Origin of the sequence: Photorhabdus akhurstii (genome assembly GCF_018448925.1) — a bacterium.
GTDB classification, from domain to species: Bacteria; Pseudomonadota; Gammaproteobacteria; order Enterobacterales; family Enterobacteriaceae; genus Photorhabdus; species Photorhabdus akhurstii.
This window is the reverse complement of sequence record NZ_RCWE01000018.1, coordinates 46,425-100,458: the sequence shown is the minus strand read 5'-3', so window position 1 is coordinate 100,458 and position 54,034 is coordinate 46,425. Positions and strand designations below refer to the sequence as shown.

The window sequence follows — 54,034 nt, the reverse complement described above, 5'->3', positions numbered from 1 at the left end:
TGGGGCAGTACGCCAATTCGGCAGGTGAAAACTAATCCATCCATATTTGAAACCCTACATAATTGAGCCATTATCCTGAGATGGGGATAACGCAAGAAGCTATGCAAGAAGCCATTAAACGAGCCATTACAGTGGCTCATTTAAATAGCGCCGGTCTGTTCCGCGGTAAAAAAATGACAGCGTAAAATAGCCATCATTTAATACGTGGCGTTAGAGAGAACAACAGACCGCTTCCAACTGAGTAGGATGGAGTGGAGACAAATAACAGAGAATTTCGCTCTCTAAATATATGACCACAAGATCACGATATTTATCAGATGAACATGAAGAAAATGTGATTAATATCACATGAAATGGCTAATTAATCGCCATCAATGCCGATTTTTCATATTGAATTCTTTGATTAATAAATCGCTCAACAGCTCCTTTTTCAATCGAAAAATTTAGCCTGTCATGAGTTGTCACTCCCAATAACAGGCAATAAATCTCTGCGGGTTTATTTTCAATGCTGGCCTTTTGCGACATCCTCTTTACGGCGGGGAGCAGTCACGACTTCCCTCTTTTGAGTGGTGGTGGGAATACGATCCGGCTCGTAAAACTCATATGAATTAACCTAATGCTACTGGGATAACACCTGTCGGCCAAGTTGGGTGCAGTAGATTCGAACCGCATTTGCACGGTGCGACCCAACTGCCGGTAAGGCGCTATTTCGACGTCGATATAAAAAACTTCGCCCCGGAAATAAATCACGGCTTGCCGGTGATTGTTAACATGCTCACACTTTCTATTGCGTGCGAAACCCTTGGTCTGTAAGGGATAACGAGCGGAGAATATCATAGTGAAAGCATATCAACAGACAGTATCGGAATGGTTGCGCCTTGTGGGTGAACGTCAAGGCGTGGCTTTGAGCATTGGCAGCGATGGTCACTGTACCGTGCCTTTCGGCCAAGGTGGAGAGTGCGTCGTTGAAGTACCGGACAACGACGACGTTCAGGCATTTTATCTCTATATTCCTTTGTTGCGATTACCGGTAGATGAATCGGGCCAGTTGATGCTGACTCGGGCTGCCCTTGAGTTGAATATGTTCGGTCTTACCACCGGCGGCAGTCAGATCAGTCTGGACAGTCGTACCAATTATCTGGTGTTGAGCTTCTCCGCGTTGATCGAGATGTTCGACGAAACTGCATTTATGCAGACTTTGGGGGAGTTTCTCGATCTTGGGATCAGCTTGCAGTCTCAGTTTCAGGCGATCAACACCCAGCAGAACGGAGCGTCTGCGCCGCATCCATTACCTGGCTCAGCCATCGCATGCTGAGTAGCGGTTATCTGAATAGCAAAGGAGAATAAGATGTCTATTCAAAGTCTTGGGCACACTCTCAAAGCGACGGCATTGTCGCCCCTTTCGAACGGGGAAGTACAGACACCATCTCGCAATAATAATGTTCATCATCATCTTGCTTCCCATTACACCAGTACTGGTCTTGGTACTCAGGTGTCGCCGGGCAAGGTGCTGACCACTACACTGAAATATCTGACATTGAGCGCCCCGGCTCGCAAGATTGGCACTGCCATACAGGGAGGACATGATTCCCATGCGCAGAGCGCCAAAGGTAAGGCGCGTTACTGGACTGGGGCCATTATCAAGGGATTGGCTAATATCACGGGCGGTGCTAGTAGTGTAACGAGCGGTGCAATTTCAGTCGGTGTCGCAGGCGTTAAAAACCTAGCGGAATCTACCGGGCGTTTGCTGGCATCTTCTGCCCTTGGGCTGGCTGGCGCGGGCGCGAAGGGAGTTTCGCATCTACCGCTTGGCGCGTCCGAGCGTTTGCAGGCTGGAACGCGTGCCGAACAATTGCTGAATTCTGCCAAGGTTATCGCCAAACCCGCGTTTGTGGCTAAAGCAGAGCAAGAGCCGTTGAATGCTGTGGGAGCTAAAGCAGTGATGGATGCGGCCCAATTGGCGAGAATCAGTTGCTCCAGTAGCTATCGGGATATGCCCGCGGGTTACAGTCATGCCGCTTTAGCTGATATTCCGTCCTCAATACTGGCTCGCCGGGAGGATGGCACTGGCGGAACCGGCAGTGAGTTAACCCTGCATGTTCGCCCCAGCAAGGGGCAGGATGATCCTTTAATCCTTGAGGGAGATGGCTGGTCTGCGCTCAAGGTCGCTGTCTACAAGCGTGACGACACTATGGTGCTCTCCTTTGTGGGCACTCAGCCAACCAAGCGTCCTGGCACTGTAAAGAGTGATGTCGGCGCGGCTTTGGGGATCAAGGACAGCGCGTTTCAGGATGCGGACCGCTTGGTCAAAGCCTTTACTAAACAATATGGCGGTAAGGTTGAGGTTTTGGGCCACTCTTTAGGCGGCGGGTTGGCGCAATATGCGGGCATTAAACATGGGATCAAAGTCACCGCATTCAACAGCATGGGGTTGCATGTAGGATTGCGGGATCGGTTGGCCGATAAGTTGGATAGTGCCAACGTCACCCACATCAATACCAGTAGTGATCCGCTGAGTCAGAAGGCCGAACATGGTATTTGGGGGCTGGATGCCTCTTCTCAGGTAGGCAAGCGTTATGTGATTGAGCATTCAGGTGGTCACCGTATGGAGTCGGTGACCGCAGGTTTGGAAGCCTTACTGGCTTAACGACTCGATATGTCAGGACAGCGCCTCCTGCGGGAGGCGCTGTCAACAGACACGGTATTTAAAGACACAGTATTTAAACGCGATTGAGCGTTATTTCAGCGCCTTGAGGATTTGCCAGGCTGCTTTGATGCGCGCCTCATTGGGGTAATTTTTGTTGGCTAGCAGCACAATACCCATTTGCTCTTGCGGCACAAACGCGACATATGCTCCGAAGCCATTGGTGGAACCGGTTTTATTGATAAAAAGCGCATCCGTTGGCGGCTCTGGCGGCGATAGTTCCGTAGTTTTATTGGCTTGAAAAGCGAGCTGCGCCGAGTTGCCGCTCAGTACCTGCTCAAGGGTGACAGGCCAGTGATAAAGCTCCCAGCCTAGCCCTTGCGTCATCTCACCTACCCGGTAATAACCGGTATGGGTTGCCCGAATCGCCTGTGCCAGTTTGCTGTCACCTACGCGGGAAGGATCGATATTCGCGTCAACGAAGCCGATCAGTTCCTGTGCGCTGGTTTTCAGACCATAGGCTTCCTCAGCCAGCACGCCGGGGTTTATACGGATCGGTTTATTCTCTTTTGAATAACCCAATGCATAATTTTTCATCTCCTGCGCAGGCACGTTAAACCAGGTATGGTGTAGACCAAGCGGTGAAAGGATCTGGTTTTTCACCAGCATTGAGTAGGGTTTTTCAAGGCTTTGGGCAGCGATATAGCCCGCCAGGCCAATGCTAGGATTGGAGTATTGTCGGTAGGTTCCGGGAGTGTACTTTGGCTGCCAGTGCTGAAACCAGTCCACCATTTTGCTATTGCTGTCGATCTCGTCGGGGAATTGCAACGGCAGGCCGCCCGCGGTATAGGTGGCAATATTCAGCAGGTTTATGTTGTCAAAGGCGCTGCCTGCAAGCGGTTGAAAATGATGGCTGGCCTTATCGGAGAGGGAAATGGCTCCCGTCACCTGCGCCCAAGAGATCAGGCTGCCGGTAAAGGTTTTGCTGACCGAACCTAACTCAAAGATTGTCTCTTTGGTGACCGGTATGTTGTTCTCTTTTGATGCGTCACCGTATTGATAGAAAAAATGTTGACCGCGGAAAGTCACCGCGATCGCCATTCCTGGAATGTCATATTCCTGCATCAGGGAGTGTATGGTCTTATCAACAGTATTTGTCAGACGGGCCTGATCGGGTGTATTTGAGGCTTGAGCGCCGAGAGAAGCGGCAAGCAGCAGCCCGCCGGTCAGCACCGAAAATTGTTTTGTCATGTGATGTGTCCTTAATTACAGTGAGAGCTTTCAGTCCGGGATTTTATCAGGATTTGTACCCCCAATCATAAAATTTGTGATCTCTATCACCTGACAAAATAAAACTTTGCGGTTGCTGATTGAAAACCAAGCGCTTTCGTTTCTTTATATCAATTGTTACCCAAAAGGTGGATGAAAACTGATTTTTGGGTAACTAGTCAGTAACCAGAAAATTTAATATTTTCTTTCGCTTTGTTTCTAATCGAAACCTTTTATGCCTATTTTTGTCTATATAATAGACTGTAATAGCGATCACAATTTCGTTTGGTTGCTTTTGCTGTAATTAAATCGAAAGAGAGGGAAAGCAATTCATCACAGGCGGCATAAATTTATCGCTGAAAATCTGAGGGGTATAACGGAATGGCTGTGGATACCGTAAAAAGACGTGAACAGATTATCGACTTGTTGTGTCATGAAGGCAGCGTACGTGTTGAGCATCTGAGCACCCGTTTTGGGGTTTCCAGCGTCACTATCCGTAATGACCTGCGTTATCTGGAGCAAAAAGGTTGTGCATTGCGTTCCTATGGCGGCGCCATGTTGAATCAGCAATTCGCCTTTGATCGCCCCTTGCAAGATAAAGGCCGGATCAATCGTGATGTGAAATCGCGCATTGCGGCCAGGGCGGCACAGTTTGTTCAGGATGGTGATGCCCTGATCCTTGATTCCGGCTCGACTACCACGCAAATCGTGCCATTTCTTAAAGAACGGCGTGATTTGGTCGTCATGACTAACGCGTTGAATATCGCCTATGAACTGGCGGGGTTTGACCGGATGGAGGTGATGGTGCTTGGCGGGAGTGTGCGTCAAAACTCCTACTCGCTCTATGGTCCGGCTGCGGAACAACAATTACGTCAATATCGCTTTGACACCCTATTTCTTGGCGTCGATGGTTTTGATCTGGAAGCAGGGATAACCACGCCACATCCCGGTGAAGCTCACCTTAATCGCGTAATGTGTGAGGTGGCGCATGAAATTATCGCGGTGGCGGATGCCAGTAAATTTGGGCGCAGAAGTTTTTGCATGATCCGTCAGGCCGGACAGATTCATCGGCTGATTACTGACAGTCGGATCCCCGATAACTACAAGCGGGCATTAATTGAACTCGGCGTGGATGTGGTTATTGCCGACGAATAGTTCTTACCGAGATTCTTGCCCGCATGGGAGACACCATGCAGTCACTATTACAACTTATCCGTCGTCATAAATCAGGTGAAGCGGTGGGGATCTATTCGGTCTGTTCCGCTCATCCTTGGGTATTGGAAAGCGCTTTACGCGTCGCTAAAGAGCGTAAGACCTCGGTACTGATTGAAGCAACTTCTAATCAGGTCAATCAGTTTGGCGGTTACACCGGGATGCAACCGGCTCAATTCCGGGATGCAGTTTGGCAGCAGGCCGATCGCATTGGGTTGCCGCGTGATCGTATCTGGTTAGGAGGCGATCATCTTGGACCAAATGCCTGGCAGGATCTTCCCGCTGAACAGGCGATGAAACTGGCTGAAACGTTGATACACGATTATGTGGCGGCGGGGTTTCGTAAGATCCACCTCGATTGCTCGATGTCTTGTCTGGATGATCCAACGCCGCTGGGCGACAACGAGGTTGCGGTACGCGCGGCTCGTTTGTGTCAGGTGGCTGAACGTTGTTGGCAGCAGGTGGGGGGAGAACCACCGGTTTATGTGATAGGTACCGAAGTGCCGGTACCGGGCGGAGCTAAAGAAGCATTAGAAGGAATGCAGGTCACTACGCCTCAGGCTGCGGCTACAACGTTGAATGTTCATCAACAAGCTTGGCGACTGGCAGGATTGGAACCGGTATGGCCGCGGGTGATTGCGCTGGTGGTGCAACCGGGTGTGGAGTTCGATCACCACCATATCGAACATTATCAACCTGAACGTGCAGCGGCGCTGAGTCAATATATCGAATCTCAACCCTATTTAGTCTATGAAGCCCATTCCACTGATTATCAAACGGCGCAAGCTTACCGTGAGTTGGTTCGTGATCACTTTGCCATTCTGAAAGTCGGTCCGGCTTTGACTTTTGCTTTACGGGAGGCGCTGTTCGCACTCGATAAAATCGATAGTGAATGGAATGGGGAACAGGGCGCGGCTCATCTGTGCGCCACGCTGGAACAGGTCATGCTTGAGCAACCGGAGCACTGGAACCGCTATTATCACGGTACGTCGCATCAACAGTTTATTGATCGTCAATACAGTTTGAGTGATCGCGTTCGTTACTACTGGCCGCATCCTCAGGTACAACAGGCAGTGGATACTTTGATGGATAACCTGCGTTGTCGCCCGGTTTCCCTTTCACTACTGAGTCAGTACCTGCCTGAGCAGGCGCAGGCGGTTAATGCCGGCAGGCTGGATAATGACCCACACGCTTGGGTGTTGGATAAAATTCGTTCTGTGCTCTTGAGCTATGCGCAGGCTTGTGAGCCAGAGGTACAAGGAGTTTTAACATGAATGAGCTGTTTTCCTATACCGAAGTCTGGTTGCGTGAGCATCATGCGCTGCATACTGCCAGAGAGATCCATCAACAGCCTGAACTTTGGCGTCAGTTATATCAAAATCTGCAATGTGAGGAGGGATTGTGGCGGCCCTTTTTGCAGCCTTTATTATCAGATCCAGAGTTACAGATAGTGCTGTGTGGCGCAGGTTCCTCCGCGTTTATCGGGCGCACGCTGGCGCCTTGGTTGCGTGAGCAGTGTGGACTGAATGTAGTCGCGTACAGCACCACAGATATTGTGCCTTCTCCTTTGCAATATCTCGATCCAACACGTTCAACCTTGTTGATTTCCTATGGGCGGTCGGGCAATAGCCCCGAGAGCGTGGCGGCGGTAAAACTGGCGGATCAACTCCTGCCACACTGTTATCACCTGATGCTGACCTGTAATCCCGGTGGTGAGTTAGCGCGTTATGCCGAAGGGCGCGCTCACGTCTGTTCGTTGAATATGCCGCAGGGTGCTCATGACCAGAGCTTTGCTATGACGTCCAGTTTCAGTTGTATGACGTTAGCAACAGTGTTGCTGCTAGGGCCGTTGACGTTGGAACAGAGTGGTGAGGCGTTGATGACGATGAGCGCGTTGTGTGAGCGGGAAAGGGGGCAGTGGCAGGCACAAGTTAAGCGGCTGGCATGCAGTGGTTTTAAGCGCATGATGTGTCTGGGTTCCAGTTGTTTTACTGGGATAGCCGAGGAGGGGGCGCTTAAGATGCTGGAATTGACCGCCGGGCATGTCGCCACCCGTTACGACTCATCAATGGGGGTGCGTCATGGGCCGAAATTTATGATCGAACGCGATACGCTGGTGATCATGATGCTCTCCGCTGATCAATATCGTCGTCGTTATGATCTCGATCTTTGGCATGAACTGAATCATGACGGATTGGCGTGTCAAATTGTTGCACTGAGTGGCACACAGGGGAAAGGGTTCACGGTGATTAATAGTGAACAAGACGATATCTGGCTGTTGTTCCCCTATTTGATGTTTTTGCAGATGTTAGCGTTTGAAACCTCGCTGGCACTGGGCATAACGCCAGACAATCCATGTCCGACAGGGGAAGTCAACCGCGTGGTGAAGGGGGTGGAAATTTATCCCTATCATCCACCGTATTCACCAAGAATAAAATGTAGCAGGAGTGATTATGTCGATACCGAATATTTTAATGACCCGAATTGATAACCGGTTGGTGCACGGTCAAGTCGGTGTGACCTGGACCAATTCACTGGGGGCCAATTTGGTATTGGTGGCTAACGATCAAGCTGCCGGTGATTTGATGCAGCAAAATCTGATGGATATGGTGGTTTCTGATGGGGTTCAGACGCGTTATTTCACCCTGCAAAAAACCATTGATGTGATTCATAAAGCGGCTGAACGCCAGAAAATTTTCATCGTCTGTAAAACGCCGCAGGATGTACTGACGCTGGTAAAGGGCGGAGTACCGATCCGCTTCGTTAACGTGGGCAATATGCATTTTTCTGAGGGAAAGCGTCAAATCCATAAGACGGTTTCGGTTGATGACAGTGACGTGGTGGTGTTTCGTGAACTGGAGCAACTGGGCGTCACTTGCGAAATTCGGCGGGTGCCGGATGAAGCGGGAGAACCTATCGCCAAATTGCTGGTGTGAGGGGTGAGTTATGCTGATTGATGCGATATTGATTGGGTTGTTGGCTGGCTTAGCCGGGGTGGATCTGTTCGATGGGTTGACTCATTTTCATCGTCCAGTGGTAATTGGGCCGTTGGTTGGGTTGATTTTAGGGGATGTACAGACGGGTTTGTTAGTGGGTGGCTCGCTGGAATTAGTCTGGATGGGCATGGTGCCGCTGGCAGGCGCTCAACCGCCAAATGTGGTGATTGGCGGGGTGATTGGTACCGCGTTTGCCATTTTGACGGGGGCTGATCCTAAAGTCGCGATTGGTATAGCGGTGCCATTTTCCATTGCAGTACAAGGTTGTATCACTCTGTTGTTTACCGTCTTCTCACCTATGATGCATAAATGCGATCAGATGGTAAAAGCGTTGAACTGGCGTGGCGTGGAGCGCGTGAATTATCTGGGTATCGCCATTCTGTTTTGTTTCTACTTTATCGTGGCATTTCTGCCGGTCTATTTCGGTGCTGACGCTGCCAGCGTCATGGTACGGAAGGCGCCGCAATGGTTGTTGGATGGTTTGGCGGTTGCGGGTGGCATGATGCCTGCGATTGGTTTTTCTATGCTGATGAAGATCATGATGAAAAAGACCTATATCGCTTATTTCATTCTGGGTTTCGTTTCAGTCACCTTCCTTAATATGCCGATTATTGCTGTAGCACTTGGCGCTTTTGCGATTGCATTGATCGATTTCTTTAACCGTTCCCGTATGGAAGAGGCCGCTGAACGCAGCGTGTCTACCACTCAATCTCACACTCAATCTCAGGAGATGGAAGATGGCATTTAACGACACCGATGCGGCTATGGCCGCTAAAGCTGAGAACAGGATGGCGCAGGCGCTGGCAACCAGTCAGGTTGAGCAGGATGATTATCAGGACACGATACCGAGTGAGGATCTGACCAACGGCGATTTGAATCGTATGGCGTGGCGCTCTTTGTTGCTACAGGCATCATTTAACTATGAGCGTATGCAGGCGGGAGGCTGGTTGTACACCTTGATCCCTGGTCTGCGTAAGATTCACAAGAATCCGCAAGATCTTTCAAATTCTATGAAGATGCATATGGAGTTTATCAATGTGCATCCGTTTGATGTCACCTTCCTGTCTGGGTTGGTGCTGGCAATGGAGAGGAATAAAGAAAAAATTTCCACTATTCGCGCGGTGAAAGTGGCGCTGATGGGGCCGCTCGGTGGGATTGGCGATGCATTGTTCTGGTTGACTCTGCTGCCTATCTGCGCGGGTATCGGGGCTTCTCTGGCGCTACAAGGCAGTCTATTCGGTCCCATTATATTCCTGCTGTTGTTCAATATCGTGCATTTCGGCTTGCGTTTTGGTCTGGCTCATTATGGCTATCGGGCAGGAACCAGCGCGTTGACATTGTTGAAAAAGCATACCAAAAAGATCTCCCATGCTGCTTCGATTGTGGGAATGACGGTAATCGGGGCGTTGGTGGCTTCCTATGTCCATCTCTCGACGCCGGTGGTGGTAAATGCCGGTAAGGCCAGTGTGGCGTTGCAGAAGGATGTGCTGGACAAACTGATGCCGAACTTATTGCCGTTGTGTTTCACTTTGCTGGTGTTTTGGTTGATGAAAAAGGGATTTTCCCCGATCAAATTAATTGGTTTGACCGTTGTGATCGGGATTGTAGGGAAGTTTGTTGGTTTTCTTTAATAAATGGCGCTGAGGAGAGGGAATGTTAGGTATTGTAATCACCGGTCATGGGCATTTCGCCAGTGGGTTGTTGCAGGCAGTGGAACAAGTCGTCGGACGACAACCTCAGTGCTGCGCTGTCGATTTTCCTGAGGGAATCAGTACGCAACAATTATTGCTGTTGTTACAGGCGGCTTGCGCCGCCTGTGATAGTGGTGAAGGTGTCATTATTCTCAGTGACTTACTGGGTGGATCACCGTTCCGGCAGGCGGCGCAACTGGCAATAGCTAATCCATGTTATGAAGTTATCACCGGTACTAATATGCAATTGGCGGTAGAGATGATGCTGGATCGTGAAGATATAACTCTGGAAACATTTCGTGATATGGCGCTGGAATGTGGGCGGCGGGGATTAACCAGCCTGTGGCATGAACAACAGAAACGAAGGTATGACAGCCCGAATCTGGATGGCATTTAAGGAGCTTATATGTACCTGATTTCTAGTCGTCAAATGTTAAAAAAGGCCCTGCGTGAAGGTTATGCGGTTCCTGCTTTCAACGTCCATAATCTGGAAACTGTCCAAGTGGTAGCGGAAACCGCTGCACGTTTGGCATCACCGGTGATTTTGGCAGGTACGCCAAGTACTTTCAGTTATGCGGGGACTGACTACCTAGTGTCAATCTGTCAGGATGCCGCTCGTCGCCACAATTTGCCGCTGGCGTTGCATCTCGATCATCATGAGGAACTGGAAGATATCAGTCATAAAGTGACCGCGGGTGTGCGTTCGGTAATGATTGATGGCTCGCATTTACCCTTTGAAGAGAATATTCGTAAGGTAGCTGAGGTGGTACGATTTTGCCATCGTTACGATGTTAGCGTTGAGGCGGAATTGGGGCGGCTAGGCGGGCAGGAGGATGATTTGCAGGTTTCCAGCGCCGATAGTTTCTTTACCGATCCGCTGGCGGCGAAAGCCTTTGTTGCCCGTACCGGTATTGATTCTCTGGCGGTAGCGATTGGTTCTGCGCATGGTTTGTATCATGGTGAACCGCGTCTGGATTTTGATCGGTTAGCAGCAATTTGTGAACAGGTGGATATTCCGTTGGTGCTGCATGGCGCATCGGGTATTCCTGAAGTGATGATACAGCAGGCGATTGGTCTTGGTGTATGTAAAGTCAATGTGGCGACCGATCTAAAAATTGCTTTTGCTGATGCGGTAAAGCGCTATTTCATCCAGCATCCAGATGCAAATGATCCACGTAAATATATCGCGCCGGGAAAACAGGCTATGCAGGCAGTAGTAGAAGAAAAGATTCGGATTTGTGGCAGTGCAGGCAAGCTGTATTCGTGACGGTTCTGTTTTTTTATTCTGACTATAAGGAAACTGCTGTGAAAATAAGAACGTTAAATAGAATTACGTTGAGTTTATTAGCGAGTTCCGTGTTGTATAACACGCCAGTCTGGGCAGATAGCTGGTTGTTGGACGGTAATAATTACCATGTAACTGTTAGCGACGAACATGGTAAAGTGACGCAATTAAAATTTGAAAATCCAAAAAACCACGATCACATCATCATTGATAATCTGTTTGAAATCACGTTGAAATCAGGAGAAAAACTCACTACTAAAGATTTTCAGATTACTGATATCAGCAAAAAGCGCAATCGTATTGTTGTCTCCCTGAAACATGGCGACATTCAGGTAAAAAATATCATTACGGTGGAGGATAAAGATAAGTACGGCTCGTTTGAAATCACTATTACACCGCAGGAAAACGCGTTAGAGCTCAGCTCTGTCTCGTTGATGCCATTTCGCACTAAAGTCCCTTTTGTCCACGGCTCTATCGCCAGTTCACCGATTGTCAGCGATAGCTTCTTTATTGTTCCCGGTAATCCATTGATTACCACTGAGGCTTATAAAGGGAGCGCTTCGCAAAAAATTGCGCTCTCTATCCCGCTCGAGCCGGGGAAAACGTTAAGTTATAAGACATATGTTGGTGTTTATCAGCAAGGGCAATTGCGGCGTAACGTCAATGAGTTTTTGAACAATGCTCGTCCGCGTCAATATAGTCCTTACCTACATTACAACTCTTGGTACGATATTGGTTTCTTCACTCCTTATACCGAACAAGAGTCGTTGACGCGTATCAAACAGTTTGGGCAGGAGTTGGTGACTAAGCGCGGTGTGAAGTTGGGTGGTTATCTGTTTGATGATGGTTGGGATAACCTTAAAGGAGATTGGGGTTTTAGTCAGGCATTTCCCCATGAGTTCAAAAATCTTAAGAAGGAAGCAGATCAATATCATGCTCGTTTAGGTATTTGGCTCTCTCCTTGGGGCGGTTATGGTAAACCGGGTGAGCAGCGTGTTTCTCATGCGGAGGAGTTTGGTTATGAAGTGATAGATGGCAGATTTGCGCTTTCAGGCCCTAATTACTACGCCAATTTCCATAACCGGGTGCTCAACCTGATTCAACAACAAAATGTATCCATGTTTAAGCTGGACGGCACCGGCAATGCTGATCGTGTGATTAAAGGGAGTTCATTCACCAGTGATTTTGATGCCGCTATCCATCTTATTGAAGATATGCGCAATACAGGCAATGAACTGTTTATCAACTTGACCACAGGCACCAAGGCCACGCCTTCCTGGCTATTTTTCGCCGATTCTATTTGGCGTGGCGGCTATGATGTGGAGTTTCTCGGTACAGGTTCCAAAGTGCAGCAGTGGCTTACCTATCGTGATGCGGAAACTTATCGTAATGTCGTAACAAAGGGACCGCTGTTCCCACTGAATTCATTGATGCTGCATGGCATTGTTTATGCTAAACAGGCTAAGCATCTGGATAAACAGTCACCTAAAGATTTTGCCGATCAGGTTTGGAGCTATTTTGGCAGCGGCACTCAGTTACAGGAGATGTATGTTACGCCTGAACTGTTGACCACCGAGGATTGGGATACGCTGGCAAACGCGGCGAAATGGTCAGAGAAGAATAAAGATGTGCTGTTTGATACCCATTGGATTGGTAAAGATCCCACCGACCTAGCGGTGTACGGTTGGGGAGCCTGGAGTCCGAAAAAGTCGATTATCACTTTGCGCAATCCTGCTGATGAAGTGAAACAATATTATCTGGATTTGCAAAGCGATCTCGAATTGCCTGATGATCAACCTTCGGTATATGACGTTAATATCGATTATGGCGAGAACAACTCGTTGCCGAAATTTATCAATAAAACAGCGCTGATTACCCTTCAACCGTTAGAGACACTGACCTTTTCTTTGACGCCATCGAAATAATCACAGTGTTATTAAATTGCCCCGAATAAACGACTTTATTCGGGGCAGTGATTGTTTTGGGAAATATTGTTTTTTTAAAATCTATTTAAAGGACAAAACTAATGAAAGCGTTGATCGTAATTGACATGCTGAACGATTTTGTCACAGGAGTACTCGCCAATGAGGCGGATGCGATGAAGATCGTACCGGTAATCAAGCGGCTGATTGATCATGCTCGGAACCATCGTGATTGGCTGGTGGTTTATGCTAATGACGCTCATCGAGCTGATGATCGGGAAATGAGTATTTGGGGCAGACATGCAATGGCTGGAACGCCAGGTGCTAATGTCATTGAAACATTGGCTCCTATTGGGACGGAGCGTGAAATTGTTTTGCCCAAGCGATTTTATGGGGCTTTCGATGGAACCGAACTGGAAGAGGTTTTGAAAGTATATGGTGTGACGGAAGTTGTGTTAACCGGCCAGCATACCCATTGTTGCGTCAGACATACGGCCTATGGCGCGTTTATACGCGGTTATCGAATCAAAATTTTGTCAGATGCTGTGTGTGTTTTTCCCGGTGTTGATCAAGAGGATGCTCTTAATTATCTTAAAACCATTTATGGCGCTGAGATTACAACGAGTAATGTTTTAACCGGGTAATATGGAATATCCTATTAATATAGTTAATGGATCAAATTGCTGAGAATATATCAGCTAAAACTGATCTGGCAGATGCCAGTGAATATTGGCGCCTGCCAGCTAAATATTAACTAAACAGCGGGTAAATTACGTCCATAATAGATTTCTTGTATCTCTTTTTTCAAGAGATGGGTAATTTCCTGCTTTTCCGTTTCACTCAGTTGCTCTGGTGTGGCATTAAATAGGTAATCATTCAGGTCAAATCTTTTTAGCATCATTTTTGTATGAAATAGATTTTCCTGATAAATATTAACATCCATCATGTAATACTGCGATTGCACTTCCTCGGTCATATAATTCTGAATCGAGCTGATTTCGTGATCGATATAGTGTTTCATGCCATTTACATCTCTGGTGAAACCACGGACGCGGTAATCCATCGTGACAATATCTGATTCTAATTTGTGGATCAGATAGTTCAGCGCTTTGAGAGGTGAAATAACACCGCAGGTTGATACTTCAATATCAGCTCTGAAAGTGCATATGCCGCCGCCCGGATGGCTCTCTGGATAAGTGTGAACGCAGATATGGCTCTTATCCAAATGAGCAACGACGGAATTAGGTAACGGACCGGGATTTTCAGTATTGTCGACATCCTTTGGGTCCATCGGCTCTTCGCTGACGAGAATGGTGACGCTTGCCCCTTGCGGCTCATAGTCCTGGCGGGCGATATTCAAAATATTTGCACCAATGATCGAACAGGTTTCGCTGAGAATTTCCGTTAAACGGTTAGCGTTATATTGTTCGTCAATATAAGCGATATAACTATCCCGATCAGCTTGGCTTTTTGCATAACAGATATCGTAAATACAAAAACTCAGGCTTTTTGTCAGGTTATTAAAGCCGTGCAATTTCAGCTTGTGCAATTTATTTCACCTCCTGGCTAATGGGTGATTATGGGTTCTCGGATAGTGCATCCAGCAGATATTGTGGTAGAGCAAAGCTACCGGTATGAACGGCTGGATTGTAGTAACGGCAGGTAAAGCCTGCGTTGTTAAAGCGCTGTTGCAATGTCGCCAGATCCACATGGCGTAGTGCCGGGTTCTGGCTCGCCCAGGCAAAGGTCATAATTCCACCATAATAGGTTGGAATCGCAGCCTGATAGAAACCGCTGTCAGCAAAATAGTTGCTCAATTTTTTATGGCTGGTTACTGCTTCGTCCTGTTGCAGGAAACAAACACCATTTTGGGCAACAAAGATGCCGCCTTCATTCAGGCAGCGTTGGCAACCTTGATAGAATTCGGAGGTAAATAATCCTTCACCAGGCCCAATCGGGTCCGTGCAGTCAGAGATAATGACATCGAATTTCTGATCAGTGGTATTAACGAAATTAACGCCATCGTCAATGATCAAATTGAAACGTGGATCATCGTAAGCACCGGCATTATGGTTAGGCAGATACTGACGGCAGAATTCAACGACACCAGCATCGATTTCAACCATCGTGATGCTTTCAAGATATTGATGACGGCAGACTTCACGTAACATACCGCCATCACCACCGCCGATAATCAGTACTCGTTTGGCGTTTCCGTGGGCAAACAAAGGAACATGAGCCATCATTTCGTGGTAGATAAATTCATCACGTTCAGTGGTTTGTACTGTGCCGTCCAGCGCCATAATGCGGCCTAATGCCGCGTTTTCGAAGATAATCAAATCCTGATGCTCAGTTTTATCGCGATAAAGCACTTTATCGACGGAAAAATACTGACCAAAGTTGGCGTGCAGGGTTTCGTACCAAATTTCTTTTTGCGACATATCCCGGCTTTTCCTCCACTGTGACAGTCATGAAAATTGGGTGCATATAATAGCCAACAATTCTCATAGTTGCACGGTGAAATTTACCCCTTTCGGGGGATGAGGAAAAGCACTATTTAACGTAGGCGAATAAACTCAGCGAATCTCTGGCGAGAGCATGGCACTTTATCGCATTGGACAGGTAAATTCCTTTTAAATCCTGGTAGCTTTCTTCATTGAGTTTGTCCATCAATTGGCTGTTGTAATTCGTTAAATCCCACTTATTACGCTGAGCAAAATAAATAATGGCTCGTTTAATTTCCCGGTCAGGAATTTGGCTGTAACCACAGTCATATTTCAGGTAGATAAACACCGCCGTCAGATCCGCCAGATCTTCAGCTTCATTTTCTGTCAGCGCTTTTGCGGGGTGGGAAAAACCGAACAGAACCAGTATGTAAGTCAAGAGAGCTAATTTTCGCATTTGTATTATTATAATCAATCCATGTCATATTAAGTTAACATATTAATATCTTTGTTAGGTAAAATTTATTTTTTTAAATTATTGTAAAGATCGACTTAAATCACATTCCCTCTGCTTGACCTTCCTGTAAGGGTAACCTTTACGTTTCCTTTTATGAAATGTTTTTTTATTGTTTATTTTTTGCCGATTTAATCAGGAAATTGATATGCAACGACGTGATTTTATCAGATTAAGCGCGGTTATTGGTGCATCCAGCATGTTGCCTGTCTGGAGCCGTTTCTCCTTTGCTGAATCTTATCCAACACTGCCCATTCCTCCACAATTAGAGCCAGATGCGGCAGGTAAAATCGCTATTGAAATCAAAGCGGGAAAATCCAGTTTTAAAGCAGGAAAGGTGACTAAAACTTGGGGTTACAACGGTGATTTACTGGGGCCGACATTGAAATTGACGTCAGGTAAACCTGTCACTATTGATATTCTTAATCATCTACCAGAAGAGACCACAGTTCATTGGCATGGTCTGGAGATTACAGGGGAAGCCGATGGCGGCCCGCATGCGATGATTGCGCCAGGTGGGAGCCGAACCGTTAGTTTTACTCCTGAACAACCGGAGGCGACTTGTTGGTTCCATCCGCATACACATGGCAAGACGGGTTATCAGGTTGCAATGGGGCTTGGTGGATTAGTATTGATTGAAGATGAAAACAGTATTAATACGGGGTTGCCAAATCGATGGGGCGTGGATGATATTCCGGTGGTGTTGCAGGATAAGCGCCTGAATAAAGAGGGGCAGATTGATTATCAACTGGATGTGATGAGCGCTGCTGTCGGTTGGTTTGGCGATATAATGCTGACCAATGGCGTTGTTTTACCTCAGCATATTGCGCCACGTGGTTGGTTACGTTTGCGTTTGCTGAATGGTTGTAATGCCCGCAGTCTGAATATTGCGGTCAGTGATGGTCGTGAATTGTATGTTGTTGCCAGTGATGGCGGCTTGTTAGCGGAGCCGGTTGCGGTTAATGAATTATCGATTCTGCCGGGAGAGCGTTTTGAGGTATTGGTGAATACGTTTGATGGAAAAACTTTCGATCTGGTGACTTTACCTGTGGTTCAGATAGGAATGACATTACCGCCATTTGATCAACCGTTACCTGTTTTACGTATTCAACCTCAGCTTTTTTCTAGCCGTACAATACTGTCGGAGCGGCTTACCACGCTTCCTGCATTGCCTTCCTTGACGGGCCTGAACAGGCGTAATTTACATCTGGCGATGGACAGTCGTCTGGATATGCAGGGAATGATGATGTTGTCTCAGCGCTACGGTGAGCGGGCTATGGCTGGTATGGGGATGGATCATGGGAATATGAACCACGGAGATATGCATCATGGTAGTGAATTAAATTTCCATCGTGCGAACACCATTAATGGGCAGTCTTTCTCCATAACAGAACCCGCTTTTGATGTGAAACAGGGGCAGTATGAGCGTTGGGTGATTTCGGGAGTTGGCGATATGATGTTGCATCCGTTCCATATCCACGGCACCCGCTTTCGCATTTTGAGTGAAAATGGCCGCAAACCTGCCGCTCACCGCAGTGGTTGGAAAGACATTGTTCATGTGGAAGGTAAAGAGAGCGAAGTGCTGGTTCATTTCAAGCATACTGCGGGAGCGAAACACCCATTTATGGCGCATTGTCATCTACTAGAACATGAAGATACCGGTATGATGCTGGGTTTTACTGTTAGTAAATAATTTTGTTAACAGATTGACTCTGGTTTGGCTTATCAGAGTCGGCCTCACTGTGCCTTATAGTCCGTAGTTCTGTAGTCTTTTCAATGAATTATTGTTATAGGATGTACATTATAGAACAAAGGTTATACGCAATTGCTTCTACTATGAACTGGTGTTGATAGATGCTTAATCAGCAGTAAATGGACACAACAAAGTATTGTCAGTGATTACCGCAGGTATTAGACTATGATACAGTTGTTTGTTACTCAGTGAAGGAGCGTGAAATGTCTAGTTTTTTCAAGAATATGGGATATGCTCTTGTTTCTCCGGAAAGGGTGATGGCACGCCTCGTTGGCGCACATAAAGAAACTTGTTCTGATGCTGATCAGAAAGATGAAAAGTTCATCATTAATCGTTCTGGAACGGTTACTCTGAATCGTTGTAATCCTGATGTTCAGCGGGCTTTCGCTTTAAACGTTGAGTGGTTGAGTACTAAAAAAGAGGGATAACTATCAATGTGGGCAGCTGTGGTTATTGTTGTTTTAGTATGTGGTTATGTTTATACAAATAGTCATCTACCCTCTAGATTTAAGCAAAATAAAGCCATTGGTTGGAACGCTTACTTTGAAGTAGCACGACAAGGTGGTTTTTTTCTTATCACAGGTTTTTGTCTGGCTTTAACACTGAGTTGTTTAATCTTTGCTGTTATGATGCTACTGAACATCCCTGTATATTTTGGTGCAAAATATATCCCTTTTACTTTTGCTCATGATTTATTCAACTCTCGGTTAGTGGGGATGAGTATTTTTTCTTTTCTCATCTTAAGTTTTACCGTGTTGATCAGTATCAGTGCATCCTATAACGCAGAGAAAGATTTTAGAAATCCTGAAAAGCGCAATGGTATTTTTAAAGAAATTGCATCTAATAGTGCTATTGAAAGCCTTCTTTTGGAATCAATTGAAAGTGGTCTGTTGCTGTTAATTACTTTAAAGTCGAGAAAAGTTTATGTTGGAATGGTTGATGAAGCGAGATTTCATCATTTGGATACCGATACTATCGTTATCATTCCTTTTATGAGTGGTTACAGAGATAAAGATACGCTGACATTTTGTGCCGAGCATAATTATGCTGATCATTACAGGAATGAAGGTATTACACTAACTTCAAAGCCTTTGAGTGTGTATCAGTTTCGTCATGTTCTTCCGCTTGAGCAGATAGAGTCTCTATCGCTTTTTAATCCTGAAACCTATGATAAGTTCCAGGAAGTTATTAAAGATAAATCTAATTGAGGTAAAAAGTCTCAAATAGGTTTTGTAGTTCATCAGTCCGAAGAAATTTAACAAGATAGACTTGGTAGTCTCTTTTTTTAATGTTGTTCAATACATGGCAGATAGAATATAGAAACTTTGCGTTTTCTATGAGTAAAGAATAGCAGTAACAACTGGCGCTACCTGGAGTATTTCAGTTTGTCGTGAGTTATTGAATGGTGGAGGCATCATGACTGAAAAATGTTTGTACTGCTCCTTTTGTGGGAAAAAGCAAGATGAAGTAGCTAAATTAATTGCTGGTCCAAGCGTTTACATCTGCAATGAATGTGTTGCTTTGAGTCAGGGAATCATTGATGAAGAAAAAAAGCTTAAAGTTTTAGCAGTAAGTCATCCTCACTCAGCCTCACTGTATACGTTTTTGGCATATAATTCTGGCTGTTTTATTGAAAGTTCGGTTATTTGTTCCGATGAAATCCTTGCAGAAACATTGGAAATAAGCATTGATGATTTACATAAGGCTCTTAGAACTCTTAAAAGGAAAAAATTAATAGAAATTCTACCTTGCGCTGATGGGATGACGTTATATTTTGTGAGTGGGAAAAATATAAGTAAAACTTATGATGAAGAAACTAAGCTTTACAGAGTTGCCGCTAATGTTTTGTTACAACCTAATCCCAAATTAAAGATGTTGCCATAGACATAGTGATCATCAGAAACCATCTTTAATCTTTGTTTGAGATACCCCATATTTTCGAAGAACTTTTGATAATTACCATTCGATTATACCCTATGGATTTCAAGATGCATCGCGACGACAAGGGAGCGAATCCCCGGGAGCATAGGTAACGATGTGACTGGGGTGAGAGAGTGCAGCCAACAAAGAGGCAACTTGAAAGATAATGAGTATATAGATTGGTTTCTCTTCTGGATACTATAAACATCCTTATTCTTATGCCGTACTTACCTTGAGATATCCTAAGGGAAAGGAATTGTGCAACAATATTGTTAGAATAATGACATACTAATTGGCATCTCAACTGGTTATAATCCTTTATTGATTTTCATATACTTATTCATTAAAAACAACTGGTTAAATTTATAATGAAACATACTGTAGAAGCATAAAACATCGTGTTTTTATACTATTAGATGCTTTCAGTTTTCTCCTTTTTTATCCTTCCATATCAAAATGATAGCCTAATTTTGTATTTTAGTGTTAATGTCTCTTTTTTGATTGTTACAATGAACGGTGTATCACTCAGACAGAGACACTATGTTGAGGTAATGAATGGCACGGACAAACAACTCAGTGACAAAAAACTAAAAGCATTGCTAGGTGTTAAAAGGGATTCTCCGGCTATGATTGCTGCTGGTGAAGGGTTGAGCATTAAGGTTTTCAAAAGTGGACAGTTAAGTTGGGTATTTGTATATCGCTGAGGTGGGCGTGGTAGTCGCTTGGAGCGCCCCACTTTAGGTCGTTACCCTGATATGTCACTAAAAGTGGCAAGAGAAAAACGTGGACAGTGCAGAAGGTGGCTCGCTGAAGGTTTTGATCCAAGGATGGAGTTGGAATTGAGAATAGAAGAAACTTTAAAACCGGTGACTGTCAAAGATGCTCTGGAATATTGGTTAGTGCACTATGCACGCGCAAAAAGAGCAGATGAAGAACTTGCAAGAGCGCGCAGCTAGAAAACATATTTATCCCCGATTAGGTCATTATCTTCTCATACGGTGTGAAATCCGTCACTGGGTAGCCTGTTTTGACGAAATAAATAAAACGCAACCTATACGAGATAAAAATGCTTTTCTTACGTAATTCGTTACTGGTCCGGTGCTGGTTGTGAGCAGGGAACTCAATGGCATAATCGATAACCGCTTGTTCTGTTGTTGCATCGATCCTATTTTTGAGGTTAGGGCTGCGATTAACTAACGCTTCGACTCCTCCTTCTTCGACGAGTTCCTGATAGCGATAAAAAGTATCGCGGGATATGCCTATCATCTTGCAAGTTTTCGACACATTGTTAAGTTCTTCAGCCAGGTTCAACAAACTGGCTTTATGTTTAATGGTAGGGTTGTTAGTATGAAGCATGAGAGTTACCTCTTGTATTTTGTATAAGGGTTCGGCACCCCTATCAAAACTTGTAACTCTCAATTTTTCAAGTTCTATGTCATATCTAGTCGCGACTAATACGATTAATAACAATTTAATATTAATAATGCCTTTTTCACTTGTATTAATTGATAAATTATACGTACAAAAATAGACAATTACACAAGGTTATGCACATTTTTTTGTTAAATCAATTAGTTTATTCGCGGATTCTATTGTTTCTTTCCTATGGGCAACCATTACTTTTGTAATGCTTAACATTTTAAGGTTAGATGAAATTATTTTTTCGTTTTCAGTATCGAGATGACTCGTGGCTTCATCTAAAAATAAGATCTTAGGGTCTTTGTATAATGCTCTTGCTAAGCATAACCTCTGTTTTTGTCCACCAGATAAGATAGTTCCCATATCTCCAATCAATGTTTCATATTCCATTGGCATTTTTTTTATATCATGGTGTATAGCTGCTATTTTTGCACAATTAATAGCTTTATCTGTGTCTGGATGTTCATCAAAAAAAGTTATATTTTCCATAATAGAACCAGAAAATAGTGAATCATCTTGCGCTACATACCCGATATTATCTCTGATGATTTTTGGATGTGTTTTATTAACTATAACTCCTCCAATCTTAACTTCTCCTCCTGTAGGTAAAATGTTTCCTATCATTAAATTTAATAGTGTGGATTTTCCACAACCTGATGGACCTATTATTGCCACTGAATCTCCAGGCTGAATGTCAAAATATAAATTCTCTATTAAATAATTATTATTTCCCTCATATTTAAAGGAAAGATTTTTAATTTCAATTTTATTTGATTTTATTGTTTCTGTTTTTAGTAGTATATTGGATTTTAATTCTGTTTCAGATAGTACAATATCTGATAATCTTTCAATATGGATCCCAAGCATTTTAAAAGAAATAAATAGATCAATGAGAGATATAGTTCTAGACTCAAATTGAGTTTTGTAAGCAAGAAATGATATTAATATACCTACTGTAAATGTATTATCAAAGATAAAAGATGTACCTATATAAACTATTAGGATGTTTTGAATTCCAAATATAATTCTATTGGAAAAAGAAAATCCTAGCGATAGTCTTTGAGATTTAAGGGCAGAGTTTACAGTATTTATAGATAAAGTTAACCAAGAATTATATCGGTGATTCTCTTTGCAGAAAATCTTTATTGCTCTTATTCCTCTCATTGTTTCCATAAAATTGGAGCTCAGCTTAGCTGATTGTACGATATTTTCTTTAGTAGCTTCTTTTAAAGGGTAATACCATATTATCCTGATTATTATATATATGAAAATAGTGACAATTGATATTAATGTTAACTGAAAATTATACATTGTCATGATAATAATAGTTGTTGCAGAAACAAGACTATTACATATGGAAATAAAAAAAGAAGAAGTTAACGTATTTTGTATGCTATCAATAGACGAGAATTTTGAAATTATATCACCTAAATGTCTTTTTTCAAAAAAAGAAACTGGCAAATTCATTAAATGAGTAAATACATTTGCCTTCCATTGTATATTCAAGTTTGTACTAATATATGTAGTCAATAGGCTTTGAATAATGTTTATTACTTGCTCGAAAACAAGTAATACTCCAAAACCTATTGATAGCAACAATATTAAATTCTTATCTTCAGAAACTATCCCATGATCAATTATTAATTGCATGTAAAATGGCCCGATTAGTGCAAAGAACTCTAATACAAAAGCTAGCAATAATATTTTTACTAGTGATCTTTTTATTCCTGATATGTTTTTAAAAAAACTTAAAATGTCAACTTTTTCTTTATCAATTTTTTTTTTGAAATCGTTATTTGGCCAGAATTCAACAGCAATTCCAGTAAAACAATTAGAGAATTCATTATAACTCAAACGTCTAAATCCAATACTGGGATCCATTATTGTTATTGTATTTTTTGATATTTTTTTTAAAACTACAAAATGATTAAGCTCCCAATGTAAAATACATGGCAGTTTTAATTGATTTATTTCATTGATGTCTAGTTTAACAGCTCTATAAGATAGTTTTAACTCTTTAGCGTAGTAAGCAATATCATTAAGATTTGTACCTGTAAGAGGAATACGGAATTTTTTTCTAAGCGAAGATAAATCAACTTGGTATCCATGATAAGAAGAAATAGATGCTAAACAAGCTAGGCCACATTCAGCTATTTCTGTTTGTAAAATAGATGGCAAATTATGAGAATGCCAAAATATGATTTTTTCTAATTTCATCATCTTATTCAAATGCTATTTTTATTAATAGTAATAAGTGGCTCGAATATCCACTCGTATAATTTTCTTTTTTCGTGTAAAATATCAGCATCTAGAGTCATTCCTATCTCTAATGCCTTTTTTATTTTATTTATTTCAATGTATTGTTTTTCAAGTTCTGCCTTTACTAAATAAATAGGTTCATTTGCTATGTCTAATGTATGGAATACGGTTCCTATGCTTTTAACCTCTTGAGCTGGTATTGCGGTTCTACTTATGGAAATAACTTTAGCCTTAAATATTCCGAATTTTTGATATGGATATGCTGAATATCTTATATTAACTATATCACCATTTTTAACAAACCCTATAGATTGGCTAGGAATATATAAATTAATAGAGAATTTTTTGGTATTGGGGACTATATTCAACAATAAAGTAGATTGTTCTACATGAGAACCTAAATCAAAATTATTAATATTTATAAATCCTGATGAACTAGCCACGATAACAGATTCCGTTTGGCTTTCAATATTTATAATTTCTTGATTAACTGACGCTAAAATTCTATCTATCTCTTGTTTTTCTATAAATTGTTTTAATGGAAGTTCTTCTAACTCAAATTTCTTTTCACTAATTGTTCTTTCTATGTCAATCAATTCTTTTTTTGTTAAACTTAAGTTTATTAATTGGTCTGATTCACTATTTTCTGCAATGGTTATGTGCTCTTTTGATATAAATCCTTTTCTTTCTAATAATTTGTATCTGTTGGTATTTTTTTTTAGTCTATCTAATTTATTCTGTTGTGATGTTAATTTATCCTTAATATTTTCTTTTTGTTTCATTAAGCTTTCAACATGCTCATGTAGTGAATCTAGTTTACTTTTATGTATTTTATCTATTTTATCAATGGCTTGATCTAACGTTTTCTTCTTTAAGATGGCTTGCTCTTTTAATTTATCTTGCAGTATTCCTGTGTTTAAGTTTTGAGCTTTGTATATAACACCCAGAACCTCGCCTTTTTTTACAAATTGACCATCTTTAATCATAACCTTGTTAATTATCCCTGTCTCTCTTGAATAGACTTTTGTGATCCCATCTTCAGGGTAAACTTGTCCTTTTATGGTTGTTTTCCTAGAGTAATCAGTAAACATAATAAATATTATTATAAACAATACAAGAAGGCATGAAATATATGTTAAAACGGTAAAAATAAAGGGGCTGGTCAAAATTACTCGACCAGCCAAAGGTATTGCTTTATGCTTTAAAGCCTCCTTGCGAAAAAATTCACTTTTATAAATCATCTATAATTTCTAATATATCTTGGTAACCTAGTTTATAAATTAAATCTTCTATGTTTTTTTGTTTACTATGATCAAAAAAAGAAAGTAGATTCTCGAATGATATATATGGTATCTCACTAATTTTACTAAGAAGATGTATAGAGAATTGATCTAAATTTACTTTTGCTCCGTTGCAAATAATATATCCTTCATCTATGGATAGATTATTATTTGAATTTATTCTTAAGCGTGATGTCTTGGATATGGAATGATGTTTTTTTCCACAAAATAGTCTCAGATTTAATTTTGATGGAACCCTTTTTTCATCGCTGAAAGATTTTAAAAATTCATTATATGAATCTTCTGAAGTAATATTATCAATAACATATTTTGCTAAGATATCAATTTCATCTTTAGCTTGTTTCCATGATCTCGGAAGTGATTTCCTTCCAATGTCAATATCGGTTATTTTATATGATAACCAGTTTATGTACTCATGGGCATAAGGTGGAAAAATGCCAACAGATAAATGTATAGTCTCTTCACCAAGAGGTAATGGATTATGCCACCATCCTCTTGGTAGATAAAGGACATCTCCAGTTTCCAGCACAAAATCATCATATGGTTCAGAAGGGCATGGATACGTATTTTCCATATCTTTTGATTGATGTAAATATACAGGGTCAGGAAAGCTTGGTTTGTAAATTATCCATCTTTTCTTTCCTGATAACTGAATTGCGAATATATCTCTGCTATCCCAATGAGGTTTAAAAGAACTTTTTTCTCCATATGATAAATATAGGCTTGAAAACGGATGACTATCTGTAAATGAAGAGCAAGCCTTAGCCAGTTGATCTATTTTTGTTTCATTAATTATACCATTTGCAACTAGTGTTGCACCTGAGTTTAGATAGTCATATAACTTAGAGTATATATATCTATACCGTCTAGTGCCTAAATCATTATAGGATTCAATATATTCTGTTTTATCAATAATACCATTGTACATTAATTTAATACCTTCAAATGAAGGCAGGTTGGAACGATTAAATATATTTTCTATTTCACTATGTTTTATAAAATCATCATCATATATTTGTTTAAAAACACACGGTTTCTTTTCGAAGAAATTTTCTAGGAAGTCTTTTTTATCAATGGGAAAATTAATTGGATTCATATTTAATGTTAATGATTGTTGATTGTGGCTCTATAAGTGAGTAATAAGTTATCTTATTAAGAAGTTATTAAAATAAAAGGTTTTTGTTTACGTAGCCTCTTTTTTTTGGTTGATGGGTGTATAATTACACCCATTTTTATCTAAAAATATCACGGTTTATTAGTGGCAATAGTTAGATCCACTTGAATTACAATAATTGGTCCCAGCACCATTGCTATTGCCTCCAGAATCAATTCTACCTCCTATCTCTCCTCCGATGTAGCGGCCAGCTGCAGCTCCTCCGGCAGCTCCAGCACCACCACCTGCAAATCGACCAACAACAACACCAATTACTGCACCAGCTGCAGTACCTGGGCCCGGTGCTATTACAGAGCCTATTGCTGCACCAGCTGCGGCTCCAGCATATCCTCCAGCTACACTACCAGCTACTCTTCCAGCAGCTCCCCCTGCGGCTGCTCCTGCTATTTCACCAGCGGTTTCTCCTGCTCCTGCACCTGCAACTAAATCAAACTCTTGAATGGTAAGCTCACGCATAATAAATTTACCTTCATTCAGGTTTACTAAAAATAATAACAATCAAATATATATAAGAACTTATGATTGTATTCAAAAATAATTTTAACGAAAAATCATAATGGATATGATTTAATATATACAAAAAAGGAATCGATACTAATATCAGTAAAATAGTTATAATAGATAGAGTAAATATCTTATAAAAAAAAATTGGTTTTTTATCATGTGAGTATTCTTTTTTGAACCTTTTTTTCAATAAAGAAAATTCATTGGATATTTTATTTGCAGTGCTGAACATGATAATCAATAAAATTATTGACATACTGTAATCTATATACTCAAGAATAGGGGTGTCTAATCTAAGTATAAATACCGAGACAATATAAACTATAAAAAAATTAAAAAATAAAGCCTCTTTTTTAAAGGTTTTTTTAGATAATTTTGATATTTCTTTGGCTCTGTACAATAAGGTGTTTTTATGGTTTTTTATTTTCATAAATTCTTATTTATTATTTTTATAGGGTTTTTGATTTGTCTTGATTATATTTTTTTGTTTTTTTTATGTCAATGTCTTTTTTTTTAAATAAATAAAATAACCAAATGTGGTAATTATCCTAACATCTTGAAAATATAGGGATGAATTAAATTTTAAAAGAAAATATTAAACCTCTAATCTTTTCAAGAGAAACTATAATTAAAGTTATCATGATAATGCGCTAAATCTATTGGATGATATAAATAAAAACTTATTGATATATTTATTTAGTCATTACTTTCTCTTATTGTCAGTAAAAGCATTCGTTAGTCTAAATCTGTTTAATTACCATCACAGATGGTCATCAATGTTTCCGTAGGTCTGAGAGGAAGCGCTTAAACGACTAGAAAAACTTCTGTAGCCTGAAAGTGAAAGCAAGAATTGCGGTACATCTGCACACCTTTGGAAGCATATATTGCTAGTATGAACAATCCTAGCTAGTTTGGTGATGACGGTCTTTTTAGCTAATAGAGTACCAACGGTACTTCGGCGTGTGAGGTTATGGTTTTCATTGCCTTTCGTAGCTGGATTTAAGGTGGGGAAAATCCACTTTACTTTTATCTGATTTCAAGTGGGCATGAAACATGCGCTCGCTTACTTTTCACATTAGCGTTAGGTGATAGCCTTTCGCACAATGGGATTGAGCTACGTCTCGATCTCATTTCACTTCAATGAGCAGGATTGCTTTTGCGCATCTCGCTCATGCCTAGCTATGTTTGCTTAAAATATTTAGCGGGCGGCTTCTCTACACCTAAATAATTAGCTCATTGCTACCGTTTGATCCTTAACGTTGCGGCGTTTTGCTGTGCTTGTTGGTATTTCAACGTTTGCACCACTTTTGCTGACTGTTTGCGGACTTGACGCCGCAGCAAAAGGGCAGTACGACGATTACAGGCTCATGCCTGCTAGCAGCGCAGTGAATCTGACACGGCATTTTATAGATTGAAAGAGTAATGGTGGTTCAGGCGGGGGAGGCTTCGGCCTTGCCGGAAGGTAGCTACCGGTACTGTGAACCCTGTCTGAATCACCATCATCAATTTTCTCAATTAATGGAAGGGGTAGCAGGAATGAATAATGTTAGAAATGACTGGCATCAAGCCGATATTATTGCTGCACTACGTAAGCGTGGTCCAACCTTAGCTGCGGTATCCCGTGAAGCGGGACTGAGTTCTTCCACATTAGCCAACACGCTGTCACGTCCTTGGCCTAAAGGCGAATGGATTATCGCTAATTATCTCAACATTCATTTATCTGAAATCTGGCCTAGTCGTTATTTTGATATGGACAGTAATCTTATTGAGAGCAAAGTTCGCGAGAAATCAGCAGAATAATTATTCTAATACCGTAAAATATCAGGGAAATAGTCACCTCACTTCATCTCATTACCTACTGTGTTGTTTGATTGATGAGGTAGAATAATTGGTTATCCATCACCGTAATCTTTAATACCTTTCGACGAAATGCGTCGCAACTTTCTATCACGAGGCCAGAACGTTTAGTGTACTTATCTACTCACTGGCAACGAGTCATATATCCTTCTTTTACTGTAGGCGGTGAATTCTGATATGCTTTGCAAAATATTTTGTTCTCATGTTTTTGTGTGTGCGTCTTTGTGTGGTGAACGGTATATCAATCGGTGTATCACTTTTTGTAAAAAGACACATGATTTTATTTTAGTTATCGTTTAAAAATATATAGTTATGAGTAAACCAAAACATATTGTAGAAGTTATGATCTCCGAACTGGAGGTTAAACAGCGTATTGCTGAACTGGGAAAACAGATTACTGAACATTATCGTGACAGTGGTAGTGATTTGGTGTTGGTCGGGTTGCTGAGAGGTTCATTTATTTTTATGGCTGATTTATGCCGTGAAATTCAGATCCCTCATCAAGTCGACTTTATGACGGCTTCCAGTTACGGTAGCGGTATGAATTCCACTCGTGATGTGAAAATCCTAAAAGATCTGGACGAGGATATTCGTGGTAAGCATGTGCTGATTGTGGAAGATATTATTGATTCAGGTAATACCCTGAATAAAGTACGTGAAATTTTGGCGCTGCGTGAGCCAAAATCACTGGCAATTTGTACCTTGCTGGATAAACCTTCCCGCCGTGAAGTTGGTGTTCCGGTGGAGTGGATTGGTTACTCAATTGAGGATAAATTTGTGGTGGGTTATGGTATCGATTATGCGCAACTTTACCGTCATCTGCCTTATATCGGCCATGTAATTTTGCTGGAAGAGTAGTTTTTATCATATTTTGGAAACGGCAACTTTTGGGTTGCCGTTTTGGCCTTAAGCGGGCTTCAACAATGTTCCCTTGTTGAAATATTACCACTGCATTTTATTAGCGAAAGCCGATGTAAGCCTCTATGCCTAATGGGAGTTCTCTCCCCCCATAAATGTGATGACAATGGCGTTACATTTGTGTATTATTTAGACCATATATAACATAAGGGGATTTGAAATGAACGTAATAAGTGAGAATCGTAAAAATAAGACACTCAACTTGAGGATTAGGCAAGAGGATCGGGATTTAATAGATAGAGCAGCAAAAGTGAAGGGAAAAACCGTTACTGAATATGTCCTTGATACAATCAAACGTGATGCTGAAAACACGTTATTGGAACATTCATTTATGATTGTATCTCCAGAAATTTTTAATGCTTTTATTGCTAAACTTGATGCTCCGGCTGTTCCAAATGAGCGTCTTATCAAAACGGCAAATATGAAAAAACCGTGGTGATAAAATGATTAATGATCCAACCTTGTTAACAGATGATCACAATTTAAATAGTTTTACTTCAGGAATTGATACCCTAGACAACTGGTTAACAGACAGAGCATTAAAAAATCAAAAAGAGAATGCTTCACGAACCTATGTTGTAAGCGAAGACAGAGATGTTATTGCTTATTATTCGTTAGCGACCGGCTCAATTATGTCAGAAGAGGCGATAAGCAAGTTTAAGCGTAATATGCCAAATCCTATTCCGACGATTATTTTGGGTCGCTTAGCTGTTGATAAGCGTTATCAAGGAAGAGGGTTTGGTCGCTATTTAGTTAGAGATGCTTCCATACGTGTCGCTCAAGCGGCAGATTTGGTGGGTGTTAGGGGGTTGATTGTCCATGCTATCTCGGAGAATGCTAAGGCATTTTATAAGTCTGTGGGTTTTAGTGATTCGCTTTTAAATCCAATGACGTTAATGATCACGCTAAAGGATTTAAAAACGGTTTTTAAAATAACAGATTAATACTATTTATACCCAATGGATTTCAAGATGCATCGCGACGGCAAGGGAGCGAATCCCCGGGAGCATAGATAACGATGTGACCGGGGTGAGTGAGTGCAGCCAACAAAGAGGAAACTTGAAAGATAACGGGTATATTTAAATGAAGGTAATTGAGATGATTAGTGCAAGATTTGACTCAGAAAAGGCTATAGAGGCTCTTCTGTACGTTGCCTCTATAGCGCCAATTTCTGACGTTTATCATGTGGGTAAAATTCTGTATTTTGCTGACCGGCTGCATTTGGAGCGTTATGGTCGGTTAATTACGGGTGATAACTATCTTGCAATGAAAGATGGCCCTGTTGCAGTGAATGCCTATGATATTATAAAAGTAGCCAGGGGAGACGGGCGCTTTATTCCAAATAAGTGTGATGTTGATGTCATTCGGTCATTGTTGTCAGTAGAGGGACGTCATGGAAATCATCAAATACGTGCTTTGCGTGATTTCGATGAAGATGTATTTAGTGATTCGGATATTGATTGCATAAATGAAGCAATCGAAAAATATGGGAATCTCTCGTTTAAAGAAATACGTGATATCAGCCACGATAGTGTTTGGATGACGGCTAACCAGAATAGTGAGATTCCATTGGAAGTGATAGCTGCCAGTTGTAAGGATGGTGACAAGTTAGTTGCTTATCTGATTTCTACTGAGTAGCTGATGACTAATTTTGGTGACAGATTTTCCGCATCTTTTAGGGCGGATTTTTTTATCTTCACTGACCTTTTACAACGCCGCCAAAGTTAAAATATTTGTTGGTTTGCTGCTGTGAGCCGCTGCTTGTTCTGATCATTAATTCTAAAATCAGCGAATTTATCCAATTACGACAGGAACTTCTTCAATGCCAAGTTGATTTGCCTCAGAAAGATCATAAGTTTTTGCAATGGGATTCGTTTATTAATTGTATAGATGCTCATGCGGCATTTGATATTAACGATATTAAGGAAAGGATCAGCACTGATTATCATAATATTGTTAAGGGTAAAGTCACTGATTATTGTATGCGTGAAGTTTATAAGGCGGTTAAGTGTTCCCCAACAATGAAACGTGGTCAGAAGCGCAACATATTGGTGTCGTTACAACAATTTGTCGATTAGCGGTGAGCTATTATTTTGAATAATAGTTTTGGTGTATGATCTATAGATTGGTTTCTCTTCTGGATACTATAAATATCCTTATCTTATGCCATACTTACCTTGAGATATCCTAAGGGAAAGGAACTGTTCAATAATATTGCTGGAAGAATGGCGTATTAATTGGCATATCAACTGGTTATAATCTTTTATTGATTTTTATATATTTATTCATTAAAAACAATTGGTTAACTTTATAATGAAACACACTGTAGAAGTTATGATCTCCGAACAGGAGGTTAAGCAGCGTATTGCTGAACTGGGAAAACAGATCACTGAGCACTATCGTGACAGCGAGAGTGGGCTGGTATTGGTTGGGTTGCTGAGAGGCTCCTTTATTTTTATGGCTGATTTATGCCGTGAAATTCAGATCCCTCATCAAGTCGACTTTATGACGGCTTCCAGTTACGGCAGCGGTATGAATTCCACTCGTGATGTGAAAATCCTGAAAGATCTGGACGAGGATATTCGTGGTAAGCATGTACTGATTGTGGAAGATATTATTGATTCAGGTAATACCCTGAATAAAGTACGTGAAATTTTGGCGCTGCGTGAGCCAAAATCACTGGCAATCTGTACCTTGCTGGATAAACCTTCCCGCCGTGAAGTTGATGTTCCGGTGGAGTGGATTGGTTACTCAATTGAGGATAAATTTGTGGTGGGTTATGGTATCGATTATGCGCAACTTTACCGTCATCTGCCTTATATCGGCCATGTGATTTTGCTAGAAGAGTAGTTTTCTCGTATTTGAAAACGGCAACTTTCGGGTTGCCGTTTTTGCTTTGTGATTCAGACATGGTGTGTAGTGTTGTAGCTGGCTAAGTAAAGCCCTCTTATTACGCTATCAGGAGTGAGCCAGTATTGGTTTTATTTCTGGTCTTTTGTGCTGTGAGGCAATCCACAGTTCATATTGGGACTGCATTCCTGTCCACATTTCGGCACTAGTACCTAATGCGGCTTCTAGTCGCAGGGCCATATCAGCAGATATTCCTGCATTGCCGTTTAATATGCGAGATAGTGCAGCTCTGGTTATACCGAGAGCCTTTGCTGCCTCTGTGACAGATATGTCACCAAGATATTCACGCAAAACTATGCCTGGGTGTGCAGGTTTATGCATTTTCATTTCGTTGCCCTCAGTGATGATCTTGATAATTAACGAGAATTATATCTTCGCCCTCAAATCAAATGTTAAACGCCAATTATCGTTAACAGATATTGCCCAGTGACCGCTAAGATTTGCTCCTTTTAGTGGATGAAGTTTCCAGCTAGGGGCATTCATATCTTCTGGTTTTTTAGCCATATTCAATGCAGTTAGCTGGATTTGCAGCTTTAGGGCATGCTTAGGCTGAATGCCAGCGGTAGAACCAGTTTTGAAAAATTTTTCCAATTCTTTGTGTTTGAAGCTTTTAATCATACTAGTCTCGTATACTGTATATGCACGCTATACGAAAGTCGTCATGGCATGTCAACAAATACATATAATTTCTGTAATATTTAAGTATTCAATGAATGATAACGGGTATATTACATTTGTATTAGCGAAAGCCGATGTAAGCCTCTATGCCTAATGGGAATTCTCCCCCCTAGAATGTGATGACAATGGCGTTACATTTGTGTATTATTTAGACCACCTATAGCATAAGGGGATTTGAAATGAACGTAATAAGTGAGAATCGTAAAAATAAGACACTCAACTTGAGGATTAGGCAGGAGGATCGGGATTTAATAGACAGAGCGGCAAAAGTGAAGGGAAAAACCGTTACTGAATATGTCCTTGATACAATCAAACGTGATGCTGAAAATACTTTATTGGAATATTCCTTTATGGTTATATCTCCAGAAATTTTTAATGCTTTTATTGCTAAACTTGATGCTCCGGCTGCTCCAAATGAGCGTCTTATCAAAACGGCAAATATGAAAAAACCGTGGTGATAAAATGATTAATGATCCAACTTTGTTAACAGATGAGCACAATTTAAATAGTTTTACTTCAGGAATTGACACCCTGGACAACTGGTTAACAGACAGAGCATTAAAAAATCAAAAAGAGAATGCTTCGAGAACCTATGTTGTAAGCGAAGACAGGGATGTTATTGCTTATTATTCGTTAGCTACCGGCTCAATCATGTCAGAAGAGGCGATAAGCAAATTTAAGCGTAATATGCCAAATCCCATTCCGGTGATTATTTTGGGCCGCTTAGCTGTTGATAAGCGTTATCAAGGAAGAGGGTTTGGTCGCTATTTAGTCAGAGATGCTTCCATACGTGTCGCTCAAGCGGCAGATTTGGTGGGTGTTAGAGGGTTGATTGTTCATGCTATCTCGGAGAACGCTAAGGCGTTTTATAAGTCTGTGGGTTTTAGTGATTCGCTTTTAAATCCAATGACGCTAATGATCACGTTAAAGGATTTAAAAACTGTTTTTAAAATAACAGATTAATACCATCTAGCAAAAACAGTTGTAAACCTTCCACTATTATTAATATCTCGGGAGAGAAGTATTGTCATGAGTTTAAAGGGTGAAATATAATTTTTAAGTCTGAGAAAACATTAAAATATATTTTTAATATAATCTATAAGCTGAAAATATTTTATTTTTATAAATTTATAATTATTTTTTAGATTGTTTTATTCTTATTTCCCTATGTATAAAATCGAAAAATTAAAATAGCTATTTGAGGTTTAAATGGCTATTTAATAAAATAAAAATCTGCATAAACTTTCATTTAATTACGCTATAGAAAGGATTAAATATAACCTTTTCTACAGCGTATTTTATCAGTAACTTAGAAAAATCACTTCTTATGCGTCAATTTGGAAACGGTCTGACGATAGGCCAATTCCAATTTTTCACGGCTGTCAGCCGTCACTTCAAGATCCTGCAATTGACCATTATGGATACCGTAAACCCAACCGTGGATCATCACTTTTTGGCCTCGTTTCCATGCTGATTGCATAATGGTTGAGTGACCAAGGTTATATACTTGCTCAACAACGTTAATTTCGCACAGACGGTTCAGACGCTCATTGGGGGGTAATTCACCTAGCATAGAACTGTGTTTATACCAAAGATCACGGATATGTAGCAGCCAGTTGTTAATCAATCCCAGTTCGGTGCCATCAATTGCGGCTTCGATACCACCACAACCATAGTGTCCGCAGATAATGATATGTTCAACTTCCAGTACGTCTACCGCATATTGAATAACTGAAAGACAATTTAAGTCAGTATGAATAACCAGGTTTGCAACGTTTCTGTGAACGAATAAGTCACCGGGGGCGGCATCAATTAGTTTTTCTGCTGGCACCCGGCTGTCTGAGCAGCCAATCCATAAGAATCGAGGTTTTTGTGATTTTGCTAATTCTTTGAAAAAATTTGGGTTTTCTTCGTTAACCGATTCTGACCACTGCTTGTTATTGGCAAGCAGCTCTTCTATTTTTTTCATCATGATTCATAGCCTGGTAGTGTTTCTTTAAGATAGAATCATATACAACATCAATTAAAATTTTAATATTTTGTTGCTGTTTGTTTTTAATCTTTCTGCTGTTTTTGCAAAGCAAGTCAGGCAGAAAAGGAGCATTATGTTTCCATATTGCACGCAAAGGCGACCAGATAATAAAGGTGTTTTGTAATTTATGACTTATGCATTGGAGTTAACGCAGCTTACTAAGACTTACACTGATGGTGTTAAGGCGCTGCGTGGGATAGACCTGAATGTGGAAGTTGGAGACTTCTACGCATTATTGGGTCCGAATGGTGCAGGGAAGTCCACCACAATCGGCATTATTAGCTCTCTGGTAAACAAAAGCAGCGGTAAGGTTAAGGTATTTGGCTATGATATTGATACCGATATTGTGAATGCTAAACGCCAGTTAGGTCTTGTTCCGCAAGAATTTAATTTTAACCCGTTTGAGACAGTGTTGCAGATTGTTCTCAATCAAGCCGGTTACTATGGTGTACCGCGAAAAGTGGCGCAAGCCAGAGCGAAAACTTATCTATCGCAGTTAGATCTGTGGGAAAAACGTAATCAACGAGCGATTCGTCTGTCTGGTGGGATGAAACGACGTCTGATGATTGTACGTGCTTTGATGCATCAGCCTAAATTATTGATTCTTGATGAACCGACTGCCGGTGTTGATATTGAACTTCGTCGCTCTATGTGGAATTTTTTGCAACAACTGAATGCACAGGGAACGACAATTATTCTAACGACTCACTATCTGGAAGAAGCAGAAATGCTGTGCCGTAATATTGGTATTATTCAGCACGGTGAATTGGTAGAAAACACCAGTATGAAAAATTTACTCAGTCGGGTGGAATCTGAAACATTCTTCTTCGATCTGGCGACGCAAAACCCAACTCTTGAACTGGCAGGATATAATTATCGACTGCTGGATGCCTCTACTTTGGAAGTAGATGTTCAACGTGGTCAGGGAATAAATAGCGTATTCACCCAATTAAGTGCTCAGGGTATTCATATTCTGAGTATGCGCAATAAAGCGAACCGTCTGGAAGAGTTATTTGTCAGCTTGGTGAACAACAAGCAAGGAGATAGTAAATGATTCAGTTGTACTGGGTGGCGCTAAAAACTATCTGGATTAAAGAAATTACCCGTTTTGGGCGTATTTGGGTACAGACTTTATTACCGCCGGTTATTACCATGTCGCTCTATTTTATTATCTTCGGTAGCTTGATTGGTTCGCGTATTGGAGAAATGGGCGGTGTCGATTATATGCAGTTTATTGTCCCTGGCCTGATTATGATGGCGGTGATTACTAACTCTTATGCTAATGTTTCTTCCTCTTTCTTTGGCGCGAAATTCCAGCGCAGTATTGAGGAATTATTGGTAGCGCCGGTTCCGACACACATAGTTATTGTGGGCTTTGTTGGTGGTGGTGTTGCCCGTGGTGTTTGCGTCGGTATTTTGGTGACATTGGTTTCTCTATTTTTTGTTCCGCTTCATATTCATGCGTGGTGGATGATTGTTGTTACATTGCTAATGACTTCCGTTCTGTTTTCACTAGGCGGTTTGCTGAATTCGATTTTTGCTAAGACATTTGATGATATCAGCATTATTCCGACCTTCGTATTAACGCCATTGACCTATCTTGGCGGGGTGTTCTATTCATTGACATTATTACCCCCATTTTGGCAGGCGGTTTCCAAGCTTAACCCGATCGTTTATATGGTTAGTGGTTTTCGTTATGGTTTCCTGGGAATTACTGATGTTTCTTTGATAGTTACATTAAGTGTTTTGACCGCATTTATTATGGTTTTTTATCTTGCTGCTTGGTATTTAATTGAAACAGGGCGGGGATTGAGGACTTAATTGTAGATTCTTTTGTTATGTGAGTAGTGATGAATGGGTAGGGGAAATGCATTTGTAATGTCTTCACAATTGCAATGTCTTCACAACCTACCCATTATTGAGCACTTAAATTAATATTTAAGCTACCTGAACTGGCACGGCTTTAGCTATACGGCTCATAATATTATCACCGTCAAAGTAAGCGATATTAGGCTTATGATGACAGGCATCTTCACTAGGGATTTGTACATATGAGCAAATAATCAGCCTATCACCTGCCGCCGCACGGCGTGCGGCCGCGCCATTAACTGAAATTATTCTAGAGCCACGTTCAGCGGCGATAGCATAAGTGGAAAAACGCTCGCCGTTATCCACGTTATAGATATCAATAGCTTCATATTCCAGAATACCGGCAGCATCCATAAAATTCTGATCAATTGCACAGGAACCTTCATAATGTAGATCTGCCTGAGTCACTTTCACTCGGTGCAATTTCCCCTGTAGCATCGTGCGCAACATGGTTTCTCTCCTGATTCGATGACAACTTAGAATCTGTTATTTTCCTGCATCAATAACGCCTGATACAACGGCGATTATTGCATTAAGTCTATCTGTTGATTATCGATTAAACGGGTCTGCCCTAACCAAGCAGCCATCAGAATAACCGCTTTTTTACTTTCGGTATTTAACGGCGCCAATGTTTCGGCGTCACGGATAAACAACTCATCAGGTACAAAACCTGCTTCGCGTAGCTGTTCGGCAGCTTGGGTAAGCATTTGTTCTGTGTGACGTTCACCTTGTGCCATTTTTTCAGCGATAGATCGCATGATCTTGCTGAGTTCTGGGGCGATTCGATGTTCATCGGCTGTTAAATTGTTATTACGTGAACTGAGAGCCAGGCCATTTTTATCGCGCACAGTAGGTACTGAGATTAGCGTAATGTCATAAGCCAGGTCGTCAATCATTTGGCGAATAAGTTGTAATTGCTGAAAATCTTTCTCGCCAAAATAGGTCAAATCGGGTTGTACCAAATTGAATAGTTTGCTCACCACGGTTGACACACCACGGAAATGACCGGGACGACTGGCCCCTTCCAGCATGGTAGAAAGCCCAGGAACTTCAACATAAGTTTGATGTTCCATACCGTTAGGGTATATTTCCTTATCGGCAGGAGCAAATACCAGATCGGCACCGTGTTGATGAAGTTTTTCGCAATCTTCCTGTAAAGTACGGGGATATCTTGCCAGATCATCCTGACGATTAAACTGCATCGGATTGACGAAAATAGAGACAATCACAATATCTGCTTGCCCTTTGGCTGTATCGACTAACGTCATATGGCCATCGTGCAAGTTACCCATTGTTGGCACCAGTGCAATGCGTTTTCCTTCCTGACGCCAGCGGCGGATTTCACGGCGTAGAATCGGTACGGTTTCGACAATCAGCATTGCTTAATACTCCTTAGTATGTTTGCAGCCTTCGGGCTAACAAAGGGTAATTTATTAATAAAATGAGTGTTCTTTACCTGGGTAGGCGCCGCTTTCTACTTGCTCTTTATATAGGCGGATGGCATCAGGTATATTTCCCGCTTCTTCAAGGAAGTTTTTCACAAACTTAGGCGGGCTTACTGTGATGCCTAGCACGTCATGCATCACTAAAATTTGCCCATCAGTCACATTACCGGCGCCAATACCGATTACCGGGATCTGTAATTCATCGGTGATACGTTTAGCCAAATCAACGGGGACGCACTCTAGCACCAGCAGTTGTATGCCCGCTTTTTCTAAGGTAATGGCATCTTTTATCAATTGATTCGCTGATTCTTCATCACGTCCTTGCACTCTATAACCGCCCAGAATATGAACTGACTGCGGAGTTAGCCCTAAATGAGCGCAAACGGGTACAGAACGCTCGGTAAGCATACTAATGGTATCGTATAACCAGCTACCGCCTTCAAGTTTCACCATGTTAGCGCCAGCACGCATAAGCTTAGCCGCGTTTTCACAACTCTGCTCTGGTGTGGCATAACTCATGAAAGGCATATCGGCAATAATAAAAGTATAAGGTGCTCCGGCACGGACGCAACGAGTGTGATAGACAGTATCTTCAATTGTCACTGGAATGGTGGTATCAGCCCCTTGCACTGTCATACCCAGTGAGTCACCCACCAGCATGACATCGATACCTTGCTCGGCAAACAGGTGGGCAAAGCTGGCGTCATAAGCGGTAATAGTTGCGAATTTACGTTTTTCGTTCTTGAGCTGATTCAGATCAGTCATGGTTATTGGTTTCATTATCTATCTTCCTTCTCCTGCAATTTTTCTTGTTATGTACAGAAATCGGCCACGGACTGAACTGAGATCCTTATATGTAATGATTAGAATCAGAGGACTGCGGTTGCAGCCAGAGCTCCAGGCCGTTTTCTGGAATATGTTTTAGTCTTTCAGATAAAGCTTCCCCGTCAGGAAATATGAGATCAGGGGCAATTTCAGCTAACGGGTAGAGCATAAATTCGCGTTGTTTTAGTCCGTAGTGAGGCACTGTCAAGCGTTTGGTATTAATCACCAGATCGCCAAATAGCATGATATCCAGATCAAGTGTTCTTGGCCCCCAGCGTTCATCTTTTCTTACCCGCCCCTGAGCCAGTTCAATCGCCTGAGTGTGATTGAGTAGTTCTTCCGGTGTTAGCGTGGTCTCCAGCGCGACTGCCGCATTCAGAAAATCAGGTTGATTCTGCGGCCCCATCGGTTTAGTACGATACAGTGAGGAGCAGGCAATAAATTCTGTTTCCGGTAAATTCCGTAATGCAGCAAGTGCATTTTTTACTTGCTGCATAGGTTCCGCCAGATTGCTGCCAACAGCGATATAAACACGAGCCATCATTATCAGCCGTTCCTGCTTAGTCTTGGTTTATAGTGACGGCGTGGCCGTGTACGACGACGGACAATCTCACTGCCCAGTTCGGAAATCATATGTCGTTGCTGTGATGCATTGACTTGCTGAAATTCTCCCCACCAATGGGCAAGTTCTTTTAGCTCATTGCGGTTTTCGACATTGGCCCTGAGTTCCAGCAAATCGTAGGCAGCACGGAATTTAGGGTGCTCCATCAACTTATTTGCCCGCTTACCATGACGGCGTGGCAGGCGTAGCTGCAATTGCCAGATATCACGCATGATGGTTGTCAGGCGCTTAGGAATAGCAATGGAGTGGCATTGCTCATCCAAAATATCATTCATAGCCAATGCGAAAGCGTCGTAGTAAGCCAGACCACCTTCTTGGGACAGCTTTTCCGCATGCTCAACCAGTGGATACCAGAGCATCGCGGCGAACAAAAACGCCGGATTAACCCGTTTATCGTTCTGTAACCGGAAATCGGTATTCTTCAAAACCTGATTGACCATACGTTCCATTGGCGAGTCGTTATTTTCGGTGAAATAGCGTTGAACCAATGGAAAAAGTGGTTGAAATAGGCGGTACTCGCGCAGAAGTTGATAAGTGCTGTAGCCTTGACCGGTTTGTAAAAGTTTTAGCGATTCTTCAAACAGGCGGGCTGGTGGAATATTACTCAGCAGAAAAGCCAAACGAGAAATCGGTTCGGCGGTATCTTCGCTGATGGTCATATTTAGTTTGCTGGCGAAGCGGATCGCACGCAGCATTCTTACTGGATCTTCTCGATAGCGAGTTTCAGGATCGCCAATCAAGCGGATAACACCGGTTTCCAGATCATGAAGACCACCGGCATAATCACGCAGAGAGAAATCATTGATGCCGTAATAGAGGCTGTTTATGGTGAAATCGCGGCGCATAGCATCTTCTTCAATTGATCCGAAGATGTTATCCCGCAGTAGCATACCGCTTTGTGCTTGTTGTGACTGATTTTTATCACCGGAACCCGTTTGTTCATGTGGACCACGGAATGTTGCGACTTCAATCACTTCCTGACCAAACATAATATGAGCTAAACGGAAGCGGCGTCCAACCAGACGGCAGTTGCGAAATAGCTTACGTACCTGTTCTGGCGTTGCATTGGTGGCAATATCAAAATCTTTCGGTTTCGTGCCGAGCAATAAATCACGGACGCCACCGCCAACCAGATAGGCTTCAAAGCCGGATTTATTCAGGCGGTAAAGAACTTTCAGTGCATTTTCACTGATATCTCTGCGGGAAATACTATGTTGTTCCCGTGGAATTATCGTTATTAATGAGTCAGGATGAGGATTCTCCTGTTCAACCTTCCTTTGCATTTCCACATTGGATGAAGATTGATAAGGGTTTTGGCGATTAGAGTGAAGAGTTACGTACTCTTCCTGAGTAGAACGATTAGATCCGGTGACTGATCCTTCACTGGCTGCCTGTGGTTCGCGGTTAGTTTTCCCTTCGCGGATCAATAAGTTACGGCAGAAATTTGCTACTCGGTTAAAAATGGTACACCTCGATAAGTAACTAATCATATAAAACAAATAAAAACAGCGGCTAATCATAGCCTACTGTGTATTTTTTGAGAATGGTTGTTATGACTAACCGTAACTTTATTCACGTTACCTATATATTTTACCTTGTCGTGGAATTCGGTCCAGCTCCCAACGTGCTGTTGCTTTTTTCAACAATTGATCACGAGAAAGGTCTTGCCAGTTTTCTATGACTGGTTGATTAAGGAAAGATAATGCCTCAATCAGTAATGGCCGGGGATCATCCAATGGGATCGGCTGAGCATGATTCTGTTTGGAAAGTTTATTGCCATCCTGATTTAGAGCGAGTGGTAAATGAATATAGTCAGGTATTTTCAGATTTAACTGCTGATAAAGCGCCATCTGACGGACGGTTGGTGCGATCAAATCAGCTCCTCTTACCACCTCGGTCACTCCTTGGTAATCATCATCAATAACAACCACTAAATTATAGGCAAATAAACCGTCACGACGGTGAATAATAAAATCTTCTTCAGCCATGATCGGATCGGCGTTCAGATATCCTTGCAACTTATCTTCGAAACCGTAAATCGGATGACGCTGTTTGAATCGAATTGCTGCATGATCAACGGGCAAATTTAATTCACGACAGTTTCTATCATAAAAACCATTAGTCTGGTGAATGCGTTGACGGGTACAAGTGCAGTAATAGCTTAAGCCTTGTTGTTGCAATTGATTAAGGATATGACGGTAAGCCTCATGGCGCTGAGATTGATAGAGAATTTCACCATCCCAATGTAAACCGTAATGCTCAAGCGCGTGAAGAATACGGTCGGCAGCACCGGGAACTTCTCTGGGCGGATCAATATCATCGATACGTATCAGCCACTTTCCCTGACAAGCGCGGGCTTGCAAATAGCTGCCAATGGCAGTGATTAATGAACCAAAATGCAGGTCGCCAGAAGGTGATGGGGCGAAACGCCCAATATAAGAGTGGGGACTATAAGCGTGGGGACGTTCAGATTTTATCATATGGGATCAGTGGAGTTGTTTATACGGCGTCATGAAGACGCCGTATTCGGAACACCATTAATTAGCCAGCCATCTGTTTTTCACGGATTTCGGCCAGAGTTTTACAATCAATACACAAATCTGCGGTTGGACGGGCTTCCAAACGACGGATGCCGATCTCAATGCCACAGGATTCACAAAAACCGAAATCGTCATCTTCGACTTTTTTCAGGGTTTTCTCGATCTTCTTAATCAATTTACGCTCACGATCGCGGTTACGTAATTCAAGACTGAATTCTTCTTCCTGCGCCGCACGGTCAACTGGATCAGGGAAGTTCGCTGCCTCATCTTGCATATGAGATACAGTACGATCTACTTCATCCCTGAGTTGATTGCGCCATGCTTCAAGAATTAGCTTGAAATGCGCCAACTGGGCATCGTTCATGTATTCTTCACCTGGCTTTTCTTGGTAAGGTTCTACCCCAGCGATGGCGAGAATGCTTAAGGACGAGGTTTTACGTTTTTGCCCTTCTTGCATAATACTTCTCCTACACACGCACTATCAAACAAACCCCTAGCGGGGAAAAAAACAGGCCGCTATAAATAGCAGATGGAGCATGGGTTGGCAATTGTTCCTGCCATTAGTTTCACAATGGTGTGGAAGCAAATGTATTGCATGCCTTTACACCTTGTACAACTTGGCTGCAAATAATTAGGTAAATCGATAAATTAATTATTTTAGTACAAAAGTTAACTTATCGCCTAAAATCATCCCTTTTCCGGTCATGTTGGCCTGGTAACAGATAACTTCGACCCCAGAATTTTGCGCTTGTTCCAAAAGAGATGAATAATTATGATCAATATGTGCCGCCGCCGCGACCTGCCTGATGCCGGAATGCAAAACCGCAAAGAACAAAACCGCTCTTTGCCCTTGTTCTGCTATGTGCTGCAATTCCCGTAGGTGTTTTTGCCCGCGGGTCGTGACAGCATCAGGGAAATAGCCACAATTTTCCTGGAGAAGAGTCACTGATTTCACTTCAATATAGCAATTAACTTGTTGTTCTGCCTGTAATAACAGATCTATCCGACTGTTCTCTTCGCCATATTTCACTTCGCGACTGATTTTTTTATATTCAGAAAATTCTGGAATAGCATTTTTTGCAATGGCTTCAGCGACTAAATCATTTGCTCTGAGCGTATTGACGCAAATCCAGTGACCATCCTGCGTTTCTGTTAATTCCCAACTGTTGGGGTATTTACGCTTGGGATTATCAGATGTGGAGTACCAAACCGTATCTCCCGGTGTCGCGCAGCCGGTCATTGCGCCCGTATTGGCACAATGGATGGTCAGTGTTTCGCCTTCCGGTGTGATGACATCAGCCAGGAAGCGTTTATAACGACGAATTAGCGTGGCAGATTGTAAGGGTGGATGGAATTCCATAAAAACTCCTTGATGACTGATGGCATAAGATTGAAGCGGGCAATGCTACAATGCCGGCGGTTGAAAGTTAACTTTCTTTGTATGGAGTGTTTGTGTCTTTATTGCCTGTATATGAAGTCGTCGAGCCTGTCCTGAGTGCGTTGAAAAGTTCACAACAGGTCCTGCTTCATGCTCCGGCTGGTGCCGGGAAATCGACAGTTTTGCCACTGGAAATTCTGAAAAAAGCCGATTTTTCTGGACGTATCATAATGTTGGAACCACGGCGGATTGCCGCTCGCAGTGTTGCTAATCGCCTTGCAGCTCAACTGAATGAAAATATCGGGCAGACGGTGGGTTACCGGATGCGTTCAGAAACGAAAGTGAGTACAACCACTCGCCTTGAAGTGGTAACGGAAGGCATTTTAACCCGTATGTTGCAGCAAGATCCCATGCTGACCGGGGTTTCTCTGGTGATTCTGGATGAATTCCATGAGCGTAGCTTGCAGGCCGATTTGGCGCTGGCGTTGTTGCTGGATGTACAGGCAGGACTGCGGGATGATCTGCGAATTTTGATTATGTCAGCGACGCTGGATAATCAGCGGCTCTGTTCTTTATTACCTGATGCGCCGGTGATTACTTCTCAAGGGCGAAGCTTTCCTGTGACCAGACATTATTGTCATTTGCCAACTCATCAACCTCTTGAACAGAGTGTAGCTACCGTTGTATTGCGGTTACTCCAACAGGAACAAGGTTCTATGCTGTTGTTCTTGCCGGGTAGCGGAGAAATTCAACGGGTATTTGGACTTCTTAGCGGGAGAGTTGCTGAGGATACCGATTTATGCCCGTTATACGGTGCGTTGTCATTGGCTGAACAACAAAAAGCGATCGAACCTTCACCATGTGGACGCCGTAAAGTTGTTTTGGCGACCAACATTGCGGAAACCAGCTTAACGATTGAAGGTATTCGATTGGTGGTTGATAGTGGTCTTGAACGCACGACGCGTTTTGAACCCAAAAATGGGCTGACTCGCCTGATCACTCAACGCATCAGTCAAGCTTCTATGACACAACGGGCTGGCCGAGCGGGACGACTGGAAGCCGGAATTTGTTGGCATCTATTCAGCCAGGAACAGGCAGAAAGATCGGCAGAACATAGTGAGCCTGAAATTCTGAATACTGATCTCAGTAGCTTATGGCTCTCCTTATTGCAGTGGGGCTGTCATGATATTTCTCAATTGCACTGGCTAGATATGCCGCCGGCGGCAGCTCTGGCGGTAGCCAAATCGCTGTTATTACAGTTAGGCGCAGTCAATAGCAATGGTCAGTTAACGTCCAGAGGCAGAAAAATGGCGGAATCTGGCAGTGATCCGCGTTTGGCTGCGATGTTATGTTCGGGATTGGAACAAGGGGCCGATATGCTGGCAACCGCAGCTATGCTGACCGCGATTCTGGAGGAACCGCCCCGAGATGGTCAGCCGGATATCACTTATTGGGTTGAACAGCGACAGGCTCATTGGTTACGGCGGGCAAAGCAGTTAACCAGGAATATGGGCGATCATTTTGGTGAGCCGGATGGTGGATTTGTTGCAATGCTATTAGCCCAGGGTTTCCCTGACAGGATAGCCAAAAATCGAGATAAGAGAGGGCGTTTTCAACTGGCGAATGGTCTGGGAACGATAATCAATGATGAAGAAAAGTTGTCTGGCGAATCGTGGCTGGTGGCTCCTTCGTTATTACAAAACAGCAAAAATCCTGATGCGCGTATTTTGCTGGCTTGTCCTCTGGATATTGAACGACTGGTACAGCAACAACCGAATTTATTCAGTGAGCAGAGTGTCGTTGAATGGGATGATAACAAAGGGACGTTACAAACCTGGAAACGACTGCAATGTGGCAGCCTGACAGTAAAAGCCCAACGATTGGCAAAACCTTCCGATGAGCAATTACAACAGGCTCTGCTAAACTGGTTACGCAGTGAGGGATTACATGAGCTGAACTGGTCACCTGCGGCAGTTCAGTTGTGCATCCGTATCCAATGTGCGGCTAAATGGTTGCCTGAAATGGAGTGGCCGGCAGTAGATAATGATGCATTAATGGCTTCTCTTGATGATTGGTTGATGCCGTTCCTTACTGGCGTGCGTGATTTGAAAGGGCTGAAACAGATTGATTTGTTGCCGGTGTTGGAAAACTTGCTGGATTGGCAACAACAACAGTGTCTGGATAATGAACTGCCTATTTATTACACTGTTCCTACCGGCAGTCGGATAGCAATCCGTTATTTCAGTGATAAACCACCGGTATTATCTGTTCGGATGCAGGAAATGTATGGTGAGCAGCAAAGCCCATCTCTGGCAAAAGGGCGGGTAACACTGGTGCTTGAACTATTATCGCCAGCCCAAAGGCCATTGCAGATCACGCAGGATCTGGCTGCTTTTTGGCAAGGGTCCTATCGTGAAGTACAAAAAGAGATGAAAGGGCGTTACCCAAAACATTTATGGCCGGATGATCCGGCAAATACGGTACCTACTCGGCGGACAAAAAAATATTCGTAATAGAATTTACTCCTTGTTTTTGCTGGCGAATAAATTCATTAAAAAATATGAAAACCCAAATAAGAGCATCTGAGCGGTTTTGGAGAATTTTGGAATGTCTGGTGAAGATCGTCAACCAATCGGACGTAAAGGCAAAAAGTTGGTATCCCGCAGTAAAGGGCCATTAAAAAGGCGATATCGGTTGGATGATAATGGCTATGAAGATGATGACTACGATGATGAAGAGGATCAACCCATGACAACGAAAGGAATGTATTCTCGCCCACCTAAGAAAAAGTGGCGTTGGTTCTGGTTGTTATTCAAGATATTTATTATTTTTGCCGTATTACTGGCGGCTTATGGTGTCTATCTGGATGCTAAAATCCGCGATCGCATTGATGGAAAAGTCTGGGAGTTACCGGCGGCAGTCTATGGCCGCATGGTCAATCTTGAACCGGGCATGAACTACAGTAAGAAAGAGATGGTACATCTGCTGGAAGGGATGCAGTATCGCCAGGTGACAAAAATTACCCGCGCTGGGGAGTTTTCTGTCAGAGGTGAAACCATTGAAATGTTGCGTCGTCCGTTTGATTTCCCTGACAGCAAAGAGGGGCAGATCCACGCTCTGCTGACTTTCAGCGATAACCGCTTGGCGGGGATCGAAAATCTGGAAAACCAGCGTCAGTTTGGGTTCTTCCGTCTTGATCCGAAGCTAATTACCATGTTGCAGTCCCCCAATGGGGAGCAGCGGTTATTTGTGCCACGTTCTGGTTTCCCCGATTTACTGGTTAACACCTTGCTGGCGACGGAAGATCGCCATTTCTATCAACATGATGGCATCCGTATTCTTTCCATTGGGCGTGCGGCACTGGCTAACTTGACTGCCGGGCGTACGGTTCAGGGGGGAAGTACCCTGACGCAGCAATTGGTGAGAAACCTGTTCCTGACCAATGAACGTACTTTGGTGCGCAAAGCCAATGAAGCCTATATGGCGGTGCTGATGGATTATCGTTACAGCAAAGATCGGATTCTCGAACTGTATCTGAACGAAGTTTATTTAGGCCGAAGTGGTGATGGGGAGATCCGAGGATTTCCGCTGGCGAGCCTCTACTATTTTGGTCGTCCAGTGGATGAATTGAGTTTAGATCAACAGGCGTTGCTGGTCGGTATGGTGAAAGGGGCCTCACTCTATAATCCGTGGCGTAATCCTAAACTCGTTCTCCAGCGTCGTAATGTGGTGCTCAAGCTGTTACAAAACCAGCAAATTATTGATGAAGATCTTTATAAGTTATTGAGTGCTCGTCCACTGGGGGTAAAACCGAAAGGTGGTGTTATTACCCCACAACCGGCGTTTATGCAGCTAGTTCGTAAAGAATTGCAGGACCGACTGGGGGATCGAGTAAATGATCTGTCCGGCGTAAAAATCTTCACTACTTTGGACCCGGTATCTCAGGATGCGGCTGAAAACGCGGTAGAAGAGGGAATTGCCAACCTGAGAAAAACCCGCAAAATTGCTGACCTTGAAGGGGCAATGGTGGTTGTCGATCGTATCAGTGGTGAAATCAGAGCGATGGTTGGGGGTTCTCAACCTCAGTATGCTGGATTTAACCGAGCGATGATGGCGCGTCGTTCAATTGGTTCGCTGGCGAAACCTTCGACTTATTTGGCGGCATTGAGCGAGCCGGATCAATATCGGTTGAATACCTGGCTGGCGGATGAACCCCTTGCGGTAAAACAGCCGAACAGCAAGGTTTGGGAACCGAGAAATTATGACCGTCGTTTCCGTGGGCGAGTCATGTTGATAGATGGGCTGGCAAATTCATTGAATATTCCTACGGTGAACCTTGGATTGGCGGTTGGTCTTGATCATGTCAGCAACACATTGATCCGGCTTGGCGTACCGGAGGAAGTGATTCAGCAGGTTCCGGCCATGTTACTGGGTTCTCTCAGCTTGACACCTTTGGAAGTAGCGCAGGAATACCAGACAATGGCGAGTGGCGGCAACCGTGCGACGCTTTCCGCGTTACGTTCTGTCATCGCGGAAGATGGCACTGTGATATATCAGAGTTACCCACAGGCTGAACGGGCTGTACCGGCTCAGGCGGCTTATCTGACGCTATATGGTATGCAGCAGGTGGTAGCGAATGGAACTTCTCGTTCTCTGAACGCTAAGTTTGGTCGTTATAATCTGGCGGGTAAAACGGGTACCACCAATGATCTGCGTGATAGCTGGTTTGCCGGAATCGATGGTAAAGAGGTGGTGATAGCGTGGGTTGGCCGCGATAACAACGACCCGACTAATCTGACAGGCGCTACAGGGGCGTTGAATGTGTATCGCCGTTATCTGGAAAATCAGACGCCGCTGATATTGAATAATATTCCACCAGAAGGCATTGTCGATATGGCGGTTAATCAGGATGGCAGCTTTAGCTGTAGTGGCAGTGGTTGGCGAACATTACCGGTTTGGACTTATGATCCACAAAGTTTGTGCCAGCAAACAGAGGTATCAGCACCTGTTCAACAGCAAGAACAAGCACCGGGCTGGTTGCGGGAGATGTTTGGCCAATAATAAATATTTGATGAGATAAATGACAAAACGCTGATCTCTATGGTCAGCGTTTTTGTTTTCTGGGTAAAGTAGAGCGCTATTCATCCTACAGAGCTGTTCACTCCCTTTTTACCTGCTTTCCAAACATACCGCGTTATTATCCTTTTAGCCTTATTTTTGTTATTTAATTATAAATAAATTGTTGTAAATTATGAGTTATTACGCCCATCATAGGCAATAAAATCGGCAATTTTCAGAATATTCCTATATCTTCTTTAAGTAAAATCTGATTAATTGTTGATCATGTGTATTAGCTTGATGGCGATAATAATATGACGATAATTTCAATTAGCTTCACTCTCCATGCTGTAAACCAATGGAGAAATGAATAGATGGCAATAGGATATTTCTTGCTCGTTGGTGATAAGACAACCTGTGGCGGACAGATTATCACCGGTGATCACACCATGACATTTAATGGACGGGCGACCGCTCGTGAAGGGGATACAGTTACCTGTGGCAAACATCCCGGTACTTACATGATTGTCGGTGGTGTATCTGACGTGTTTGACATGGGCCGCAAGCTGGCTGGCACGTTGGACAGTGTGAGTACTTGCCCCTGTCGGGCTAGGTTTATCAACTCGGAGATGGACAGCTATGAGAAGCAGGAGCAGCCTAATCATCGGGCTACAGCGCCTGTGAATATGGCGGCCCAGAATTTCTCGTCGCCGGTGAAGGAAACGAGAAACGTTCAGCCCGCACCTCCTGTGACTAAAGAGCCTCCAATACCGGTATTTGCGAAATCCTGCTTACGGGGTAAAGGTTGTACTGATGCCGGAACCGAGGCTGAACCGGCGAATAACTTCGGCAGAATGGCGATATATCAGGTTCCGTCATCTCCCACTCCGGTGACGCCACAAAAACCGGAACCATCTCCACAAGGTGAGAAACACCCGCCTGAACCGGATAAACCGCAGGATAAAAAATTACCGTGGTATAAACGGTGGTTCCGTAGTGGTGAAGATAAAGCCGAAGCCGCCGCTACCGCTGTGGCCGCCACTGCCCGCAGCGCGGTAGCGGAAGGGGAAACGCTGGTGATGCGTTACATTGGCGGCGGCGCCATCAGTGCAGGACGTTGGCTGGCGGCGCCGAATCCGGTGACAGTTGGATTAATGGGGCTGTTTTATTCACCGAAGTTGAATGAAGGCGAGGAGGATTACTTAACCCCGTATCGTTTGAGCCAGATAGCGGAACAGTACGGTAAAGCTTCTACCCGTGTGCGTTTTCGCTGGATCAGAGATGAAAAAAGCGGCAGGATGACGGTTCAGGGATATCACGTCAGCCCGGAAGGTGGTCTGGATAAAGTACCGGTTCGCATGATGACGCTGAATCGGACCACCGGTAATTACGAGTTTTGGGAACCGGGAGAAAACCGGCCGACAATTTTATGGACGCCGAGCGAGCAGGAATTCAAAGTTCCACCGCATACCGGGAATGAAGAACAACCGTTTATTCCGTCGCAAATAACCGTGTTGCCGATCCCGGATAAAGTCGGCAGCGATATTGAATCGTTACCTATGCCGGAAGAGAAGGATTTTCGTGATTATATTCTGATCCTCCCCGTTCCTAATATGCCGCCGGTGTATGTGTATTTGAGTAAACCACCGGTGAAATTGTTTGAAGTAGATTTGTATAGAAATTTTGCGGGGCGACCAAGAAATGGAACGCATGCTGATCATATGCCTTCGGCAGCGGCTGTGAGAGCTAAATTGAGGAAGCGATATCCAACCTTATCAATTTCTAAATTAAATGAAGACGCTAAGGATGTTGCTGCCATTATTATTCCGGCTGAGGTACATCAAAAGTTTAGTGCAACTTATGGAGGCCGAAACTCTCTGTCTCAAATAGAGCAAGATGCTAATGATTTGAGAGCGGCTGTAGATCGTGATTTTGATGCTATAAAACCAGCGTTGAAACAGTATGGTGCAACAGAAGAGCAGCTTGAGGATGCTAGAGCTAAAATGCATAAGATTAACCAAGAACAGGAGTTATATAAATGACAGTCAATGTAGAGGCATTAATAAACAGTTTGGGTAAGCCTTATCAGGAAATTTTTGATGAGGGGTTAATCCCTTATAAGACTAAGCCAACAGGATACCCAGGAGATCCTGATATCACTTTGGATATGATTAAAGAGGGTATGTATTTGGCCTTTAAGAGGGATGGCAAAATTCTGTTTGCTATAGAGCTTCTTTTGTTTGATCAGAAGAAATCCTCCTACCAATTTCCTAATGAGTTGCCTTCTCCTTTGAAGACATTGATGTTCAGGCAATGGCTGCACGAGCAATTAGGTAAACCAGAAAAGGCTCTTCCTCCGCGAAGAATTCTCAAGAGGGATGTTGGATGGACAGAGCTATATACGTTATTGGATTTTCGGATGCCGACTAGTATGCAGGTTGATTATGACCTGTTTGAGCGTGTTGAATCTGTAATGTTCTTGCTTACATCAGAAGTACGTTGGTAGTTAGTAATAGATGGGTGGTTATTCTTGAAAGCCAATTCATTTGTGAGTAGTTTGAAAAAATAACATAGCAGTTGAATTGGTTTAACCAAGAACAGGGGTTATACAGATAATGGTAGTTGATGTTGAAGCATTAATTAATAGCTTAGGTAAAACCTACCAAGATATTTATGATGAGGGATTAATTCCTTATAAAACTAAACCAAGTGGTTTTTCTGGAGATAAAACTATATCCTTAAATATGGCGAAAGAAGGTGTTTTTTTATCATTTAATCGAGAAACTAAGGTATTTATAGAGATGACACTAACTTTAATCGTACCTGATCGTCCTAGCTTTGTTTTTCCAAACGATATACCATATCCTTTAAATAAGGAGATGAATCGTCAATGGATAGATGATAATTTAGGAAAGCCAACTAAAACCGCGCCGCCATTTAAAGCATTAAAACGTGAATTTGGTTGGACATATCTTTATTCCTATCAAGGTAAGCAGGGAATTAGCATGCAAATATCGCATGATGTTTTAGATCGAGTTAGTAGAGTTACATTCTTACCTACAAGTAGAGTACGTTGGTAGTCAATAATAAAAAGGGAGATTTTTTAATAGCCAATTCATTTGTGAGTAGTTTAAAAACAAATTGCAGATGAATTGGTTTAACTAGGAATAAAGGTTATATAAATAATGACTGATGTTGTTGCAATCATAAATAATTTAGGACAAACAGTCGATATGTTGATTGAAAAACAACTTATTTCGGCTGGGAAATTTGAGCACATCTTTAATAGTGATGAGGAATTCCATTGTCAACCTGAGCCTGGACTCATGCTAGTTTTTGATGAATTCACAAAAAAATTAATCTCTGTATGCATTACTTTGATATCATATTTACCTGAAATTGAAATTTATAAAGGCAATATGCCTTCACCATTTCAACCTGTAATGGATAAAGACACAGTGAGAGCTATTTTAGGTCAACCTTCTGAGGTTAATGAAGCTACAGAAGTACCGATTATTGGCATGGTTGGTGGCTGGGATGTTTATATCGATTGCTTAAAAGACTTATATCCGGCAATCAATATTGTGTTTGGGTACACAATACATCAAAGGGTAAGTGATCTAACTTTTAAAAAATCTGGGTGAAGATTAATCTCTCACTATCCTAATACAGAAATTCGTTTTCTCTATTTGGCTGATTTACGGGTACATGCATTAATATTTTAACGTTCTGAATAAATGTCTTCTAGAGTGTTTTTTTACTTTTATTGGATAGTGGTTAATAAACCGTTATCCATGTTTATATACTAGAGGTTAGATATGAATAAAGAGGTTATGTAAATAATGGCAATAAATGTAGAGGCGTTAATAAATAGCTTGGGTAAATCTTATCAGGAAATTTTTAATGAAGGTCTGATTCCTTATAAGAGTAAGCCTAGAGGAGATTCTGGTGACGATTATGTATCGTTAGATATGCAGAAAGAGGGGATATTTCTGGCTTTTAACCGGACCAGCAAGAAATTAACACATGTCACGCTGACATTGATCGATGAAGAACGGCCCCGTTATGTTTATCCAAATCAATTGCCATTCCCTCTGGTTAATCCAATGACGCGTGCATGGGTTAAGGAGCATTTTGGGCAGGCAATTAAGTCTTTTCCACCATGTAAGGTGTTTAACTGTCAATATGGTTGGAAAGACCTCTACCTTTACAATGTATCTGAATCTGAGGAAAAGATTTATATACAATTATCCCATGATTTGTTTGAACAAGTTGAGACAATGACTTTCCTTCGTTCTGAAAGTGTGACATGGTAGAGATATCTCAAAGGCGGAATAAGCAGAAGTGATATAAGGTATTGGAAGAACTACACTAATTGAATGAAGAATAAGGGTAGTAATAGTGACTAATATTACGAAATTAATTAAATATCTTGGAAAAACCGCGGAAACGTTAGTTGAGGATGGTGAGATATCTAAAGGAATATTTAAGTTTCATTTTGAAGGGGATGCATCGTTTAATTGCGAACCTGAAAAAGGAATCACATTAGTTTTTGATTCTAAATCTAGGCAATTGAATTCAGTCCAGATAATTCTAATTGATATACATGGTGATCATGATGAATATAATGGTAGTTTGCCTTATCCATTTTTATCTTTAATGGATAAGGCAACGATAAGAGCTGAATATGGAGAACCTACGGAGTCAAAAGATATGATAGAAGCACCGATTATAGGTGTTATTGGTGGATACGATGCTTATATAAATCGTATAAAATCTTATCCAAACGTGGAAGTTATTTTTATTTATGATTCTTATTATCGAGTGAGAGCACTTAATTTCAACACTATTTGAAAAAGGGGGAATAATGGCAGATATTATGAAGATGATTAAAAGCTTAGGACAAACGGCGGAGCAATTAGTTGAAAGAAAACTTATTTTAGCCGGAATGTTTGAGTTTTTGTTTGAGAATGCTGATACATTCGATTGTGGACCTGATGCTGGCCTTACACTGGTATTTAACGCTGATTCAAGAGTATTAAAATCTGTACAAATTACACTTATTAACGCTTATGAGGGTAGTGGAGAATATAATGGAGAATTGCCTTATCCATTTTCACATTCAATGGATAGAGCAATCGTTAGAGCATTGATGGGGGAACCTGATTCTGCTGGTGGCCCAGAAAAAATCCCTGTTATTGGCATGGTTGGTGGATATGATTCTTATACACATAAGTTAAGTGAGCAATATCCTAATACAGAGATTCGTTTTCTCTATTTGGCTGATTTACGGGCACATGCATTAATATTTGAACGTTTTGAATAAATGTCTTCTAGAGTTTTTTTTACTTTTATTGGATAGTGGCTAATAAACCGTTATCCATATTTATATACTAGCGGTAAGATATGAATAAAGAGGTTATGTAAATAATGGCGATAAATGTAGAGGCGTTAATAAATAGCTTGGGTAAATCTTATCAGGAAATTTTTAATGAAGGTCTGATTCCTTATAAGAGTAAGCCTAGAGGAGATTCTGGTGACGATTATGTATCGTTAGATATGCAGAAAGAGGGGATATTTCTGGCTTTTAACCGG

56 protein-coding genes and 2 pseudogenes are annotated in these 54,034 nt (G+C 42.3%); 38 read left to right on the top strand and 20 right to left on the bottom strand.

From position 1 onward, the window contains the following. Nucleotides 1-838: 838 nt before the first annotated feature. Both EAE93_RS17225 and EAE93_RS17220 read left to right on the top strand, forming a co-directional pair. A complete protein-coding gene (locus tag EAE93_RS17225) occupies nucleotides 839-1,315 on the top strand; it encodes a CesT family type III secretion system chaperone (RefSeq protein WP_332009285.1) in 477 nt (158 codons plus the stop codon). 33 nt (nucleotides 1,316-1,348) lie between these two features. Next, on the top strand, nucleotides 1,349-2,647 hold the full coding sequence (locus EAE93_RS17220) for a phospholipase (protein ID WP_040149575.1): 1,299 nt from the start codon (nucleotides 1,349-1,351) through the stop codon (nucleotides 2,645-2,647). A 90-nt stretch (nucleotides 2,648-2,737) separates the two neighbouring features. On the opposite strand, the gene ampC is transcribed toward EAE93_RS17220, so the two are convergent. Next, a complete protein-coding gene (gene ampC / locus EAE93_RS17215; protein WP_214040201.1) occupies nucleotides 2,738-3,895 on the bottom strand; it encodes a class C beta-lactamase in 1,158 nt (385 codons plus the stop codon). A 399-nt stretch (nucleotides 3,896-4,294) separates the two neighbouring features. Here ampC and agaR point away from each other — a divergent pair, with 399 nt between their 5' ends. The 10 genes from agaR (at nucleotide 4,295) to EAE93_RS17165 (ending at nucleotide 13,663) form a co-directional block, all read left to right on the top strand. Next, entirely contained in the window at nucleotides 4,295-5,068 is a 774-nt protein-coding gene (agaR, locus tag EAE93_RS17210; RefSeq protein ID WP_036808268.1) for a transcriptional repressor AgaR, read from the top strand. Between the two features lie 35 nt (nucleotides 5,069-5,103). Then, a complete protein-coding gene (locus EAE93_RS17205) occupies nucleotides 5,104-6,399 on the top strand; it encodes a D-tagatose-bisphosphate aldolase, class II, non-catalytic subunit (RefSeq protein WP_214040200.1) in 1,296 nt (431 codons plus the stop codon). Then, nucleotides 6,396-7,613 (top strand): AgaS family sugar isomerase, encoded by a 1,218-nt coding sequence (locus tag EAE93_RS17200; RefSeq protein WP_214040199.1) that lies wholly within the window; start codon nucleotides 6,396-6,398, stop codon nucleotides 7,611-7,613. The genes EAE93_RS17205 and EAE93_RS17200 overlap by 4 nt, the downstream gene beginning before the upstream one ends. After that, nucleotides 7,579-8,061: a PTS N-acetylgalactosamine transporter subunit IIB gene (agaV, locus tag EAE93_RS17195; protein WP_181147811.1), complete on the top strand. Its 483-nt coding sequence runs from the start codon at nucleotides 7,579-7,581 to the stop codon at nucleotides 8,059-8,061. Before EAE93_RS17200 ends, agaV begins: the two co-directional genes overlap by 35 nt. A gap of 10 nt (nucleotides 8,062-8,071) precedes the next feature. Further along, nucleotides 8,072-8,869, top strand: coding sequence for a PTS N-acetylgalactosamine transporter subunit IIC (gene agaW / locus EAE93_RS17190; protein WP_036808259.1), 798 nt, complete (start codon nucleotides 8,072-8,074; stop codon nucleotides 8,867-8,869). After that, on the top strand, nucleotides 8,859-9,752 hold the full coding sequence (locus tag EAE93_RS17185) for a PTS system mannose/fructose/sorbose family transporter subunit IID (protein ID WP_036808256.1): 894 nt from the start codon (nucleotides 8,859-8,861) through the stop codon (nucleotides 9,750-9,752). The genes agaW and EAE93_RS17185 overlap by 11 nt, the downstream gene beginning before the upstream one ends. A 22-nt stretch (nucleotides 9,753-9,774) precedes the next feature. After that, nucleotides 9,775-10,209, top strand: coding sequence for a PTS galactosamine/N-acetylgalactosamine transporter subunit IIA (gene agaF, locus EAE93_RS17180; protein WP_214040198.1), 435 nt, complete (start codon nucleotides 9,775-9,777; stop codon nucleotides 10,207-10,209). A 9-nt stretch (nucleotides 10,210-10,218) separates the two neighbouring features. Beyond that, nucleotides 10,219-11,079, top strand: a complete 861-nt coding sequence (locus tag EAE93_RS17175) for a tagatose bisphosphate family class II aldolase (RefSeq protein ID WP_036808250.1) — start codon at nucleotides 10,219-10,221, stop codon at nucleotides 11,077-11,079. 38 nt (nucleotides 11,080-11,117) lie between these two features. Then, on the top strand, nucleotides 11,118-13,022 hold the full coding sequence (locus EAE93_RS17170; RefSeq protein WP_046396218.1) for an alpha-galactosidase: 1,905 nt from the start codon (nucleotides 11,118-11,120) through the stop codon (nucleotides 13,020-13,022). Nucleotides 13,023-13,123: 101 nt separating this feature from the next. Beyond that, entirely contained in the window at nucleotides 13,124-13,663 is a 540-nt protein-coding gene (locus EAE93_RS17165) for a cysteine hydrolase family protein (RefSeq protein WP_214040197.1), read from the top strand. 110 nt (nucleotides 13,664-13,773) lie between these two features. On the opposite strand, the gene speD is transcribed toward EAE93_RS17165, so the two are convergent. The 3 genes from speD to EAE93_RS17150 form a co-directional block, all read right to left on the bottom strand. After that, nucleotides 13,774-14,568 (bottom strand): adenosylmethionine decarboxylase, encoded by a 795-nt coding sequence (gene speD, locus EAE93_RS17160; protein WP_036808244.1) that lies wholly within the window; start codon nucleotides 14,566-14,568, stop codon nucleotides 13,774-13,776. 28 nt (nucleotides 14,569-14,596) lie between these two features. Next, the gene (gene speE, locus EAE93_RS17155; protein WP_110086891.1) at nucleotides 14,597-15,460 is read right to left on the bottom strand and encodes a polyamine aminopropyltransferase; all 864 of its coding nucleotides are present in this window, start codon (nucleotides 15,458-15,460) and stop codon (nucleotides 14,597-14,599) included. 112 nt (nucleotides 15,461-15,572) lie between these two features. Next, the gene (locus tag EAE93_RS17150; protein ID WP_036782614.1) at nucleotides 15,573-15,920 is read right to left on the bottom strand and encodes a YacC family pilotin-like protein; all 348 of its coding nucleotides are present in this window, start codon (nucleotides 15,918-15,920) and stop codon (nucleotides 15,573-15,575) included. A 205-nt stretch (nucleotides 15,921-16,125) separates the two neighbouring features. Here EAE93_RS17150 and cueO point away from each other — a divergent pair, with 205 nt between their 5' ends. The 6 genes and pseudogenes from cueO (at nucleotide 16,126) to EAE93_RS25350 (ending at nucleotide 20,606) form a co-directional block, all read left to right on the top strand. After that, entirely contained in the window at nucleotides 16,126-17,670 is a 1,545-nt protein-coding gene (gene cueO, locus EAE93_RS17145; RefSeq protein ID WP_214040196.1) for a multicopper oxidase CueO, read from the top strand. Nucleotides 17,671-17,933: 263 nt separating this feature from the next. After that, entirely contained in the window at nucleotides 17,934-18,158 is a 225-nt protein-coding gene (locus tag EAE93_RS17140) for a hypothetical protein (RefSeq protein WP_011145218.1), read from the top strand. A gap of 6 nt (nucleotides 18,159-18,164) precedes the next feature. Beyond that, the gene (locus EAE93_RS17135) at nucleotides 18,165-18,938 is read left to right on the top strand and encodes a hypothetical protein (RefSeq protein WP_214040195.1); all 774 of its coding nucleotides are present in this window, start codon (nucleotides 18,165-18,167) and stop codon (nucleotides 18,936-18,938) included. Nucleotides 18,939-19,146: 208 nt separating this feature from the next. Beyond that, nucleotides 19,147-19,284, top strand: a pseudogene (locus tag EAE93_RS24710) (ClpX C4-type zinc finger protein); the annotation flags it as partial. Between the two features lie 875 nt (nucleotides 19,285-20,159). After that, nucleotides 20,160-20,354 carry a hypothetical protein gene (locus EAE93_RS25355; protein ID WP_323839266.1) on the top strand — a complete coding sequence of 65 codons (195 nt, stop codon included), beginning with the start codon at nucleotides 20,160-20,162 and terminating at the stop codon, nucleotides 20,352-20,354. A gap of 18 nt (nucleotides 20,355-20,372) precedes the next feature. Continuing rightward, nucleotides 20,373-20,606, top strand: coding sequence for an Arm DNA-binding domain-containing protein (locus tag EAE93_RS25350; protein WP_323839268.1), 234 nt, complete (start codon nucleotides 20,373-20,375; stop codon nucleotides 20,604-20,606). Between the two features lie 100 nt (nucleotides 20,607-20,706). Here the strand turns inward: EAE93_RS25350 and EAE93_RS17120 are convergent. The 5 genes and pseudogenes from EAE93_RS17120 to EAE93_RS17100 form a co-directional block, all read right to left on the bottom strand. After that, nucleotides 20,707-21,006 (bottom strand): annotated as a pseudogene (locus tag EAE93_RS17120) (helix-turn-helix domain-containing protein); the annotation flags it as partial. Nucleotides 21,007-21,195: 189 nt separating this feature from the next. Beyond that, nucleotides 21,196-23,289, bottom strand: a complete 2,094-nt coding sequence (locus EAE93_RS17115; protein WP_214040194.1) for a peptidase domain-containing ABC transporter — start codon at nucleotides 23,287-23,289, stop codon at nucleotides 21,196-21,198. Nucleotides 23,290-23,294: 5 nt separating this feature from the next. Next, the gene (locus EAE93_RS17110) at nucleotides 23,295-24,569 is read right to left on the bottom strand and encodes an HlyD family secretion protein (protein ID WP_058588656.1); all 1,275 of its coding nucleotides are present in this window, start codon (nucleotides 24,567-24,569) and stop codon (nucleotides 23,295-23,297) included. Further along, nucleotides 24,559-25,725, bottom strand: coding sequence for a ribosomal protein uL16 3-hydroxylase (locus EAE93_RS17105; RefSeq protein WP_214040193.1), 1,167 nt, complete (start codon nucleotides 25,723-25,725; stop codon nucleotides 24,559-24,561). Before EAE93_RS17105 ends, EAE93_RS17110 begins: the two co-directional genes overlap by 11 nt. A gap of 159 nt (nucleotides 25,726-25,884) precedes the next feature. Beyond that, nucleotides 25,885-26,301: a hypothetical protein gene (locus EAE93_RS17100; protein WP_192880152.1), complete on the bottom strand. Its 417-nt coding sequence runs from the start codon at nucleotides 26,299-26,301 to the stop codon at nucleotides 25,885-25,887. Between the two features lie 1,542 nt (nucleotides 26,302-27,843). On the opposite strand from EAE93_RS17100, the gene EAE93_RS17095 reads away from it, so the two are divergent. The 6 genes from EAE93_RS17095 to hpt (EAE93_RS17070) all read left to right on the top strand — a co-directional run bounded on the left by EAE93_RS17095 (nucleotide 27,844) and on the right by hpt (EAE93_RS17070) (nucleotide 31,932). Next, nucleotides 27,844-28,107, top strand: a complete 264-nt coding sequence (locus EAE93_RS17095) for a helix-turn-helix domain-containing protein (protein ID WP_058588659.1) — start codon at nucleotides 27,844-27,846, stop codon at nucleotides 28,105-28,107. Nucleotides 28,108-28,476: 369 nt separating this feature from the next. Continuing rightward, nucleotides 28,477-29,022 carry a hypoxanthine phosphoribosyltransferase gene (hpt, locus tag EAE93_RS17090; protein WP_011145228.1) on the top strand — a complete coding sequence of 182 codons (546 nt, stop codon included), beginning with the start codon at nucleotides 28,477-28,479 and terminating at the stop codon, nucleotides 29,020-29,022. A gap of 220 nt (nucleotides 29,023-29,242) precedes the next feature. Continuing rightward, entirely contained in the window at nucleotides 29,243-29,521 is a 279-nt protein-coding gene (locus tag EAE93_RS17085) for a type II toxin-antitoxin system TacA family antitoxin (protein ID WP_011145229.1), read from the top strand. Nucleotides 29,522-29,525: 4 nt separating this feature from the next. Further along, nucleotides 29,526-30,026 (top strand): GNAT family N-acetyltransferase, encoded by a 501-nt coding sequence (locus EAE93_RS17080; RefSeq protein WP_011145230.1) that lies wholly within the window; start codon nucleotides 29,526-29,528, stop codon nucleotides 30,024-30,026. A gap of 154 nt (nucleotides 30,027-30,180) precedes the next feature. Beyond that, nucleotides 30,181-30,720 carry a Panacea domain-containing protein gene (locus EAE93_RS17075; RefSeq protein WP_250151078.1) on the top strand — a complete coding sequence of 180 codons (540 nt, stop codon included), beginning with the start codon at nucleotides 30,181-30,183 and terminating at the stop codon, nucleotides 30,718-30,720. Nucleotides 30,721-31,395: 675 nt separating this feature from the next. Beyond that, a complete protein-coding gene (gene hpt / locus EAE93_RS17070) occupies nucleotides 31,396-31,932 on the top strand; it encodes a hypoxanthine phosphoribosyltransferase (protein ID WP_040149593.1) in 537 nt (178 codons plus the stop codon). Between the two features lie 108 nt (nucleotides 31,933-32,040). On the opposite strand, the gene EAE93_RS17065 is transcribed toward hpt (EAE93_RS17070), so the two are convergent. Beyond that, entirely contained in the window at nucleotides 32,041-32,319 is a 279-nt protein-coding gene (locus EAE93_RS17065) for a HigA family addiction module antitoxin (protein ID WP_011145233.1), read from the bottom strand. A gap of 39 nt (nucleotides 32,320-32,358) precedes the next feature. After that, nucleotides 32,359-32,610, bottom strand: a complete 252-nt coding sequence (locus EAE93_RS17060) for a type II toxin-antitoxin system RelE/ParE family toxin (protein ID WP_415186298.1) — start codon at nucleotides 32,608-32,610, stop codon at nucleotides 32,359-32,361. Nucleotides 32,611-32,849: 239 nt separating this feature from the next. On the opposite strand from EAE93_RS17060, the gene EAE93_RS17055 reads away from it, so the two are divergent. Together EAE93_RS17055 and EAE93_RS17050 are read left to right on the top strand one after the other, a co-directional pair. After that, nucleotides 32,850-33,128 (top strand): type II toxin-antitoxin system TacA family antitoxin, encoded by a 279-nt coding sequence (locus tag EAE93_RS17055; protein WP_082301047.1) that lies wholly within the window; start codon nucleotides 32,850-32,852, stop codon nucleotides 33,126-33,128. 4 nt (nucleotides 33,129-33,132) lie between these two features. After that, nucleotides 33,133-33,633, top strand: a complete 501-nt coding sequence (locus EAE93_RS17050; RefSeq protein WP_040149595.1) for a GNAT family N-acetyltransferase — start codon at nucleotides 33,133-33,135, stop codon at nucleotides 33,631-33,633. A gap of 355 nt (nucleotides 33,634-33,988) precedes the next feature. On the opposite strand, the gene can is transcribed toward EAE93_RS17050, so the two are convergent. Further along, nucleotides 33,989-34,642 carry a carbonate dehydratase gene (gene can / locus EAE93_RS17045; RefSeq protein ID WP_040149596.1) on the bottom strand — a complete coding sequence of 218 codons (654 nt, stop codon included), beginning with the start codon at nucleotides 34,640-34,642 and terminating at the stop codon, nucleotides 33,989-33,991. A 187-nt stretch (nucleotides 34,643-34,829) separates the two neighbouring features. On the opposite strand from can, the gene EAE93_RS17040 reads away from it, so the two are divergent. Both EAE93_RS17040 and EAE93_RS17035 read left to right on the top strand, forming a co-directional pair. Beyond that, entirely contained in the window at nucleotides 34,830-35,756 is a 927-nt protein-coding gene (locus EAE93_RS17040; protein WP_110087217.1) for an ABC transporter ATP-binding protein, read from the top strand. Next, nucleotides 35,753-36,523, top strand: a complete 771-nt coding sequence (locus EAE93_RS17035) for an ABC transporter permease (RefSeq protein ID WP_214040191.1) — start codon at nucleotides 35,753-35,755, stop codon at nucleotides 36,521-36,523. The genes EAE93_RS17040 and EAE93_RS17035 overlap by 4 nt, the downstream gene beginning before the upstream one ends. Before the next feature lie 117 nt (nucleotides 36,524-36,640). Here the strand turns inward: EAE93_RS17035 and panD are convergent, their stop codons facing one another. The 8 genes from panD to sfsA form a co-directional block, all read right to left on the bottom strand. Continuing rightward, nucleotides 36,641-37,021, bottom strand: coding sequence for an aspartate 1-decarboxylase (panD, locus tag EAE93_RS17030; RefSeq protein WP_214040190.1), 381 nt, complete (start codon nucleotides 37,019-37,021; stop codon nucleotides 36,641-36,643). Nucleotides 37,022-37,095: 74 nt separating this feature from the next. After that, a complete protein-coding gene (gene panC / locus EAE93_RS17025; protein ID WP_036808215.1) occupies nucleotides 37,096-37,950 on the bottom strand; it encodes a pantoate--beta-alanine ligase in 855 nt (284 codons plus the stop codon). Between the two features lie 54 nt (nucleotides 37,951-38,004). Further along, nucleotides 38,005-38,796, bottom strand: a complete 792-nt coding sequence (gene panB / locus EAE93_RS17020) for a 3-methyl-2-oxobutanoate hydroxymethyltransferase (RefSeq protein ID WP_214040189.1) — start codon at nucleotides 38,794-38,796, stop codon at nucleotides 38,005-38,007. 70 nt (nucleotides 38,797-38,866) lie between these two features. Continuing rightward, nucleotides 38,867-39,382 carry a 2-amino-4-hydroxy-6-hydroxymethyldihydropteridine diphosphokinase gene (gene folK / locus EAE93_RS17015; RefSeq protein WP_214040202.1) on the bottom strand — a complete coding sequence of 172 codons (516 nt, stop codon included), beginning with the start codon at nucleotides 39,380-39,382 and terminating at the stop codon, nucleotides 38,867-38,869. A 5-nt stretch (nucleotides 39,383-39,387) separates the two neighbouring features. Continuing rightward, entirely contained in the window at nucleotides 39,388-40,746 is a 1,359-nt protein-coding gene (gene pcnB, locus EAE93_RS17010) for a polynucleotide adenylyltransferase PcnB (protein WP_110087219.1), read from the bottom strand. A gap of 294 nt (nucleotides 40,747-41,040) precedes the next feature. Next, on the bottom strand, nucleotides 41,041-41,943 hold the full coding sequence (gene gluQRS, locus EAE93_RS17005) for a tRNA glutamyl-Q(34) synthetase GluQRS (protein WP_036808211.1): 903 nt from the start codon (nucleotides 41,941-41,943) through the stop codon (nucleotides 41,041-41,043). Between the two features lie 61 nt (nucleotides 41,944-42,004). Beyond that, nucleotides 42,005-42,460 carry an RNA polymerase-binding protein DksA gene (gene dksA, locus EAE93_RS17000; protein ID WP_011145244.1) on the bottom strand — a complete coding sequence of 152 codons (456 nt, stop codon included), beginning with the start codon at nucleotides 42,458-42,460 and terminating at the stop codon, nucleotides 42,005-42,007. 195 nt (nucleotides 42,461-42,655) lie between these two features. Then, on the bottom strand, nucleotides 42,656-43,363 hold the full coding sequence (gene sfsA / locus EAE93_RS16995; protein WP_036808210.1) for a DNA/RNA nuclease SfsA: 708 nt from the start codon (nucleotides 43,361-43,363) through the stop codon (nucleotides 42,656-42,658). A 92-nt stretch (nucleotides 43,364-43,455) separates the two neighbouring features. On the opposite strand from sfsA, the gene hrpB reads away from it, so the two are divergent. From hrpB to EAE93_RS24705, 10 genes are all read left to right on the top strand, one after another. Then, a complete protein-coding gene (gene hrpB / locus EAE93_RS16990) occupies nucleotides 43,456-45,894 on the top strand; it encodes an ATP-dependent helicase HrpB (RefSeq protein WP_214040188.1) in 2,439 nt (812 codons plus the stop codon). A 94-nt stretch (nucleotides 45,895-45,988) separates the two neighbouring features. Then, nucleotides 45,989-48,442, top strand: coding sequence for a bifunctional glycosyl transferase/transpeptidase (mrcB, locus tag EAE93_RS16985; protein WP_214040187.1), 2,454 nt, complete (start codon nucleotides 45,989-45,991; stop codon nucleotides 48,440-48,442). A 371-nt stretch (nucleotides 48,443-48,813) separates the two neighbouring features. Then, entirely contained in the window at nucleotides 48,814-50,481 is a 1,668-nt protein-coding gene (locus tag EAE93_RS16980; protein WP_214040186.1) for an S-type pyocin domain-containing protein, read from the top strand. Next, nucleotides 50,478-50,945 carry a DUF6392 family protein gene (locus tag EAE93_RS16975; RefSeq protein ID WP_105396476.1) on the top strand — a complete coding sequence of 156 codons (468 nt, stop codon included), beginning with the start codon at nucleotides 50,478-50,480 and terminating at the stop codon, nucleotides 50,943-50,945. Before EAE93_RS16980 ends, EAE93_RS16975 begins: the two co-directional genes overlap by 4 nt. Nucleotides 50,946-51,054: 109 nt before the next feature. After that, nucleotides 51,055-51,519 carry a DUF6392 family protein gene (locus tag EAE93_RS16970; RefSeq protein ID WP_105396475.1) on the top strand — a complete coding sequence of 155 codons (465 nt, stop codon included), beginning with the start codon at nucleotides 51,055-51,057 and terminating at the stop codon, nucleotides 51,517-51,519. 105 nt (nucleotides 51,520-51,624) lie between these two features. Next, on the top strand, nucleotides 51,625-52,083 hold the full coding sequence (locus tag EAE93_RS16965; RefSeq protein WP_214040185.1) for a DUF6392 family protein: 459 nt from the start codon (nucleotides 51,625-51,627) through the stop codon (nucleotides 52,081-52,083). Nucleotides 52,084-52,281: 198 nt separating this feature from the next. Continuing rightward, complete coding sequence (locus tag EAE93_RS16960) at nucleotides 52,282-52,755, top strand: DUF6392 family protein (RefSeq protein WP_214040184.1); 474 nt, start codon at nucleotides 52,282-52,284, stop codon at nucleotides 52,753-52,755. Nucleotides 52,756-52,840: 85 nt separating this feature from the next. Beyond that, nucleotides 52,841-53,293 carry a DUF6392 family protein gene (locus EAE93_RS16955; RefSeq protein ID WP_214040183.1) on the top strand — a complete coding sequence of 151 codons (453 nt, stop codon included), beginning with the start codon at nucleotides 52,841-52,843 and terminating at the stop codon, nucleotides 53,291-53,293. Nucleotides 53,294-53,306: 13 nt separating this feature from the next. Further along, on the top strand, nucleotides 53,307-53,765 hold the full coding sequence (locus tag EAE93_RS16950) for a DUF6392 family protein (RefSeq protein WP_036808189.1): 459 nt from the start codon (nucleotides 53,307-53,309) through the stop codon (nucleotides 53,763-53,765). A 104-nt stretch (nucleotides 53,766-53,869) separates the two neighbouring features. Further along, on the top strand, nucleotides 53,870-54,034 hold a 165-nt coding region (locus tag EAE93_RS24705; RefSeq protein ID WP_250151079.1), incomplete at its 3' end, for a DUF6392 family protein.

Excerpts from the sequence above, each read along its gene's own strand:
- EAE93_RS17220 (WP_040149575.1), top strand. The coding sequence starts at position 1,349 with ATGTCTATTCAAAGTCTTGGGCACACTCTCAAAGCGACGGCATTGTCG.
- ampC (WP_214040201.1), bottom strand. The coding sequence starts at position 3,895 with ATGACAAAACAATTTTCGGTGCTGACCGGCGGGCTGCTGCTTGCCGCT.
- agaR (WP_036808268.1), top strand. The coding sequence starts at position 4,295 with ATGGCTGTGGATACCGTAAAAAGACGTGAACAGATTATCGACTTGTTG.
- EAE93_RS17205 (WP_214040200.1), top strand. The coding sequence starts at position 5,104 with ATGCAGTCACTATTACAACTTATCCGTCGTCATAAATCAGGTGAAGCG.
- EAE93_RS17200 (WP_214040199.1), top strand. The coding sequence starts at position 6,396 with ATGAATGAGCTGTTTTCCTATACCGAAGTCTGGTTGCGTGAGCATCAT.
- agaV (WP_181147811.1), top strand. The coding sequence starts at position 7,579 with ATGTCGATACCGAATATTTTAATGACCCGAATTGATAACCGGTTGGTG.
- agaW (WP_036808259.1), top strand. The coding sequence starts at position 8,072 with ATGCTGATTGATGCGATATTGATTGGGTTGTTGGCTGGCTTAGCCGGG.
- EAE93_RS17185 (WP_036808256.1), top strand. The coding sequence starts at position 8,859 with ATGGCATTTAACGACACCGATGCGGCTATGGCCGCTAAAGCTGAGAAC.
- agaF (WP_214040198.1), top strand. The coding sequence starts at position 9,775 with ATGTTAGGTATTGTAATCACCGGTCATGGGCATTTCGCCAGTGGGTTG.
- EAE93_RS17175 (WP_036808250.1), top strand. The coding sequence starts at position 10,219 with ATGTACCTGATTTCTAGTCGTCAAATGTTAAAAAAGGCCCTGCGTGAA.
- EAE93_RS17165 (WP_214040197.1), top strand. The coding sequence starts at position 13,124 with ATGAAAGCGTTGATCGTAATTGACATGCTGAACGATTTTGTCACAGGA.
- speE (WP_110086891.1), bottom strand. The coding sequence starts at position 15,460 with ATGTCGCAAAAAGAAATTTGGTACGAAACCCTGCACGCCAACTTTGGT.
- EAE93_RS17150 (WP_036782614.1), bottom strand. The coding sequence starts at position 15,920 with ATGCGAAAATTAGCTCTCTTGACTTACATACTGGTTCTGTTCGGTTTT.
- cueO (WP_214040196.1), top strand. The coding sequence starts at position 16,126 with ATGCAACGACGTGATTTTATCAGATTAAGCGCGGTTATTGGTGCATCC.
- EAE93_RS17140 (WP_011145218.1), top strand. The coding sequence starts at position 17,934 with ATGTCTAGTTTTTTCAAGAATATGGGATATGCTCTTGTTTCTCCGGAA.
- EAE93_RS17135 (WP_214040195.1), top strand. The coding sequence starts at position 18,165 with ATGTGGGCAGCTGTGGTTATTGTTGTTTTAGTATGTGGTTATGTTTAT.
- EAE93_RS25355 (WP_323839266.1), top strand. The coding sequence starts at position 20,160 with ATGAACGGTGTATCACTCAGACAGAGACACTATGTTGAGGTAATGAAT.
- EAE93_RS17115 (WP_214040194.1), bottom strand. The coding sequence starts at position 23,289 with ATGATGAAATTAGAAAAAATCATATTTTGGCATTCTCATAATTTGCCA.
- EAE93_RS17110 (WP_058588656.1), bottom strand. The coding sequence starts at position 24,569 with ATGATTTATAAAAGTGAATTTTTTCGCAAGGAGGCTTTAAAGCATAAA.
- EAE93_RS17105 (WP_214040193.1), bottom strand. The coding sequence starts at position 25,725 with ATGAATCCAATTAATTTTCCCATTGATAAAAAAGACTTCCTAGAAAAT.
- EAE93_RS17095 (WP_058588659.1), top strand. The coding sequence starts at position 27,844 with ATGAATAATGTTAGAAATGACTGGCATCAAGCCGATATTATTGCTGCA.
- hpt (WP_011145228.1), top strand. The coding sequence starts at position 28,477 with ATGAGTAAACCAAAACATATTGTAGAAGTTATGATCTCCGAACTGGAG.
- EAE93_RS17085 (WP_011145229.1), top strand. The coding sequence starts at position 29,243 with ATGAACGTAATAAGTGAGAATCGTAAAAATAAGACACTCAACTTGAGG.
- EAE93_RS17080 (WP_011145230.1), top strand. The coding sequence starts at position 29,526 with ATGATTAATGATCCAACCTTGTTAACAGATGATCACAATTTAAATAGT.
- EAE93_RS17075 (WP_250151078.1), top strand. The coding sequence starts at position 30,181 with ATGATTAGTGCAAGATTTGACTCAGAAAAGGCTATAGAGGCTCTTCTG.
- hpt (WP_040149593.1), top strand. The coding sequence starts at position 31,396 with ATGAAACACACTGTAGAAGTTATGATCTCCGAACAGGAGGTTAAGCAG.
- EAE93_RS17065 (WP_011145233.1), bottom strand. The coding sequence starts at position 32,319 with ATGAAAATGCATAAACCTGCACACCCAGGCATAGTTTTGCGTGAATAT.
- EAE93_RS17060 (WP_415186298.1), bottom strand. The coding sequence starts at position 32,610 with ATGATTAAAAGCTTCAAACACAAAGAATTGGAAAAATTTTTCAAAACT.
- EAE93_RS17055 (WP_082301047.1), top strand. The coding sequence starts at position 32,850 with ATGAACGTAATAAGTGAGAATCGTAAAAATAAGACACTCAACTTGAGG.
- EAE93_RS17050 (WP_040149595.1), top strand. The coding sequence starts at position 33,133 with ATGATTAATGATCCAACTTTGTTAACAGATGAGCACAATTTAAATAGT.
- can (WP_040149596.1), bottom strand. The coding sequence starts at position 34,642 with ATGATGAAAAAAATAGAAGAGCTGCTTGCCAATAACAAGCAGTGGTCA.
- EAE93_RS17040 (WP_110087217.1), top strand. The coding sequence starts at position 34,830 with ATGACTTATGCATTGGAGTTAACGCAGCTTACTAAGACTTACACTGAT.
- EAE93_RS17035 (WP_214040191.1), top strand. The coding sequence starts at position 35,753 with ATGATTCAGTTGTACTGGGTGGCGCTAAAAACTATCTGGATTAAAGAA.
- panD (WP_214040190.1), bottom strand. The coding sequence starts at position 37,021 with ATGTTGCGCACGATGCTACAGGGGAAATTGCACCGAGTGAAAGTGACT.
- panC (WP_036808215.1), bottom strand. The coding sequence starts at position 37,950 with ATGCTGATTGTCGAAACCGTACCGATTCTACGCCGTGAAATCCGCCGC.
- panB (WP_214040189.1), bottom strand. The coding sequence starts at position 38,796 with ATGAAACCAATAACCATGACTGATCTGAATCAGCTCAAGAACGAAAAA.
- folK (WP_214040202.1), bottom strand. The coding sequence starts at position 39,382 with ATGGCTCGTGTTTATATCGCTGTTGGCAGCAATCTGGCGGAACCTATG.
- pcnB (WP_110087219.1), bottom strand. The coding sequence starts at position 40,746 with ATGCAAAGGAAGGTTGAACAGGAGAATCCTCATCCTGACTCATTAATA.
- gluQRS (WP_036808211.1), bottom strand. The coding sequence starts at position 41,943 with ATGATAAAATCTGAACGTCCCCACGCTTATAGTCCCCACTCTTATATT.
- dksA (WP_011145244.1), bottom strand. The coding sequence starts at position 42,460 with ATGCAAGAAGGGCAAAAACGTAAAACCTCGTCCTTAAGCATTCTCGCC.
- sfsA (WP_036808210.1), bottom strand. The coding sequence starts at position 43,363 with ATGGAATTCCATCCACCCTTACAATCTGCCACGCTAATTCGTCGTTAT.
- mrcB (WP_214040187.1), top strand. The coding sequence starts at position 45,989 with ATGTCTGGTGAAGATCGTCAACCAATCGGACGTAAAGGCAAAAAGTTG.
- EAE93_RS16980 (WP_214040186.1), top strand. The coding sequence starts at position 48,814 with ATGGCAATAGGATATTTCTTGCTCGTTGGTGATAAGACAACCTGTGGC.
- EAE93_RS16975 (WP_105396476.1), top strand. The coding sequence starts at position 50,478 with ATGACAGTCAATGTAGAGGCATTAATAAACAGTTTGGGTAAGCCTTAT.
- EAE93_RS16970 (WP_105396475.1), top strand. The coding sequence starts at position 51,055 with ATGGTAGTTGATGTTGAAGCATTAATTAATAGCTTAGGTAAAACCTAC.
- EAE93_RS16965 (WP_214040185.1), top strand. The coding sequence starts at position 51,625 with ATGACTGATGTTGTTGCAATCATAAATAATTTAGGACAAACAGTCGAT.
- EAE93_RS16960 (WP_214040184.1), top strand. The coding sequence starts at position 52,282 with ATGGCAATAAATGTAGAGGCGTTAATAAATAGCTTGGGTAAATCTTAT.
- EAE93_RS16950 (WP_036808189.1), top strand. The coding sequence starts at position 53,307 with ATGGCAGATATTATGAAGATGATTAAAAGCTTAGGACAAACGGCGGAG.